Annotated in this window: 51 protein-coding genes (1 of these 51 running past the window's edge); 37 read left to right on the top strand and 14 right to left on the bottom strand. The window is 64.0% G+C overall.

Annotated features, from left to right (window positions below):
• A protein-coding gene (locus tag HNO82_RS17880) for a LysR substrate-binding domain-containing protein (protein WP_008331807.1) crosses the window boundary here: on the bottom strand, positions 1-315 show its 5' end (the start). The gene continues 633 nt to the left of window position 1, outside the view; only the first 315 of its 948 coding nucleotides appear in the window; it begins with the start codon at positions 313-315; its stop codon lies off the left edge, out of view.
• A 243-nt stretch (positions 316-558) separates the two neighbouring features.
• On the opposite strand from HNO82_RS17880, the gene ppk2 reads away from it, so the two are divergent.
• Positions 559-1,470 carry a polyphosphate kinase 2 gene (gene ppk2 / locus HNO82_RS17875; protein WP_034341306.1) on the top strand — a complete coding sequence of 304 codons (912 nt, stop codon included), beginning with the start codon at positions 559-561 and terminating at the stop codon, positions 1,468-1,470.
• A gap of 103 nt (positions 1,471-1,573) precedes the next feature.
• Here ppk2 and HNO82_RS17870 read toward each other — a convergent pair whose 3' ends face one another.
• Positions 1,574-2,116 (bottom strand): hypothetical protein, encoded by a 543-nt coding sequence (locus HNO82_RS17870; protein ID WP_241820955.1) that lies wholly within the window; start codon positions 2,114-2,116, stop codon positions 1,574-1,576.
• Between the two features lie 327 nt (positions 2,117-2,443).
• Here HNO82_RS17870 and HNO82_RS17865 point away from each other — a divergent pair, with 327 nt between their 5' ends.
• Entirely contained in the window at positions 2,444-3,601 is a 1,158-nt protein-coding gene (locus tag HNO82_RS17865) for a metallophosphoesterase (protein ID WP_175344629.1), read from the top strand.
• A gap of 11 nt (positions 3,602-3,612) precedes the next feature.
• Here the strand turns inward: HNO82_RS17865 and HNO82_RS17860 are convergent, their stop codons facing one another.
• Complete coding sequence (locus tag HNO82_RS17860; protein ID WP_008331796.1) at positions 3,613-4,572, bottom strand: GlxA family transcriptional regulator; 960 nt, start codon at positions 4,570-4,572, stop codon at positions 3,613-3,615.
• 101 nt (positions 4,573-4,673) lie between these two features.
• Here HNO82_RS17860 and HNO82_RS17855 point away from each other — a divergent pair, with 101 nt between their 5' ends.
• From HNO82_RS17855 to HNO82_RS17840, 4 genes are all read left to right on the top strand, one after another.
• Entirely contained in the window at positions 4,674-5,921 is a 1,248-nt protein-coding gene (locus HNO82_RS17855) for an MFS transporter (RefSeq protein WP_175344628.1), read from the top strand.
• A gap of 57 nt (positions 5,922-5,978) precedes the next feature.
• Positions 5,979-6,584 (top strand): TetR/AcrR family transcriptional regulator, encoded by a 606-nt coding sequence (locus tag HNO82_RS17850; protein ID WP_008331792.1) that lies wholly within the window; start codon positions 5,979-5,981, stop codon positions 6,582-6,584.
• Positions 6,585-6,653: 69 nt separating this feature from the next.
• Positions 6,654-7,682, top strand: a complete 1,029-nt coding sequence (gene curA, locus HNO82_RS17845; protein WP_175344627.1) for an NADPH-dependent curcumin/dihydrocurcumin reductase — start codon at positions 6,654-6,656, stop codon at positions 7,680-7,682.
• Positions 7,683-7,773: 91 nt separating this feature from the next.
• Positions 7,774-8,784: an LLM class flavin-dependent oxidoreductase gene (locus HNO82_RS17840; RefSeq protein WP_175344626.1), complete on the top strand. Its 1,011-nt coding sequence runs from the start codon at positions 7,774-7,776 to the stop codon at positions 8,782-8,784.
• 84 nt (positions 8,785-8,868) lie between these two features.
• Here the strand turns inward: HNO82_RS17840 and HNO82_RS17835 are convergent, their stop codons facing one another.
• The 4 genes from HNO82_RS17835 to HNO82_RS17820 are packed head-to-tail and all read right to left on the bottom strand — an operon-like array spanning position 8,869 to position 12,423.
• Entirely contained in the window at positions 8,869-9,705 is an 837-nt protein-coding gene (locus HNO82_RS17835; protein WP_175344625.1) for a GntR family transcriptional regulator, read from the bottom strand.
• A gap of 31 nt (positions 9,706-9,736) precedes the next feature.
• Positions 9,737-10,975: an amidase gene (locus HNO82_RS17830; RefSeq protein WP_175344624.1), complete on the bottom strand. Its 1,239-nt coding sequence runs from the start codon at positions 10,973-10,975 to the stop codon at positions 9,737-9,739.
• A gap of 26 nt (positions 10,976-11,001) precedes the next feature.
• Entirely contained in the window at positions 11,002-11,970 is a 969-nt protein-coding gene (locus tag HNO82_RS17825) for a polysaccharide deacetylase family protein (RefSeq protein ID WP_008331774.1), read from the bottom strand.
• Positions 11,971-11,979: 9 nt separating this feature from the next.
• Positions 11,980-12,423, bottom strand: a complete 444-nt coding sequence (locus HNO82_RS17820) for a hypothetical protein (RefSeq protein ID WP_050978124.1) — start codon at positions 12,421-12,423, stop codon at positions 11,980-11,982.
• Positions 12,424-12,634: 211 nt separating this feature from the next.
• Here HNO82_RS17820 and HNO82_RS17815 point away from each other — a divergent pair, with 211 nt between their 5' ends.
• From HNO82_RS17815 to HNO82_RS17760, 12 genes are all read left to right on the top strand, one after another.
• The gene (locus tag HNO82_RS17815; protein ID WP_008331769.1) at positions 12,635-13,819 is read left to right on the top strand and encodes an ABC transporter substrate-binding protein; all 1,185 of its coding nucleotides are present in this window, start codon (positions 12,635-12,637) and stop codon (positions 13,817-13,819) included.
• Between the two features lie 72 nt (positions 13,820-13,891).
• The gene (locus tag HNO82_RS17810) at positions 13,892-14,770 is read left to right on the top strand and encodes a branched-chain amino acid ABC transporter permease (protein WP_175344623.1); all 879 of its coding nucleotides are present in this window, start codon (positions 13,892-13,894) and stop codon (positions 14,768-14,770) included.
• Positions 14,767-17,346 carry a branched-chain amino acid ABC transporter ATP-binding protein/permease gene (locus HNO82_RS17805; protein ID WP_175344622.1) on the top strand — a complete coding sequence of 860 codons (2,580 nt, stop codon included), beginning with the start codon at positions 14,767-14,769 and terminating at the stop codon, positions 17,344-17,346. Before HNO82_RS17810 ends, HNO82_RS17805 begins: the two co-directional genes overlap by 4 nt.
• A 21-nt stretch (positions 17,347-17,367) precedes the next feature.
• Entirely contained in the window at positions 17,368-17,778 is a 411-nt protein-coding gene (gene hpxZ / locus HNO82_RS17800; protein WP_175344621.1) for an oxalurate catabolism protein HpxZ, read from the top strand.
• Between the two features lie 71 nt (positions 17,779-17,849).
• On the top strand, positions 17,850-19,433 hold the full coding sequence (locus HNO82_RS17795) for a gamma-glutamyltransferase family protein (protein ID WP_175344620.1): 1,584 nt from the start codon (positions 17,850-17,852) through the stop codon (positions 19,431-19,433).
• Positions 19,434-19,787: 354 nt separating this feature from the next.
• Positions 19,788-21,938 carry a diguanylate cyclase domain-containing protein gene (locus HNO82_RS17790; RefSeq protein WP_249777039.1) on the top strand — a complete coding sequence of 717 codons (2,151 nt, stop codon included), beginning with the start codon at positions 19,788-19,790 and terminating at the stop codon, positions 21,936-21,938.
• A gap of 331 nt (positions 21,939-22,269) precedes the next feature.
• Complete coding sequence (gene kdpF / locus HNO82_RS17785) at positions 22,270-22,359, top strand: K(+)-transporting ATPase subunit F (protein WP_034350945.1); 90 nt, start codon at positions 22,270-22,272, stop codon at positions 22,357-22,359.
• 1 nt (position 22,360) lies between these two features.
• Positions 22,361-24,142: a potassium-transporting ATPase subunit KdpA gene (gene kdpA, locus HNO82_RS17780; RefSeq protein ID WP_175344619.1), complete on the top strand. Its 1,782-nt coding sequence runs from the start codon at positions 22,361-22,363 to the stop codon at positions 24,140-24,142.
• A 152-nt stretch (positions 24,143-24,294) separates the two neighbouring features.
• Positions 24,295-26,403 carry a potassium-transporting ATPase subunit KdpB gene (kdpB, locus tag HNO82_RS17775; RefSeq protein ID WP_217509961.1) on the top strand — a complete coding sequence of 703 codons (2,109 nt, stop codon included), beginning with the start codon at positions 24,295-24,297 and terminating at the stop codon, positions 26,401-26,403.
• A gap of 29 nt (positions 26,404-26,432) precedes the next feature.
• The gene (gene kdpC, locus HNO82_RS17770; RefSeq protein WP_175344617.1) at positions 26,433-27,044 is read left to right on the top strand and encodes a potassium-transporting ATPase subunit KdpC; all 612 of its coding nucleotides are present in this window, start codon (positions 26,433-26,435) and stop codon (positions 27,042-27,044) included.
• 91 nt (positions 27,045-27,135) lie between these two features.
• Positions 27,136-29,892 (top strand): DUF4118 domain-containing protein, encoded by a 2,757-nt coding sequence (locus HNO82_RS17765; RefSeq protein WP_175344616.1) that lies wholly within the window; start codon positions 27,136-27,138, stop codon positions 29,890-29,892.
• 9 nt (positions 29,893-29,901) lie between these two features.
• Positions 29,902-30,612, top strand: coding sequence for a response regulator (locus HNO82_RS17760; RefSeq protein ID WP_008331741.1), 711 nt, complete (start codon positions 29,902-29,904; stop codon positions 30,610-30,612).
• An 18-nt stretch (positions 30,613-30,630) separates the two neighbouring features.
• On the opposite strand, the gene HNO82_RS17755 is transcribed toward HNO82_RS17760, so the two are convergent.
• Positions 30,631-31,203, bottom strand: a complete 573-nt coding sequence (locus tag HNO82_RS17755) for a hypothetical protein (protein ID WP_175344615.1) — start codon at positions 31,201-31,203, stop codon at positions 30,631-30,633.
• A 31-nt stretch (positions 31,204-31,234) separates the two neighbouring features.
• Between HNO82_RS17755 and HNO82_RS17750 the strand changes: the two genes are divergently transcribed.
• On the top strand, positions 31,235-31,480 hold the full coding sequence (locus HNO82_RS17750; RefSeq protein WP_175344614.1) for a hypothetical protein: 246 nt from the start codon (positions 31,235-31,237) through the stop codon (positions 31,478-31,480).
• Here the strand turns inward: HNO82_RS17750 and HNO82_RS17745 are convergent, their stop codons facing one another.
• Together HNO82_RS17745 and HNO82_RS17740 are read right to left on the bottom strand one after the other, a co-directional pair.
• On the bottom strand, positions 31,481-32,275 hold the full coding sequence (locus HNO82_RS17745; protein WP_008331737.1) for an enoyl-CoA hydratase: 795 nt from the start codon (positions 32,273-32,275) through the stop codon (positions 31,481-31,483).
• Positions 32,276-32,361: 86 nt separating this feature from the next.
• The gene (locus HNO82_RS17740) at positions 32,362-33,126 is read right to left on the bottom strand and encodes a GntR family transcriptional regulator (RefSeq protein ID WP_008331734.1); all 765 of its coding nucleotides are present in this window, start codon (positions 33,124-33,126) and stop codon (positions 32,362-32,364) included.
• 361 nt (positions 33,127-33,487) lie between these two features.
• Between HNO82_RS17740 and HNO82_RS17735 the strand changes: the two genes are divergently transcribed.
• The 7 genes from HNO82_RS17735 to HNO82_RS17705 all read left to right on the top strand — a co-directional run bounded on the left by HNO82_RS17735 (position 33,488) and on the right by HNO82_RS17705 (position 41,533).
• On the top strand, positions 33,488-34,528 hold the full coding sequence (locus HNO82_RS17735) for an ABC transporter substrate-binding protein (protein WP_008331733.1): 1,041 nt from the start codon (positions 33,488-33,490) through the stop codon (positions 34,526-34,528).
• A 28-nt stretch (positions 34,529-34,556) separates the two neighbouring features.
• Positions 34,557-35,372, top strand: coding sequence for an ABC transporter permease (locus tag HNO82_RS17730; RefSeq protein WP_008331731.1), 816 nt, complete (start codon positions 34,557-34,559; stop codon positions 35,370-35,372).
• Positions 35,373-35,417: 45 nt separating this feature from the next.
• Positions 35,418-36,209 (top strand): ABC transporter ATP-binding protein, encoded by a 792-nt coding sequence (locus HNO82_RS17725; protein WP_008331714.1) that lies wholly within the window; start codon positions 35,418-35,420, stop codon positions 36,207-36,209.
• Between the two features lie 11 nt (positions 36,210-36,220).
• Entirely contained in the window at positions 36,221-36,949 is a 729-nt protein-coding gene (locus HNO82_RS17720; protein WP_008331712.1) for a maleate cis-trans isomerase family protein, read from the top strand.
• Positions 36,950-37,050: 101 nt separating this feature from the next.
• Positions 37,051-38,475 (top strand): dihydropyrimidinase, encoded by a 1,425-nt coding sequence (gene hydA / locus HNO82_RS17715; protein WP_175344613.1) that lies wholly within the window; start codon positions 37,051-37,053, stop codon positions 38,473-38,475.
• Between the two features lie 192 nt (positions 38,476-38,667).
• Positions 38,668-40,248: a methyl-accepting chemotaxis protein gene (locus tag HNO82_RS17710; RefSeq protein ID WP_175344639.1), complete on the top strand. Its 1,581-nt coding sequence runs from the start codon at positions 38,668-38,670 to the stop codon at positions 40,246-40,248.
• Between the two features lie 328 nt (positions 40,249-40,576).
• Positions 40,577-41,533 (top strand): DMT family transporter, encoded by a 957-nt coding sequence (locus HNO82_RS17705; RefSeq protein WP_175344612.1) that lies wholly within the window; start codon positions 40,577-40,579, stop codon positions 41,531-41,533.
• A gap of 12 nt (positions 41,534-41,545) precedes the next feature.
• Here the strand turns inward: HNO82_RS17705 and HNO82_RS17700 are convergent, their stop codons facing one another.
• Positions 41,546-42,451 (bottom strand): LysR family transcriptional regulator, encoded by a 906-nt coding sequence (locus HNO82_RS17700; protein ID WP_175344611.1) that lies wholly within the window; start codon positions 42,449-42,451, stop codon positions 41,546-41,548.
• Between the two features lie 196 nt (positions 42,452-42,647).
• Between HNO82_RS17700 and nfsB the strand changes: the two genes are divergently transcribed.
• Positions 42,648-43,301 (top strand): oxygen-insensitive NAD(P)H nitroreductase, encoded by a 654-nt coding sequence (gene nfsB / locus HNO82_RS17695; protein ID WP_175344610.1) that lies wholly within the window; start codon positions 42,648-42,650, stop codon positions 43,299-43,301.
• Between the two features lie 21 nt (positions 43,302-43,322).
• On the opposite strand, the gene HNO82_RS17690 is transcribed toward nfsB, so the two are convergent.
• Positions 43,323-44,135, bottom strand: coding sequence for an IclR family transcriptional regulator domain-containing protein (locus tag HNO82_RS17690; protein WP_175344609.1), 813 nt, complete (start codon positions 44,133-44,135; stop codon positions 43,323-43,325).
• A 16-nt stretch (positions 44,136-44,151) separates the two neighbouring features.
• Positions 44,152-44,934: an IclR family transcriptional regulator domain-containing protein gene (locus HNO82_RS17685; RefSeq protein WP_175344608.1), complete on the bottom strand. Its 783-nt coding sequence runs from the start codon at positions 44,932-44,934 to the stop codon at positions 44,152-44,154.
• Positions 44,935-45,062: 128 nt separating this feature from the next.
• Here HNO82_RS17685 and HNO82_RS17680 point away from each other — a divergent pair, with 128 nt between their 5' ends.
• From HNO82_RS17680 to HNO82_RS17660, 5 genes are all read left to right on the top strand, one after another.
• Positions 45,063-45,944, top strand: a complete 882-nt coding sequence (locus tag HNO82_RS17680; RefSeq protein WP_034350938.1) for a 4-hydroxyphenylpyruvate dioxygenase — start codon at positions 45,063-45,065, stop codon at positions 45,942-45,944.
• A 4-nt stretch (positions 45,945-45,948) separates the two neighbouring features.
• Positions 45,949-46,794: a shikimate dehydrogenase family protein gene (locus tag HNO82_RS17675; protein ID WP_175344607.1), complete on the top strand. Its 846-nt coding sequence runs from the start codon at positions 45,949-45,951 to the stop codon at positions 46,792-46,794.
• Positions 46,791-47,663 carry a sugar phosphate isomerase/epimerase family protein gene (locus HNO82_RS17670; protein WP_175344606.1) on the top strand — a complete coding sequence of 291 codons (873 nt, stop codon included), beginning with the start codon at positions 46,791-46,793 and terminating at the stop codon, positions 47,661-47,663. The genes HNO82_RS17675 and HNO82_RS17670 overlap by 4 nt, the downstream gene beginning before the upstream one ends.
• A 347-nt stretch (positions 47,664-48,010) precedes the next feature.
• Positions 48,011-49,171, top strand: coding sequence for a porin (locus HNO82_RS17665; protein ID WP_050978123.1), 1,161 nt, complete (start codon positions 48,011-48,013; stop codon positions 49,169-49,171).
• A gap of 85 nt (positions 49,172-49,256) precedes the next feature.
• Entirely contained in the window at positions 49,257-50,654 is a 1,398-nt protein-coding gene (locus tag HNO82_RS17660) for an MFS transporter (protein ID WP_008331689.1), read from the top strand.
• Positions 50,655-50,764: 110 nt separating this feature from the next.
• On the opposite strand, the gene HNO82_RS17655 is transcribed toward HNO82_RS17660, so the two are convergent.
• Positions 50,765-51,187, bottom strand: coding sequence for a hypothetical protein (locus HNO82_RS17655; RefSeq protein WP_175344605.1), 423 nt, complete (start codon positions 51,185-51,187; stop codon positions 50,765-50,767).
• Between the two features lie 195 nt (positions 51,188-51,382).
• Between HNO82_RS17655 and HNO82_RS17650 the strand changes: the two genes are divergently transcribed.
• The 5 genes from HNO82_RS17650 (at position 51,383) to HNO82_RS17630 (ending at position 56,577) form a co-directional block, all read left to right on the top strand.
• Complete coding sequence (locus HNO82_RS17650; RefSeq protein WP_175344604.1) at positions 51,383-52,858, top strand: DUF7125 family protein; 1,476 nt, start codon at positions 51,383-51,385, stop codon at positions 52,856-52,858.
• A 2-nt stretch (positions 52,859-52,860) separates the two neighbouring features.
• Positions 52,861-53,256: a response regulator gene (locus HNO82_RS17645; RefSeq protein WP_175344603.1), complete on the top strand. Its 396-nt coding sequence runs from the start codon at positions 52,861-52,863 to the stop codon at positions 53,254-53,256.
• Positions 53,257-53,489: 233 nt separating this feature from the next.
• A complete protein-coding gene (locus tag HNO82_RS17640) occupies positions 53,490-53,900 on the top strand; it encodes a response regulator (RefSeq protein ID WP_175344602.1) in 411 nt (136 codons plus the stop codon).
• A 166-nt stretch (positions 53,901-54,066) separates the two neighbouring features.
• Entirely contained in the window at positions 54,067-54,777 is a 711-nt protein-coding gene (locus HNO82_RS17635) for a response regulator transcription factor (protein WP_175344601.1), read from the top strand.
• Between the two features lie 480 nt (positions 54,778-55,257).
• Positions 55,258-56,577: an MFS transporter gene (locus HNO82_RS17630; protein WP_034350929.1), complete on the top strand. Its 1,320-nt coding sequence runs from the start codon at positions 55,258-55,260 to the stop codon at positions 56,575-56,577.
• Positions 56,578-56,708 lie beyond the last annotated feature (131 nt).

Genomic DNA, 56,708 nt, shown 5'->3' with positions numbered 1-56,708 from the left:
CAGGTAGGGGCCGATCGTGTAGATGATGCCCAGGCGCAAGGGGCCCGATAGCGGATCCTTGTTCTGGTTGGCGATTTCCTTGATGGCGGCGGTCTGCTCCAGCACGCGCTCGGCCTGGGCCACGATCTGCGCGCCCAGCGGAGTGACCGAGACCTCGGTGCCGCCGCGTTCGAAGATGACAACGCCCAGCTCATCTTCCAGTTTCTTGATGGCCACCGACAGCGTGGGCTGGGCGACGAAACAAGCTTCTGCTGCATGGCCGAAATGCTTTTCCCGCGCGACGGCCACGATGTATTTGAGTTCTGTAAGTGTCATGCTCTTATGCCGGAATCGTTTTCGGGACTATAGCGTATTTTCGTGCGGCAGGTTCTGCAGGGCATCATGGCATTTGGCCGCCAGTTGATGCAGGATGCACCTTCAGGGGCAGGGCCGGCGGTATTGCTGTTGCGATGTTATCCGCCTGTCATGTCTTGGTCACAAAGGGCAGGTATGTTGTCACGCACTTTCAGGCGAAGGGAAGTGCCGCGTTCGCCACTTTATCTTGCACACGAGGACATGATGGATAAGGAAGAACTGGTCAAGCGCGTCCACCGCGAACTGGCCGACAGCTATGACGAAGAAATGGAGCTGGAACTGGAAGACCGCACCGTCGATCCGGTGACCGGTGAATTTTCCAGCGCCCATGGCAGCGAGGAAAAGGAATACCGTCGCCTGTATTTCCGCGAACTGTTCCGCCTGCAGGGCGAGCTGGTCAAGCTGCAGGACTGGGTGGTACAGACCGGGCACAAGGTGGTGATCGTCTTCGAGGGACGCGACGCCGCCGGCAAGGGGGGCGTGATCAAGCGCATCACCCAGCGCCTGAACCCGCGCGTGGCCCGCGTGGCTGCGCTGCCGGCACCCAATGACCGCGAACGCACGCAATGGTACTTCCAGCGTTATGTATCGCATCTGCCGGCGGCCGGCGAGATCGTGCTGTTCGACCGCAGCTGGTACAACCGCGCGGGTGTGGAAAGGGTGATGGGTTTCTGTACCGACGAACAGTACGAGGAATTCTTCCGCTCCGTGCCCGAGTTCGAACGCATGTTGACCCGTGCCGGCATCCAGGTCATCAAGTACTGGTTCTCCATCACCGATGAAGAACAGCATCTGCGTTTCCTCTCGCGCATTCATGATCCGCTCAAGCAGTGGAAGCTGAGCCCCATGGACCTGGAGTCGCGTCGTCGCTGGGAGGAATACACCAAGGCCAAGGAAGTGATGCTGGAGCGCACCCACATTCCGGAAGCGCCGTGGTGGATCGTGCAGGCGGTGGACAAGAAGAAGGCGCGCCTGAACTGCATCAGCCACCTGCTGCAGCAGATGCCCTATGCGGAAGTACCGCATCCGCCCGTGCAGTTGCCCGAGCGCGAACGCCATGAGGATTACGAGCGCCACCCGGTGCCCGATTCCATGATCGTGCCGGAAATCTACTGATCTGTTGACCGGCAGAGCAGGGCGCCGCAACGAAAATGGCCGGAGACGCAGCTCCGGCCATTTGCATTTGGGCAGTTCAGACGGACCATGCCGTCGTCCCGTCTCAGTCGAAGTACTTGGAAATCACTTCGCCGAAAGCCTGCTCGGCCGACATGCCATTGAGCATGAGCTTGCTGATCTCATCGGAATGCTGGTTGATCTCATCGGGCAGCATGTGGCGGTTGGCCTTGAAGTAGGCGTACTTCTCGCCATCGACCGCTTCGCGCGCGCGGGCCGCGGCAGTGGTCGGACGGGCTGTGCCGCCGGCGCTGCGGGCCGAGGCGGCACGCGCCGAGCGCGGGGTGCTGCGAGTGCCGCTGCCGCCGGTGGCGACGATGCGCTTGATCTGGTCAAGGGTGAAGATGGGCGTCACATTGCCGGGACCGAATTCGGTTTCTTCGGCACGGTGCAGGTGGTGATTGCCATCGAAGGCCATCTTCTTGTCGAAGCTGTTGATGACTTCATAGTGCGGCTTTTGCACCGAACCGAACATGCTGAAATGGACGCGGTCGCCGTAGGAGCTCATCTGGGTGATCACGCCGTTGAGGAATTCGGGTTTGATCGCCTCGACATTGCCATGCCAGCGTTTGGTTTTGCTTGAACTCAAAATAACTCTTCCAATGATGCAGGCGCGGCCTGGTGTCGATGCTCTTGCCATCGATGCGGCAGGTGCCGCCAAGGTCGCGCGAATTAAAAACGGGGGGATAGAAGCAATATTATCCTCCTCTGAGCGTCTTCCTGCATGCCCGTGGCCGACTTTTTCTTCATCTGGCGGTTTCTGCTGTCTGCCGATGCGGCATTTTGGGCAGGATTTACGAGGTTTTTCGCAGGAATTGCTTGAAAAGCATCCCTGCAGCCTTCATATCTCAGCTTTCCGGCAAGCAAGGCCGGCCTTCGCAATCCCGGGCGATGTCTCCTCTTTCAAAGGTTTTCCATGCGCCGTAGCCTCGTCTCGCTGTTCACCGTCCTCGGCCTGCTGGCCGCCCTGCACGCCTGGATCGGCTGGCAACTGCTGCCGGCACTGACTCCCCGGGCGGGCTGGATCACGCTGGGCGCTGTCGTGCTGTTGCTGTCCTTCCTGCTGATGCCGGTGGCGCTGGCCGTGCCTTACCTCAAGCGACGCGGTTTGTCGGAAACCGCAGCCGATCGTCTGGCCTGGGCCGGCATGCTGGCCATGGGCGCGTTTTCCTCGGCCTTGCTCCTGACCCTGTTGCGCGCGCTGGGGCTGGCGGCGCTGCCCTGGTTGCACCTGTCGCCCATCCAGCAACACGAAATGATCGAGCTGAGCGCCTGGCTGGTGCTGGCCCTTACCGCAGCGGCCACCGTCATCGGCTATCTCAATGCCCGCCGCACCGCCGCCGTGGTCGAGGTCAGCGTGCCGATTGCCAACCTGCCGTCGGCGCTGGAGGGCTTCACCATCGTCCAGATCAGCGATATTCACGTCGGCCCCACCATCAAGGCAGCATACCTGCAAGCCATCGTCGACCGGGTCAATACCCTGCAGCCGGACGTGGTGGCCATCACCGGCGACCTGGTCGATGGCAGCGTGCACCAGCTGGCGCCGCACACCGCACCGCTGGCACAACTGCGCGCGCGGCATGGTGCCTACTTCGTCACGGGTAATCACGAGTACTACTCCAACGCCCACGAATGGATAGACGAGGTGCGCCGTCTGGGCGTGACGGTGCTCATGAATGAACACGTGGTCCTGCGCCATGACGGCGCGGGCCTGGTGCTGGCCGGTGTGACCGATTACACCGCTCATCATTTCGATGAAGCCCATCGCAGCGATCCGCATGCCGCCATTGCCAACGCGCCCGCCGACCACCCGCGCGTGCTGTTGGCGCACCAGCCCCGCAGCGCCACCGTCGCCGTCGAGGCCGGCTTCGACCTGCAACTTTCGGGGCATACGCATGGCGGCCAGTTCTTCCCGTGGAATTTCTTCGTGCCGCTGCAGCAACCTTATGTGGCCGGTCTCAAGCGCCTGCAGGGACTGTGGATCTATGTCAGCCGGGGCACCGGCTACTGGGGGCCGCCCAAGCGACTGCTGGCACCTTCCGAGATCACGCGCGTACGCCTGACCGCAGGCTGAACCGACGCCGCCTATTGCGCATCGTCCAGACGCGCCAGGCGTCGCATGGCCTGCGGCGGTTGTCCGAACAGCCGCAGGCAGGCGCGCCGCATGCGCTCGGCATCGCCAAAGCCGGTGGCGCGGGCGATGCTCTCCAGGCTGTCCTGCGATTGCTCGATGCGTAGCCGCGCCGCTTCCGCACGCATCTGTTCGATGGCACGTGCCGGGGTCTGGCCGGTCTCGGCCGCGAAGCTGCGATCGAACTGACGGCGGCTGAGACAGGCCACTTCGGCCAGCGTGTCGATGCTCACTTCCTGATGCAGGTGCGCGCGCGCAAAACTGAGGGCGCGGCGTATGCGTTCCGAGCCACCATCCATCTCCTGCAGGGCCGAGAACTGCGACTGTCCGCCCGGACGCCGGTGATACACCACCAGCTCGCGCGCCACCGCCTTGGCCAGTTCGGCACCGTGATCTTCCTCGATCAGCGCCAGGGCCAGATCGATCCCGGCGGAAATCCCCGCTGAGGTCCACACCTTGCCATCACAGGAATAGATGCGCTCGCTGTCCACCTTCACCTGCGGATACATCTGCTGCAGCTTGGCCGCCATGCGCCAGTGCGTGGTGGCGCGCCTGCCATCGAGCAGGCCCGCTGCCGCCAGCACGAAAGCGCCCGTGCACACGCCGGCGATGCGGCGCGAGCGACCGGCTGCGCGCACGATGTAGCGACGCAGCCCTTCGGACACCAGTCCTTCGCGCGGTGCCCCGCCTCCTGCTACCACCACGGTATCGAAGCTGGCGCGACCGATGCGTTCGGTCTGGATCAGCGCCCCCGCCGAACTGCGGATCATGCCGCCCGGCTCGGAATGCAGCGTGATCCGATAGAGCGCGCGCCCGCTGACCCGGTTGGCGGCATCGAAGGCCGACAGCGGACCGGTGAAATCGAGCATGCTGCAATCGGCAAAAATGAGGAAGGCAATGTCGCGCGCGGGCATGGTGCAGAAAACGTCAAATGGCTGGTAATGCCGGAATTATGACATTTAAGCCATACCCCTGCACGGCACACTGCAAGGCCTGATCCCCACCGGAGCCCGCCTTGTCCATCCTCTCCACCCCTCCCGCAACAGTCACCGGCGTTCTTTCCGTACATCGCTGGAAAGTGCTGGCCGCGGGCGTTGCCGCCAACGCCAGTTTTTCGGCGGTGTTTTCCGGCATCCCGGTCACCTCGCTGGTGCTGCGCAATGACTATCAACTCGGCAATGCGCAACTGGGACTGGCGCTGGGCCTGTTGAGCCTGGGCGTGGCGCTGGGCGAACTGCCCTGGGGGGTACTGACCGACCGCCTGGGTGATCGCAAGGTCCTGCTGGCGGGCCTGCTGGGCACCAGTGCCGCGCTCCTGCTGCTCATGGCGATGGCCCGTCCGACGCAGGGCGCATCGGCGATCCTGTGGCTGTATGGCGGTCTCATGCTGGCGGGTCTGCTGGGTGGCAGTGTCAACGGCGCCAGCGGACGTGCCATCATGGCCTGGTTCGGCGAAGGCGAACGCGGCCTGGCCATGAGTATCCGCCAGACCGCCGTACCGCTGGGGGGCGGTATCGGTGCCTTGCTGTTGCCCTCGCTGGCCGACCGCGCGGGCTTTGGCGCGGTATTCGGATTGCTGATGGCACTGTGCCTGGCCAGTGGCGGGCTGGTGCTGTGCTGGCTGCGCGAACCGGACATGGTGGCCCGTTCGCAGGCAGCCCCGGAGCCTGCCGCATCGGCCTTGCGCAGTGCGCTGGTATGGCGGCTGGCGCTGGGCACCGGTTTGCTGTGCGCGCCGCAGGTGGCGCTGATCAGCTTCGGCGGCATCTTCCTGCATGAAGTGGGGCAGGCCAGCCTGCTGCTCATGAGCGTGTTGCTCACGCTGGTGCAACTGGGGGCGGCGGTGGCGCGCATCGCCAGTGGCCGCTGGACCGACCGGCGCGGCCAGCGCCGCCCTTATCTGCGGGCTTGTGCATTGGGCAGTGCGGTGCTGTTCCTGCTGCTCGGCCTGTCCTCGCTCAGCGGCATGTCCGCTGCGCTACCCTGGCTGGGCGGCGTGCTGGTAGCGGCCGGCGTGGTGGTCTCCGCCTGGCATGGAGTGGCCTACACCGAACTGGCCGTAGCTGCCGGTCCGGCCCAGGTCGGCACGGCGCTGGGGCTGGGCAACAGCTGTGTCTTCGGTGTGTTCTTCCTGACCGCGCAGGCGGTTCCGGTGCTGCTGCACTGGCACGGATGGGCCGCCGTGTGGATCGGCGCGGCCATCGTGGCGATGCTGGTCCTGCCGCTGTTTCCGTCCGCGCACAAGCAGCCTGCATCAAGCTGATCCGCGGAAAAGACCGGCCTTAGACGACCGGTCTAATTTTCCGTTAGAATGCAGCGCATGCGAGAACACTACGATCACAACAAGCGTCACATCCTGCAAGCCGGCCATGCGCTCATCGCGCAGAAGGGCTATACCGGCGTCGGTCTGGCGGAGATCCTGGCGGCGGCGCAGATTCCCAAGGGTTCCTTCTATCATTACTTCGGATCGAAGGAACAATATGGTCGCGAACTGATCCAGCATTATGTGTCCGCCTACCTGGAACGGCTGGACCATGCCCTGTCCGACCACGGCCAGGGTCAAGGCGAAGATGCCCGCCAGCGTCTGCTGACGTACTGGGGGTATTGGCTGGAAAGTCAATGCTGCCAGGAGGCCGAACAGCGCTGCCTGGTGGTCAAGCTCTCCGCAGAAGTCGCCGACCTGTCCGACGACATGCGACAGGCCCTGCACGAGGGCACGCAGCGCTTCATCGGGCGCATCGCCGCCTGCATCGAAGAAGGCATCGCCGAAGGATCGCTGCATACCGTGCTGGAACCGCAGGCCACGGCCACCATGCTTTACCAGCAATGGCTGGGCGCCAGTCTGCTGTCCAGGCTCGGGCGTGACCGCGCGCCGATGGAAGCGGCCATGCTGGTCACGCGACGCGTGCTGGTGGCTCCACGGTAACAGAGTCCCGCGGCCTGTCGCCCACACGCTCGATGAAGCGAACATGAACCGAATACGGAAAGGATTTCCATGACCCAACTACCCAAGACCAATCGCCGCATTGTCCTCGCCTCGCGCCCGACTACGACCCCCACGGCCGAGAATTTCCGTCTCGAAGAAGTGGCCATCCCGCCATTGCAGGACGGCCAGATGCTGCTGCGTGGACTATGGCTCTCGCTGGACCCCTACATGCGCGGCCGCATGAGCGATGCCCCTTCCTATGCTCCTCCGGTGGAAATCGATGGCGTCATGACCGCTGGCGTGGTCTCGCGCGTGGTCAGTTCACGTCATCCAGATTTCCAGGAAGGCGATCTCGTCATGGCCTACACCGGCTGGCAGGAGTACGCCATCTCCGACGGCAGCGGCGCCAACAAGCTGCCGGCCGACTTCGACCATCCTTCGCACGCGCTGGGTGTGCTGGGCATGCCCGGCTATACCGCCTACGCCGGCCTGATCGACATCGGCCAGCCGCGCCCTGGTGAAACCGTGGTGGTGGCCGCAGCCACCGGCGCGGTCGGTTCGCTGGTCGGACAAATCGCCAAGCAGCGTGGCTGCCATGTAGTCGGCATCGCCGGTGGCGCGCAGAAGTGTGAATCGGCGGTCAAGGAACTGGGCTTCGATGCCTGCATCGACCATCGTGCGCCCGACTTCGCCGAGCAACTCAAGGCGGCCTGCGGGCGTGGCATCGATGTATATTTCGAGAACGTCGGTGGCGCCGTGCTCGATGCCGTCATCCCCTTGCTCAACATCCACGCCCGCGTGCCTGTGTGCGGTCTGATCGCCCACTACAACGGTGGCAGCCTGGCCACCGAGAGCAGCGCCATCCTGCGCCGCCTGCTGACCCAGCGCATTCGTGTGCAGGGTTTCATCATCTTCGATTACTACGTCAACCGCCCCGACCTGTATGCCGCTTTCCAGCAGGAAGTCGGCACCTGGCTCAAAGAAGGCAAGCTGCGTTACCGCGAAGACGTGGTGCAGGGCCTGGAGCAGGCCCCCGAAGCCTTCATGGGCCTGCTGCAAGGCAAGAACTTCGGCAAGCTGGTGGTGAAGCTGGATTGAGTCCACGCACCACGGTACGCCATTTCCGGGGAAGCTACCCGGCCACCGGCACGGCCTGCAAGGGCTGTGCCGACTCGACAAGGATTGCCGCATGATTCCGTTTTCCGTCCTCGATCTGTCGCCGATCAACCAGGGCAGTACCGCCGCCCAGGCCTTCAACAACAGCAAGGAACTGGCGCAGCGCGCTGAAGCCCTGGGCTACCGGCGTTACTGGCTGGCCGAGCATCACAACATGCCCGGCATCGCCAGTGCCGCCACGGCGCTGGTGATCTCGCATGTGGCGGCCAACACCAGGACCATCCGCGTCGGTTCCGGCGGCATCATGCTGCCCAATCATTCGCCGCTGGTCATTGCCGAACAGTTCGGTACGCTCGAGTCGCTCTATCCCGGACGCATCGATCTGGGCCTGGGCCGTGCGCCCGGTTCCGACCAGCGCACCGCGCGTGCCCTGCGCCGTCACATGGGCGGTGATACCGCAGAGAACTTCCCGCAGGACGTGCTGGAACTGCAGGAATATTTCGATGAACCCTCGGACTACCAGGCGCTGCGCGCCGTTCCGGGCAGCGGTCTGAAAGTGCCAATCTGGCTGCTGGGTTCCAGCATGTTCAGCGCGCAGCTGGCGGCCGAACTGGGTTTGCCGTTCGCCTTCGCCTCGCACTTCGCGCCGGGCTTCATGAAGTCGGCGGTGCAGATCTACCGCGAGCGCTTCAAGCCGTCGGCGACCCTGAAGAAACCTTACGTGATGCTGGCGCTCAATGTCTTCGCCGCCGATACCCAGCGCCAGGCCGAGCGCCTCTTCACCTCGCTGCAGCAGCAGTTCCTCAATCTCATCCGTGGCACGCCCGGCCAGTTGCGCCCGCCGGTGGAGGATATCGACGCGTTGTGGCAGCCGGGCGAACAGGCTCACGTCGAACGCTCCCTTGCTTGCGCCGTGGTCGGAGACCGAGAGACCGTGCAGGAAGGCCTGCAAGCCTTCATCGATGAACATGCCCCCGACGAGCTCATCATCACCGCGCAGATCTACGACCATGCGGCGCGTCTGCATTCCTTCGAAATCGCCGCCCAGGCGCGCGAGTCGCTGAAGGAAACGGTCACGCTCTGAGCTTGAGCGCACTGCGTGAAAATGGCGGCAGGGAGCGGTCCTGGCCGCCATTCTTTTACCTGCGCCGCCTGGCTGATGAAGCGCCTATTCCATTCCCAGCATGCGCGCCAGACTGTTGCCGCTCTTCTCGCTCACCAGATGGATGTGCTCCTCCAGCGAGAGCAGATGCGCTTCCATCGCCGCCACCGCTCCTTCGGCATCACCGCGTTCGATCAGGTCGACGATATGGGTATGCTCGTCATGCTCGCAGGCAGCATATCCGGCCGGCTCGTGCAGGGCCACGATCAGTGAACAGCGTGATACCAGCTCGCCCAGATAACGCTGCAAGGTCGGATTGCGCGCCACCTCGGCCACCCGCATGTGGAAGGACGAGGCCAGACGTGCCCAGTGCGTCTGCGCATAGCTGTGCATGACCTGATGTTCTTCCTTGAGCTGGCGGCGCAACTTGGCCAGATCGGCGCGGGTTGCATTGCTGACGGCCAGCCGCATGATGGCGCCTTCCAGGGCGCGCCTGGCCTCGAAGATTTCGCGCGTCTCTTCCGGAGTGGGCATTGCCACCACGGCGCCGCGATTGGGTCGCAACTCGACGATGTGTTCATGCGCCAGTTTCTGCAAGGCCTTCTGTACCACCGTGCGGCCCACCCCGAACAGTTCGCACAGCGCCGCCTCCGGCAACTTGGTGCCGGGGGTGAGGCGCTGGCTCATCACGCTGTCGAACACGGTCTGGTAGATGCGCACGATGATGTCTTCGCCCGCTTCGCCCTCCAGCGCCAGCTGCGAGGTGTCGGCCAGATCGTCGTGCCGCACGCGCGGCCGGCCGGCACGGCTCTGTCGTGCCGGACCTGGCTTGGGGGCGTGTTCCTGGGGCTTGCCAGTGCGGGAAGACGGCCTGGAAGTCTTGCGGGGAGAAAGGTCGCTCATCGTCTCGTCGAATGGTGGATCTTGCCCGGTCTCAGTGCGCAGCCTGGAGATTGCGCCACAGGCGGGTCGCCAGCCCGATCAGGGCCAGGTCGCTGCCGGCCGGGCCGAGCAATGATACGCCGATCGGCAGCCCGGCGGGAGTGGTGAAGGGCATGCTCACCTGCGGCAGGCCCGCCAGTCCGGCCACGCAGGTCAGGCCGAAGGTGCGCGCACGCACCTCATCGATGGCGGCGGCCGAGGCATCGCGCAAGGGCGCTACGCTGGAGGCCGACGGCATCACGGCCACCCCGTCCGCCCCCAGCAGGGAGCGCACGCGATGCCGCACCAGGTCCTGTTTTTCGCGCGCTGCGCGGGCGGTGTCGGCGCTGATGTGCTGCGCCATGTCCCAGCGCGCCTGCACCGCCGACCCGAATACCGGACGCGCCGAGCTGATCCACGCGCCATGGCATTGCCAGGCATCGAAGGCGGAGGCCTTGATGTAGGCCATGCGCCATTTCTCCAGTTCGCCTTCCTCACCCGACATGCGCATGTGTTCTCCCGGCAGTTCCGAGCGCAGCGCGTCGTAGACCCGTTGCACCACCGGCTGGAACTCGGGCTCGGCCAGTTCCAGCAGATCGAAGGGCAGCAGGACCTTGCGCACTTGCAATGAACCGGTCTTGGGTAGCAGCACCTGCCCCACGCGCTCGAAGGTGTCGGGATCGTGGGCCAGCCAGGTCGCCGTATCGAAGCTGGGACACAGCGGTGCCATGCTGGCCGTGGAGAGCAGGCCGAAACTGGTACGCAGCCCCCACACGCCGCAATAGCTGGCCGGCACGCGGGTCGAGCCACCGGTGTCGGTGCCCAGCGCGAAGTCGCACAGGCGCGCGGCCACCGCCGCCGCCGATCCGCTGGAGGAGCCGCCCGGCACGCGATCGGGCGCGGCGCTGTTGACCGGGGTGCCGTAGTGGTGATTGTCGCCGTGGATGCTGTAGGCCAGCTCGTCGGTCAGGGTCTTGCCCACCAGCGTGGCACCGGCCTGCAGCAATTGCCCGACCAGCGCATTGCTGCGCGTGGGGATGGGGTGGCTGCGCAGCCAGTCGGGGTTGCCCGCCCCGGTCGGGTGGCCGGCCACGTCGAACAGGTCCTTGGCGGCAAAGCGCAATCCGGCCAGCGGTCCGCTGGCAGCACCGGCCAGGGTGAAGCGGCCATGCGGCACGAAGGCGGCCACGTGATCATCGATCTCGAAGGCGGTGGCGGTGGTAGTGCTGGTAAAGGCCTGGGCGGTACTCATTGATTCTCCTGATGCGTCATGCCAGCTCAGAACGGCTGGCGCAGTTGTTCGAGGCTGTCCACATGGTCGCAGATGGCGCCGGGCGTGGTGAACCAGATCTCGCCGCGATCGCGCGCCGCCGCCAGGTGTTGCAGGGCGCCGCGCAGATGGCGCAGGCGATAGGGCTGGCCCACCAGATAGGGATGCAGGGCAATGCCCATCACCAGCGGTTGGCGCAGGGCCTGCTCGCGCATCTCGTCGAAATTGTCCACGATCATCCGGGCAAAGTCGCGGCCATCCATCTGGCGCGCCACGATCATGGGAATGTCGTTCAATTCCTGCGGGTAGGGAATCGACCACAGGGTTTCGCCGGTGCGGGTGCGCATGTGCACCGGCTGGTCGTCATGTGCCCAGTTGAGGGTGTAGCGATAGCCGCTCTCCTGCAGCAGGTCGGGCGTGACCAGGCTTTCCGAAATCCAGGGCGAGAGCCAGCCCGTGGGCAGTACCCCGCTCCCGGCCTGGATGCGGTCGCGGCAGTGGCGCAGCAGAGCGGCTTCGGCCGACTCGTCCAGCTTGCCCTGTTGATGCGCGTTGGTGTGGCCATGGCCGATCAGTTCGTCACCCCGCGCGGCGAAGGCTTCGACCAGTTCCGGGCAATGATCGTAGAGCGCAGTGTTGATGAGCACGCCGGCGGGCAAGCCGAGTTGCTCGAACAATTCCAGGCAGCGCCAGGCACCGACGCGGTTGCCGTATTCACGCCAGGCATAGTTGAGCACATCGGGCTCGGGGCACACCGGCCCCAGCTTGGCCCCCAGTCCTTCCCCGAAGGCGAAGTGCTCGATGTTGAAGCCCAGGTAGACCGCCAGCCTTGCACCATTGGGCCAGCAATAGTCGGGCCGGCGATGGATGGGCGAGTAGCCGAAGCGGCCATGTGCGCGCAGGGCGCCGAAGGGGGCGCATCCCTCGTCATGGCCTGCGGCCTGGCGCGCGTCGGGGGGCAGGATCGTCGCTTGCATGGGGCCTCCTTACAGCTCGGCCAAACCGGCGCGCACCAGCAGGCGTTCGGCACTGTCGTTCCAGACATCCATCTGCACGATGAGCCCATGGCGGACCACATAGCGGTCCACGTAGCGATTGCCTTCGAAGGCCTCGCCATCGGGCCACACGCCGTACAGCGTGCCACGGTTGTAGACGATGGCCTGTGCCACGGTGGCGCCGGCCACCACTTCGGTCCCCTCGAAACGCTTCTTGACCCAACCGTAGCGCGTGGCATTGAAGGCGGCGCATTGCGCCGGATCGATCATTTCCCGCCCGCCGGTAAAACGGATCTTCAGCTCCGGGGAGACAAAGCGGCGCGCGGCCACCGGGTCGGGAATCATCAGCACGCGCAGGTATTCGTCCACCAGGGCGGCCGGATCGTAGGGCAGGGCAGTGGCCTGCGGGGTGATTGATGATGGTGCGGCGTGCATCATTTTCTCCAGGTTATGCACAAGCATTGTGCATTTATTGATTGCAAGTTTGATTGATTATCAGCGGCAATAAAGATTATTAAATGACGTCACTATTAGAGAGATATTGTCGGCAAAAATTAAGTCTTTCTGCTGCGCTTGGCATAGCCCTTGCATAAGTCATGCCGGGCAGAGTCACTCTCACTTACCGGAACCTTATGGAGGCAACACCATGATCCACCTTACCCGCCGCACCCTCATCGCCGTCGCTGCCGCCACCCTGGCCGCCGCGTTGTCCCCCCTGGCCATGGCGGCCGAGCCCATCAAGATCGGTCTGGTCACCGCGCTGTCCGGCCAGTCGGCCCAGGCCGGCGAGGCGCTCACGCGCGGCATGAGCATCGCCATCGACGAGATCAATGCCAAGGGCGGCCTGCTCGGTGGGCGCAAGCTGGAACTGGTGCGCCGCGATGACGAGGGCAATCCGGCAAAGGGGGTGGTGGCCGCACGTGAACTGATCTTCAAGGACAAGGTGGCGGTGCTCTTCGGTGGCCTCGATACGCCGGTCTCGATGGCCATCGTGCCCATCATCAACCAGCAGAAAGTGCCCTTCGTCGGTCCCTGGGCGGCCGGCACCGGAGTGACCAAGAATGGCGCCAATCCCAACTATGCCTTCCGCGTCTCGGCAGTCGATGAGCTGGTGGACAAGGCCATGCTCAACTACGCGCAGAAGACCTTCAACAGCAGCAAGGCCGGCCTGATTCTGGTCAACAACCCGTGGGGCGAATCGAATGAAAAGGGCATCGTCGCCGCGCTCGCCGAGAAGGGTCTGAAGCCCGCCGGCATCGAGAAGTTCGAGGCCAGCGACGTGGACGTGGTACCGCAACTGAGCCGCTTGAAGGCCGCCGGTGCCGATACCCTGTATCTGGTGGGTAACGTCGGCCCCTCGGCCCAGGTGGTCAAGTCGCTCGACCGCATGGGCTGGAAGGTGCCGGTGGTCTCGCACTGGGGCCCGGCCGGTGGCCGCTTCACCGAACTGGCGGGACCGAACGCGAAGAACGTCCACTTCATCCAGACCTTCAGCTTCTTCGGCAAGCTCTCGCCGGTAGGCGAGAAGGTGGTGGCCGAGCTCAAGGCCAAATATCCCGCCATCAAGGGCCCGGACGATATCACCCCCGCCGTGGGCGTGGCCAATGCCTATGACGGCATGCAGCTGGCGGCGCTGGCCATTGCCAAGGCCGGGTCCACCGATGGGGACGCGATCCGCGAAGGTTTCTACAAGATCGACCGCTACGAGGGGCTGATCAAGACCTACGTCAAGCCTTTCAGTCCGACCGTGCATGACGCCCTGCAAGCCGATGATTACGTCTGGGCGCAGTTCATCGACAACCGCATCCTGCCGGTCGGCATGTCCCGGTAAACCCCTTGGTCAAGACAATGCGCCGCCGCTGCCCGCAGCTTTGCGCGGGCAGGGCGGCGCCAGGAGAACGCGATGCTGCTGTTGTCGGCACTGATCAGCGGATTCGGACTGGGCAGCATGTACGGTCTGATGGCGCTCGGTTTTTACATGACGTATGCCGTCTCCGGCACCGTCAATTTTGCGCAGGGCAGCTCCATGATGCTGGGTGCCGTGCTGTGCTTCACCTTCGCCCAGACGCTGGGCTGGCCGATGTGGCTGGCCATCGTGCTGGCGTTGGCCGCCTGCGCGCTCTACGGCATGCTGGTCGAGGTGCTGGCGGTACGTCCGTTTGCGCGCCAGGGATCGAATGCCTGGCTGATGTCGACGGTGGCCTTGGGCATCGTGCTGGACAACCTGGTCATGCACACGTTCGGCAAGGAGCCGCGCAGCCTGCCCTCGCCCCTGGCACAGTCCTCCATCGAGCTGGGCGGCATGGGCCTGGGCGTCTATCCGCTGCAGTTGCTGATCCCGATCGTCGGCCTGGTCCTGGCCGCGCTGCTGCACACCATCTCGCGCCGTACGCGCTGGGGTACCGCCCTGCTGGCGGTGGTGCAGAACCGTGATGCAGCGCGCCTGATGGGCATCCCCATCACGCGCGCCATCGCGGTGGCCTTTGCGCTCTCGACCCTGCTGGCCGGGGTGGCGGGTGTGCTGATTGCCCCGCTCTTGAACGTCAATGCCGACATGGGCACGCTGTTCGGTCTCAAGGCGTTTGCCGTGGCCATCCTCGGTGGCATCACCAGCGCCTGGGGCGTGATGATCGCGGGCCTGCTGTTCGGTATGGCCGAAGCGCTCATCACGGCCACGCTCGGTTCCGGTTACACCCAGATCATCACCTTCGCCCTGGTGATTGCGGTGCTGGCCATTCGTCCCAATGGCCTGTTCGGCCGCGCACAGGTGAAAAAGGTATGAATCGTTTACCCCATTCCATCGCCCGCAGTCTGGAGGTGGCAGCACGGCCTGCGGCGGCGCCTGCGTCGGGTCGCATCAAGCTCGGGCTGGGCACACCGGCTGCCCTGGCGTTTTCTGCACTGTGCCTGATCGCCGCCATCACCCTGGCCCTGTCGATCAACAGCTATTACGTCTTCGTGCTGGCCGGCATCGCCCTGGTGGCCATCGTCGGCATCGGGCTCAATGTGCTCATCGGCCTGACCGGCCAGGTCTCCTTCGGTCACGTCGGTTTCTATGCGGTGGGCGCCTATACCGTCGCCATTCTCACCACCAAGGCCGGGCTCTCGTTCTGGCTGGCCTGGCCGCTGGCCGCGGTGGTCGCCGGTGCGCTGGGCGTGTTGCTGGCCTTGCCCGCGCTGCGGGTGAAGGGGCCGTATCTGGCGATGATCACGATCGCCTTCAGCTTCATCATCCAGCACGCCATCATCGAACTGCGCGACCTCACCGGCGGCCAGAACGGCATCATGGGCCTGAGCGCACCAGCCTTCCTGGGTTTGCAGGCCGAGCGTGCAATTGCGGTGCTGGGGCTGGTGACGGCTGCGGTGGTACTGGCCGCCTACTGCTGGCTCTCGCGCGGCAGCTGGGGCGCGGCCATGCGTGCGGTGCGCGACAGCGAGACCGCGGCCGAATCCATCGGTCTCAATCCGCTGGTCATCAAGACCGTCGCCTTTGCCTTGTCGGCGGCGCTGGCGGGGTTGGCGGGCGGTCTGTTCGCACCGCTGTCCACCTTCGTCACGCCCGATACGTTCAGCTTCATGCAGTCCATTCTCTTCGTGCTGGTGGTGGTACTGGGGGGCTCGGGGTCCATCCTTGGCCCCGTGATCGGTGCGGTCATCGTGGGTGCCTTGCCAGAACTGCTCTCCAGCCTGGAAGACTATCGTTTGCTGTTCTTCGGTGCCTTGCTGCTGCTGGTGCTGTGGGTCGCCCCGGATGGCGTGACCGGCCTGCTGGGCAAGCTGGCGGCGCGCTTGCGCAAGCCGGTGGTTTGCGCTCGCGATGCGGTGCTGGCGGACGACGGGGCGGAAGTGGCGTTGCCGGTCCGCGCGCGCCGCACCCTAGCAGCCGATGGCCTGACGATGGTCTTCGGGGGCGTGCGTGCGGTCAGCGATCTGGGCTTTGAGGTCCCCGGTGGCGCGGTCACCAGCCTGATCGGACCGAATGGCGCGGGCAAGACTACGGCCCTGAACATGCTCTCCGGCTTCTATCGTCCCAGTGCCGGTCAGTTCACGCTGGGCCAGATCGCCCTGGCGGGATTGCCGGCCTTCCGCATTGCGCGTCACGGCGTGGCCCGTACCTACCAGACGTCGCAATTGTTCGGCAGTCTTGCCGTGGCCGATAACGTGGCCCTGGCGTGTGGCCGTGGTCGCCTCGGCGGGCTGCTGTCGGCGCGGGGGTTCATTTCGGGTGAAGTGCGTGCACGCTGCCGTGAACTGCTGGATTTTTGCGGCTATCGCGGTGCGCTCGATATCCCCAGTGCCGACCTGGCACACGTCGATCGTCGCCTGGTGGAAATCGCCCGCGCGCTGGCGACCGATCCCGATGTGCTGCTGCTCGATGAACCGGCCGCCGGTCTCTCGCGCGAAGACAAGACCATGCTGGCGCAACTGCTGACGAAGATCGCAGAAGCCGGCATCAGCGTGGTAGTGGTCGAGCATGACATGGAACTGGTGATGCAGATCTCGCGCCGCATCGTCGTGCTCGATGCGGGCCAGCGCCTGGCCATCGGGACAGCGCAGGAAGTACAGAACGATCCGGCGGTGCGCAAGGCCTATCTGGGCGACGGCACGCAGCAGGCGGTGGCAGCCGTGCGCGCAGCGATGAGCGGTGCGGATGAATTGCTGGGCGTGGGTGAACTGGTCACCGGCTATGGCGCCGAACCGGTCCTGCATGGCATCAACCTGCAGGTGCGCCAGGGCGAGATGATTGCGCTGCTGGGCGCCAATGGCGCGGGCAAGTCCACGCTCATGCGTTCATTGGCCGGCCTGCACCGGCCGGTACAGGGGGGCATCCACGCAGGTGGCGTGAGCCTCATGGATCTGCGCGCCGAACAGATCGTGCGGCAGGGCGTGGTACTGGTGCCGGAAGGGCGGCAGGTGTTTCCGGAACTGTCGGTGCTGGACAATATCCGTCTGGGTGCCTTCCTCTATCCCCAGGATGTGGAGGCGCGCGTGCAAGAGATGCTGGGCCGCTTCCCGCGCTTGCGTGAGCGCCTGCATCACCGCGCCGGTCTGCTCTCCGGTGGCGAGCAGCAGATGCTGGCCATTGCGCGCGGTCTGATGTCGCGGCCGCGCGTGCTGCTGCTCGATGAGCCCTCCCTGGGTCTGGCGCCCAAGGTGATCGCCGAATTGTTTGCGGCGCTGGATCAGCTGCGTCGCGAGAACATGACCATCGTGCTGGTCGATCAGATGGCTGCGCTGGCCTTGTCCCTGGCCGATCGTGCCTACGTCATCGAAGGCGGCCGCGTGGTGGCGCAAGGGACCGCCGCCGAGATCGCCGCCAATGATGCGCTGGCCAGGGCCTATCTCGGCGCGCACTGACTTGCTGCAAGGAACGAACACATGGAATCAACCCAGCCCTACGAGATCAACCTGCCCGACGTAATGGCCGAAGTGCGTCACGCCTTCGAACGTTACGAAGTGGCCCTGACCACCAACCAGATCGAGGTACTCGATGAATTGTTTCTCGAGGGGCCGCACACGGTGCGTTACGGCGCCACCGAGAACCTGGTCGGCACCGAAGCCATCCGCGCCTTCCGTCAGGGCCGTTCACCGAAGAGTCTGATGCGCAGCCTGCGCGCCACCGTCATCACCACCTATGGCCGCGACTATGCGGTGGCCGATACCGAATTCACCCGCGAGGGCGAAGTGCGCATCGGACGCCAGAGTCATACCTGGCTGCGTTGCCCGCAAGGCTGGCGCATCGTGGCCGCGCATGTCTCATGGATGGATGCCGCCAAGACGGTCCCCTGAAAGCTTTGCCGTCCGCGGGTATGATCCTCGCAGCAGTTTTCCCTACTCGACAAGAACATCAGGAGTCAGCCATGTTGTACAGCAAGACCTGTCTGGGCGGAATGGTCACCGCTCCCCATCACCTGGCCGCACAAGCCGGTGCGCAGATCCTGCGCGAGGGTGGCAACGCCGTCGAAGCCATGGTCGCGGCAGCGGCCACCATCGCGGTGGTGTACCCGCACATGAACGGTATAGGTGGCGATGGCTTCTGGGTCATCAGCGAACCGGGGCAGGAGCCGATAGCCATTCGCGCCTGCGGCCCCTCGGCGGCGCTGGCGACCAAGGACTTCTACGCCGCACATGGTCACAGTGCCATGCCCACACGCGGCCCGCATGCGGCGCTGACCGTGGCCGGTGCCGTGGGCGGCTGGTCGGCGGCACTGGAGCATGCCCGCCGTTTCGGCCGCGCCCTGCCGTTGCCGGTGCTGCTGGCCGATGCCATCCGCCATGCGAAGAACGGCGTGCCCATCACCCGCTCCCAACACGAGCTGACCCGCGACAAGTGGGATGAGCTCAAGGACCAGCCCGGCTTCGCCGCCACCTATGCCGCTGACGGCATCGCCGCGCAGGGCAAGGTGCTGAAACAGTCAGCCCTGGCGGACAGCCTCTCGCGCCTGGCCGAGGCCGGTCTCGATGATTTCTATCGCGGCGACTTGGCGCAACGCCTTGCTGCGGGCCTGGAAGCGGCCGGCAGCCCATTGCGCCGCGGTGACCTGGAGGCCTTCCGCGCGCAGGTGGTACAGCCGCTGATGGTGCAATTGACGTCAGGCCGCGTCTACAACCTGCCACCGCCGACACAGGGTGTCTCGGCGCTGATGATCATCGGTCTGTTCGACCGTCTCGGTATCAAGGAGGCCGACGGCTTCGAGCACATCCACGCACTGGTGGAAGCCACCAAGCGCGCCTTCATCCTGCGCAACCAGCACGTGACCGACCCCGCCCACATGAGCGTGGACGCCGCGCACTGGCTGCTGGCCGAGGCGCTGGACCAGGAAGCCAGGCACATTGACATGCAGCATGCCGCCCCCTGGCCCCATCCGGCCAAGCCGGGCGACACCATCTGGATGGGTGCGGCCGATGCCCAGGGCCGCGTAGTGAGCTACATCCAGAGCATCTTCTGGGAATTCGGCAGTGGCGTGGTGGTGCCCGACACCGGCATCGTCTGGCAGAACCGAGGCGCCAGCTTCACGCTGGACGACGGCGCCAACCAGCTGCAACCGGGCAAGCTCCCCTTCCATACACTGAATCCTTCGCTGGCACGTCTGAATGACGGGCGCACTCTGGCCTACGGCACCATGGGCGGGGAAGGGCAGCCGCAGACGCAGGCGGCGGTATTCACCCGCCACGTGCTGTTCGGCCAGAACCTGCAGGCGGCGGTCAGCGCACCGCGCTGGCTGTTGGGGCGCACCTGGGGCGATGTCTCCACCAACCTGAAGGTGGAGGGCCGGGTACCGGCCGCCACCATCGAGGCCTTGCGTCGGGCCGGCCATGAGGTCCAGGTGGTGGAGGATTACACCGACATGATGGGCCACGCAGGAGCGGTCTGCGTCCATCCGGACGGGGTCATCGAGGGCGCTACCGATCCGCGTGCCGACGGAGTCTGTGCCGGCGTCTGAAAACGCCGCACCCGCGCCAACGAACCCACGCACTGGTATCCACACTCCCGCAGGCGGCCTTTGTCCGCCTGCGCGGCCACACTGGCGGAGGGTGAAGATTCTCACCAAGACTCGCCCGCCGTTGTCTTTTTGCATTTCCCGTAGTGCAGGAATTGACGCTTATTGCGCTCTTTTGCCGCCTTTGTCTCCGCTTTGACTCGCGAGAATTGGTGATTTTTTTGTCGTGGAAAAAAATTCTCGAAGTTTTTCGGGAAATGCGATGAAAAACCATAGTTGTTCTGGCAAGATGCCATAAACCTATGCGGTTCACAGGGGAGCCGTCATGTATCAAGCCGCGTCGCCATTTTGTCTGAATTGAACAAGAATAAAGCCCCATCTCCGCCGAATCTGTCGTCGCTGATTACGCTGGGGGTGGTCATCACCGTGCTCATCACGACCGTGTCGGTACTGATTCTGGTGGATCAGTTCACCCGCGGCTATGCGCGTTCGGAAAGCGAAACGCGCATGAAGCAGCTGGCCTGGCAGATGCGCGATGCGCTCGAACGTGGCATGCGCGAGCGCGAGGTCGATCTGCGCCTGCTGGTGCAGCGGCCTTCGGTGCGCGCCGGGCAGGACCTGCCGCGTATCCGCCGGGTCTTCAATGAACTGCAGGCCAATGTCCCGCACTATGCGTGGATCGGGCTGGCACGCCCCGACGGTACCGTGGCGGTCGCCAGCAATGGCCTGCTGGAAGGGGCCAGCGTGGCCGAGCGGCCTTGGTTCAAGGAGGGTATCAACGGGGAATATGCGGCCGACTTCCATCCCGCCGTGCTGCTGGCGCAAAAGCTGCCGCCGCAATCCGATCCCTGGCGCTTCGTCGATCTGTCGGCGCCGGTTCATGACGTCGACGGACATTTACTGGGCGTGGTGGGTATGCACCTGTCCTGGTCATGGGCACGTGACATCGCTGCCAAGCTGCTGGATCCGACCGTCAATCGTTACGACGTCGAGGTCATCCTGGTACGCGATGACGGCACCGTCATCCTCGGTCCCAAGGGCATGGAAGAGCGCAAGGTCGACACCCCCAGTTGGCGCGCCGCACAGGCCAGTCAGGAGGGCGGTTCGCTGCTGGAAACCTGGCCCGATGGCCGCCGCTACGTCAGCGGCTACGCCCGCACTGGCCGCAACGATGGCATGAAGCTGCAATGGAGCGTGATCGTACGCCAGCCCGAGACCGTGGCGCTGCATGCCTTCCGTGATCTGGAGCAGCGGGTGATCCTGGTCGGTGCCCTCTCTGGGGCGGTACTGGTGATCCTGGCCTTCATCCTCACGCGTCGCCTGGTCGCCCCCATCAATGCCCTCTCGGCGGCGCTGGAGCAGCGCGCCGCAGGTCGTCCGGACGTTGCCATCCCGCAGGTCAACAGCTATCGCGAGATCCAGTTGCTGTCTTCGACCCTGGTCAACATGGTCGAGCGAGAAGAAGCCTATCTGCGCGAAGTGCGTTCGCTCAACGAAAGCCTGGAGCAGCGCGTAGCCGAACGCACCAGCCGCCTGCATGAAACCGCCAGTGCCCTGCAGCAGGCGCTGGACCAGCAGCAGGCCAACCAGATCCAGCTCGAAGAAAGTGCTGCCGAGTTGCGCGCCATCCTCGAAAACGCCCAGGATGCCTTCATCGCCGCCGACGAACAGGGCCGCGTGGTCGAGTGGAACCGCCAGGCCGAACTGCTCCTGGGCTGGCCGCGTGACCAGGCCATGGGGCGCGACATGGCCGAACTCATCATCCCGCCGGACATGCGTGCGGCCCATAACCGCGGCATGGCGCAGTTCCTCGAGGATGGCACCAGCGTGGTCATCAACAACCGCATCGAGCTGCAGGCCCTGCATCATGATGGCCATGAACTGCCCATCGAGATCACGGTCGGGCATGTCAAGCGTCAGAGCGGTCATCTGTTCATCGCCTTCCTGCATGACATTACCGAGCGCCTGGCCTTCCGCGACCAGATGCGCGAACTGGCCCTCACCGATGTGCTGACCAGCCTGCCCAACCGCCGCGCCTTCAGCGACCGCCTGCCCGAAGGCATGATGCGCGCGCGTCGTGCCGACCAGTTGCTGGCGCTGTTCTTCATGGACATCGATGGCTTCAAGGGCGTCAACGACCGTTACGGCCACGAGGCCGGCGACGAGCTGCTGGTGGAGTTCGCCCGTCGTCTGCAACGCTCGGTGCGCGATGTCGACACCGTGGCGCGCCTGGCCGGCGACGAATTCGTGGTGATCCTGGAAAACCTGCAGACCCAGGAAGATGCGGTCATGGTGGCTGAGAAGATCCTCCACACCATCCGCGAACCCTTCCAGCTGACGCACTCCACCGTCAACATCTCCAGCAGCATCGGCGTGGCCGTCTATCAGCCCAACCTGGATGGCGAAGTCGGCCCTGAAGAGTTGCTGGCCATGGCCGACAAGGCCATGTATGCGGCCAAGCGCCTGGGCAAGAACCGCGTCGAACTGGGGCGCGTCGGCGACGTCTGATCCGCCGGGCGGTAGCTCGCCCGTCCCTTGTTTTCCTTCCCTTTCCTTCCATTTGCCTCCCGCGTTCGCCCCTGCTGGCGATACATTTCGTCTCATTTACGGTTTGTTTACGCTCCTGCGCAAAACATTTACCGGGATTTGATGCTGCTTTCCCTATCGTTCGACTGTCTCGCTTTCCGCCCCGGGAAGCGAGCGCGACAACGTCAACAATGGAGCGGGAAATGTGGCAAACGGATTTTCTCTACATAGGCATGCTGGCCGTCTGCGGCCTTTCGATGTGGGCGTTCATCGCCCTGTGCAGCCGTCTGGAACGGCAGGAAGGCGAGAAGAAATGAACCTCATGACACTGCTGGGTCTGGTGGTGGCCATCGCCCTCCTGCTGTACCTGGTCTATGCCCTCATCAAGCCGGAGGATTTCTGACATGGACAGCAACAATTTTCTCCAGCTCGCCCTTTATCTGGTCATCCTGCTGGTCCTTTCCCTGCCGCTGGGCTGGTACATGGCCCGCGTGATGGAAGGCAAGTCCCGTGTGAACCGCCTTTTCGGCGGCATCGAGCGTATCTTCTATCGACTGTGCGGTATCAGCCGTGACCACGAGATGGACTGGAAGCAGTACGCCATCGCCGTCGTGCTGTTCAATGTCATCGGTGCCGTGGTGGTCTACCTGCTGCAGCGTGTGCAGCAATGGCTGCCGCTGAACCCGGCGGTACAGATCAACGTCAGCCCGGACTCATCCTTCAACACGGCGCTGAGCTTTGTCACCAACACCAACTGGCAGGGCTATGCGGGCGAAGCCACCATGAGCTACCTGACCCAGATGGCAGCCCTGGCGGTGCAGAACTTCTTGTCGGCGGCCACCGGCATCGCCATTGCCTTTGCGCTCATTCGCGGCTTTGCCCGTCACGGCAGCAAGAGCATCGGCAACTTCTGGGTCGACATGACCCGCAGCACGCTCTACGTGCTGCTGCCGCTGTCGGTGGTGTTCGCGCTGGTATTGGTGCAACAGGGCAGCATCCAGAACTTCCGTGCCTATCAGGAAGTGAAGACCCTGGAAGTGACCCACTACACCATCCCCAAGCTGGATGCTGCCGGACAGCCGTTGAAGGATGCCAAGGGCGAACCCGTGACCGAAGCGCAAAGCACCGACAGGCAGACCCTGCCCATGGGCCCGGTGGCCTCGCAGGAAGCCATCAAGATGATCGGCACCAACGGCGGCGGTTTCTTCAACGCCAATTCGTCCCATCCGTACGAGAATCCGACGCCGCTCTCCAACTTCCTGCAGATGCTGGCCATCCTCATCATCCCGGCTGCGCTGTGCACCAGCTTTGGCGTGCTGGTCGGCGATCGTCGTCAGGGCTGGGCCATTCTCGCCGCCATGACGCTGTTGTTCGTGGTGATGACGCTGGTGCTGATGTACTCGGAATCGCAAGCCAACCCGATGCTGGCGTCGCTGCACGCTTCCGGGCCGGGCATGATGGAGGGCAAGGAAACCCGCTTCGGCATTCCGGCCTCGGCGCTGTTCGCCTCCATCACCACGGCGGCTTCCTGCGGTGCGGTCAATGCCATGCACGATTCGCTCTCGCCCTTGGGGGGACTGGTACCAATGCTGCAGATGCAGTTGGGTGAAGTAGTGTTTGGCGGGGTCGGCTCGGGCCTGTACGGCATGCTCATCTTTGCGGTGCTGGCAGTGTTCATCGCCGGCCTCATGATCGGGCGTACGCCGGAATATCTGGGCAAGAAGATCGGCGTGTTCGACATGAAGATGATGTCCATCGCCATCCTCATGACGCCGGCCCTGGTGCTGATCTTCACCGCCCTCTCGGTGATGGTGGAAGCGGGCCTGGCCGGTATTGCCAACCCCGGCGTGCACGGCTTCTCGGAAATCCTCTACGCCTTCAGCTCGGCGGCCAACAACAACGGCAGCGCCTTCGCCGGGCTCTCGGCCAATACACCGTACTACAACATCACCACCGGCCTGTGCGCCTGGTTGGGTCGCTTCGGCATCATCGTGCCGGTGCTGGCCATGGCCGGTTCGCTGGCCGGCAAGAAGCGCCTGGCAGCCACCTCCGGCACCCTGCCCACGCATGGTCCGCTGTTCGTGGCGCTGCTCATCGGTGCCGTGATCCTGGTGGGGGCCCTGACCTATGTACCGGCGCTGGCGCTGGGACCGGTGGTCGAGCACCTGCAGATGATGGCGATGTAAATGATTTGGATGGATGGCGCCGGGCATTGCGCCCGGCGGAGCAACCCGCAACGGATACCCTTATGACTACCCCTTCGAGCAATACTCCGGCCGGCAGCACCCAAGTCGCGCCGACCGATGCCACCGTCAGCGCTGCGCAGACCACGCGCTGGATGTTCGATCCCAAGATCGTCAAGCCGGCCCTGGCCGACTCCTTCCGCAAGCTCTCGCCGCGCGTGCAATGGCGCAATCCGGTGATGTTCGTGGTTTATCTCGGCAGCATTCTGACCACGCTGCTGTTCATCCAGGCCGTTACTGGCCGGGGTGATGCGCCGGCCGGTTTCATCCTCGCCATCGCCGCCTGGTTGTGGTTCACGGTGCTCTTCGCCAACTTCGCCGAGGCCCTGGCCGAAGGTCGCAGCAAGGCCCAGGCTGCGGCCCTGCGCGGCGTCAAGAAAAGCGTGCTGGCCAAGAAGTTGCGCAGTGCCGATTACACTCGTGGCATGGCGGTGGCCAACGCTGCACGCCAATGCGAAGTAGTGGAAGGTGGCAGTCTGCGCAAGGGTGATCTGGTGCTCATCGAAGCGGGCGATACGGTACCGGCCGATGGCGATGTCATCGAAGGCGTGGCCACCGTCGACGAGAGCGCCATCACCGGCGAATCCGCCCCCGTGATCCGTGAGTCCGGCGGCGACTTTTCGGCGGTGACCGGTGGCACGCGCGTGCTGTCGGACTGGATCGTGGTGCGTGTCTCGGTCAATCCCGGCGAAGCCTTCCTCGACCGCATGATCGCCATGGTCGAGGGCGCACGCCGCCAGAAGACCCCCAACGAGCTGGCGCTGACCCTGTTGCTGGTGGCGCTGACGCTGGTGTTCCTGCTGGTGACGGTGACCCTGCTGCCGTTCTCGATCTTCTCGGTCACTGCCGCCGGTGCCGGTGCACCGGTCTCGGTGACGGCCTTGATCGCCCTGCTGGTGTGCCTGATCCCGACCACCATCGGCGGCCTGCTCTCGGCCATCGGCGTGGCCGGCATGAGCCGCATGATGCAGGCCAACGTCATCGCCACCTCGGGCCGCGCCGTGGAAGCGGCCGGCGACGTCGACGTGCTGCTGCTGGACAAGACCGGCACCATCACCCTGGGCAACCGTCAGGCCGCCAACTTCATGCCGGCTCCGGGCGTCACCGAGCACGAGCTGGCCGACGTTGCACAACTGGCCTCGCTGGCCGATGAAACCCCGGAAGGCCGCAGCATCGTGGTACTGGCCAAGAACCGCTTCAACCTGCGTGAGCGCGAGATGGCCAAGCTGGGTGCGCAGTTCATCGCCTTCTCGGCCCAGACGCGCGTCTCCGGTATCGACATCGGCAATCGTCGCATTCGCAAGGGCGCAGCCGACGCCATCCGCAAGCTGGTGCGCGCGGCTGACCAGCGCCTGCCGGCCCAGGTGGAAAGCGACGTCGAAGCCATCGCCCGCCGTGGCGGTACGCCGCTGGTGGTCATCGAATGGAGCAACGAGGCCGCTGTCATTCAGCAGGGCGCACCGATCCGCATCTTGGGTACGGTGGAATTGAAGGACATCGTCAAGGGCGGCATCAAGGAACGCTTTGGCGAACTGCGTCGCATGGGTATCAAGACCGTGATGATCACCGGTGACAACCGCCTGACCGCAGCGGCGATTGCTGCTGAAGCGGGCGTCGACGACTTCCTCGCCGAAGCCACGCCGGAACAGAAACTGGCCCTGATCCGCCAGCACCAGGCCGAAGGCAAGCTGGTGGCCATGACCGGTGACGGCACCAACGATGCCCCGGCCCTGGCCCAGGCCGATGTGGCCGTGGCCATGAACAGCGGCACGCAGGCCGCCAAGGAAGCCGGCAACATGGTCGACCTCGATTCCAATCCGACCAAGCTGATCGAGATCGTCGAGATCGGCAAGCAGATGCTGATGACGCGCGGCAGTCTCACCACCTTCAGCATCGCCAATGACGTGGCCAAGTACTTTGCCATCATCCCGGCCATGTTCGTGGCCAGCTATCCGCAGCTGGGCGCGCTCAACGTGATGCGGCTGACCAGTCCCGACTCGGCCATCATGTCGGCGGTGATCTTCAATGCCCTGGTGATTGTCGCCCTGATCCCGCTGGCCCTGCGCGGGGTGGGCTATCGCGCCCTGGGCGCCGCCGTGCTCCTGCGCCGCAATCTCTTGATCTACGGCCTGGGCGGGCTGGTGGTGCCGTTCGTGGGCATCAAGCTGATCGACCTGCTGTTGACGGCCTTCGGCCTGGTCTGAACCTGATTTCGATTTTCAAGGAAAGTCACATGAAAACCTCGACTCCCCATCCTTTGCGTCCGGCCATCACCCTCTTCATCCTCCTGGGCGTGCTGCTGGGTGGCCTCTATCCCTTGCTGGTGACGGGCCTGGCGCAAGCCTTCTTTCCGCATCAGGCCAATGGCAGCCTGATCCAACGGCAAGACCAGCCAGTCGGCTCGGAACTGATCGGCCAGAACTTCACCAGCCCGGCTTATTTCTGGGGGCGCCCCTCGGCCACCGGCACCTTCCCCAACAATGGCATGGCCTCCGGCGGCAGCAATCTCGGCCCCACCAACCCGGCCCTGAAGCAAGCCGCAGAAGACCGCGCCAGGGCCTTGCAGGAGGCTGATCCGGGCAACAAGAGCGCCATCCCGATGGACCTGCTGACTGCTTCGGCCAGCGGCCTGGATCCCCACATCAGTCCGGCGGCTGCCCAGTACCAGGCCGGCCGCGTGGCGCGTGCACGTGGCATCACGGTGGAGCAGGTGCGGGCGCTGATCCGCGCCAACAGCCAGACGCCGCAATGGGGCCTGTTCGGCGAGCCGCGCGTCAATGTGCTCAAGCTCAATCTGGCGCTGGATACGGCCGCACCCCTGCCCAAGGTGGACGCGGCCAGGTAAGTCCGGCCGCGCTTGCCGGGTGGCCGGTGGCATGCGTTGTGCGTGCCACCGGCTTTTTGCCACTACAATGCTCCATCCCTGACCGCCCGACATGAACACCCGCCCCGATCCCGACGACCTGCTCGAACGCGTGATGCGCGACGAAGAACGCCAGGCGCGCGGCCGCCTGAAGATTTTCTTCGGTTTCTCGGCCGGCGTTGGCAAGACCTTCGCCATGCTGGAAGCCGCCCAGGCACTGGCCGCGCAAGGCACGGACGTGATCGCCGGCGTAGTCGAGACCCATGGTCGTGCGGAAACCGAGGCGCAACTGGCCGGGATCACCCGACTGCCGATGCGCAGGCTGCCTTACCGGGATCGCCAGCTGCCCGAGTTTGATCTGGATGCCGCCCTGGAACGCCATCCCGGCGTGATCCTGGTCGACGAGCTGGCGCACTCCAACGTGCCCGGTTCGCGCCATGCCAAGCGCTGGCAGGACATCGATGAACTGCTGCGCGCCGGCATCGACGTCTACACCACCCTCAACGTGCAGCACATCGAAAGCCTCAACGACGTGGTCGGCCAGATCACCGGCATCCGCGTCTTCGAGACCGTGCCCGATCACGTCTTCGATGAAGCCGACGATGTCATGCTGGTCGATATCCCGCCCGATGAATTGCTGGCCCGCCTGCAACAGGGCAAGGTCTACCTGCCGCAGCAGGCCGAGAAGGCCGGGCGCCATTTCTTCCGCAAGGGCAACCTGATCGCCTTGCGCGAGATCGCTCTGCGCCGCACCGCCGACCGGGTCGATGCCGACATGCGCCAGTATCGCGCCGACCGGTCCATCGCCCAGCTGTGGCAGGCGCGCGAGCGCATCGTGGTGGCCGTGGGCAGCGGTGTCGGCGAGGAACGTCTGATCCGCGAAGCGGCTCGTCTGGCGGCCAAACTGCAGGCCCAATGGCTGGCCGTGCATGTGGATCTGCCAGGTCAGCATCAGGCCATGGAGGCGCGCGAGCGCGTAGTGGCCTACCTGAAGCTGGCCCAATCGCTGGGGGCCGAAACGGCCAGCATCAGCGGTGAGGAATTGTCCGCTGCGCTGCTGCAATTCGCGCGCAGCCGCAATGCCGGCAAGCTGGTGATCGGACAGGAAGCGGGCGGCTTGCGTCAGTTGCTGCGCTGGCCGCGCGGTACCCTGGCCCAGCGCATCGCCCGCAGCGGTGGCGAGATCGACCTCTACACCATCGCCCGCAGCCGTACCCGCGTACAGCAGGAGCATCCCGCTGGCGACAGTGCCGCCAGTGCCGCCGAGGCCCTGCTCATGCGGCGTCGTCATGCACGCGGCACGCTCTGGGCGGTGGCCAGCTGCGTGGCCACCACCACGCTGGCCTTCGTACTCGATGGCAAGCTGCATCCGGCCAATGTCATCATGCTTTACCTGGTAGGCGTGATGCTGGTGGCGATGCGCCATGGCCGTGGTGCATCGATACTGGTGTCAGTGCTGTCGGTGCTGTCCTTCGATTTCTTCTTCGTCGATCCGCGCTTCTCCATCACGGTCTCCGATGCGCAGTACCTGCTGACGCTGGCGGTGATGCTGGCGGTGTCGCTGTTCATCAGCTCGCTCACCGCGCGCCTGCGCCGGCAGGCCAGCGTGGCCATGCAGCGCGAGGGGCGGGCCGCCAATCTCTACATGCTGGGCAAGGAATTGTCGGCCCTGCTCACGCTGGACCAGATCCTGGAAATCGGCCGCCGTCACCTGGCCGCCGTGTTCGGTGCGCGCATCGCCTTCTTCCTGCCCGACAGCGCCGACCAGTTGCGCCTGGCCGAACCCGAGCAGGACGGTGGCGGCGGGCATGTCTTGAAGAACGTCGATGCCGGCGTGGCCCAGTGGGTCTATGACAATGGCCAGGCCGCCGGCAAGGGCACGGCCACCTTGCCCTCGGCGGCGGCACTGTACCTGCCGCTGACGGCCACCATGCGTACGCGCGGGGTGCTGGCCTTTGCCATCGAGGCCGCCAGTCAGGAAGAGCAGCAACTCGCCACCGCCCAGCTGGCCCTGCCGGAGAATCGCCAGATGCTGGAGATCTTCTGCTCGCAGATCGCCATGGCCATCGAGCGTTTGCACTATGCCGAGGTGGCCCAGGATGCGGTAGTGACAATGGAGTCCGAACGCTTGCGCAATTCATTGCTCTCGGCGATTTCGCATGATCTGCGTACGCCGCTGACCTCGCTGGTCGGCAGCGCCGATGTCCTGGCCGCCAACGACCGGCTGGACGACGATGCCCGGGCTATGGCCCGCACCATCAGCGAACAGTCGCAGAAAATGGTCGGACTGATGAACAACCTGCTGGACATGGCGCGCCTGCAGGCGGGCGTGGTGACGCTCAATCGTCAGTGGAATGCGCTGGAGGAACTGACCGGCTCGGCGCTGCGCCTGCTGGCCAAGGCGCTGGAAGGCCGACCGGTGGACACGCGCATCGCCCCCGACCTGCCGCTGTTGCGGGTCGATGCGGTGCTGCTGGAGCGGGTGCTGGCCAATCTGGTGGAAAACGCCATCAAGTATTCGCCCGCCGGCAGCCCCGTCACCATCAGTGCACACGTGGAAGACAGTGATGGCCAGCCGCAGGTCAAGGTCTGCGTGAGCGATCAGGGGCGCGGCTTCCCGCCCGCCATGACACAGCACGCCTTTGAAAAATTCACGCGCGGCGACAATGAGTCCAGCACCCCCGGTGTCGGCCTGGGCCTGGCCATCTGCCGCGCCATCATCGAGGCGCATCAGGGGCGCATCTGGATTGCGCCGCAGGAAGCCGGGCAGGGCGCCACCGTCTGCTTCATGCTGCCGGTGGAGACCCAGCCAGCTTTGCCCGAGGAATAAGGACACCCCATGCAAGAACACGCAGGCAACATCGTCTTCATCGAAGATGATCCGCATATCCGCAAGCTGGTCAGGAGTGCGCTCGAACAGGAGGGCTTCATCGTCCACGAAGCCAAGAGCGCGCGCGAAGGCGTCACCGAAGCCGGCACCCGCAAGCCCGACCTGATCATCCTCGACCTCGGCCTGCCCGATGGCGATGGCAAGCAGGTCGTCAGCGAGATCCGCAACTGGAGCAGCGTGCCCATCGTGATCCTCTCGGCGCGCACCCAGGAATCGGAAAAAGTGGAAGCCCTCGACGCCGGTGCCGACGACTATCTCGTCAAGCCCTTCGGCATGCCCGAGCTGCTGGCCCGCATGCGCGCGCAGTTGCGTCGCCACGCGCGCGCTTCAGGCGCTGGCCAGTCCAGTGGCCGCTACCGGCTGGGTGAGGTGATGGTGGACTTGCCGGCCCGCAGCGTGACGCGCAATGGCGAGGCGCTGCATCTGACGCAGATCGAATACCGCCTGCTGTCTACGCTCCTGCGCGACGCCGGACGGGTCATCACGCACCGCCAATTGCTGGTGGCCGGTTGGGGACCTTCGCATGCGGAAGATGGTCATTACCTGCGCATCTACATGCAGCGCCTGCGCCAGAAGCTGGAGCAGGATGCAGCCCAGCCGGTGCACATCCTCACCGAGATCGGCGTGGGTTACCGGCTGGCCGACGTGGTAGCCGAATGAGCGGCCATCGCTGACGGATCAGGGCCAGTTCAGCAGCGGCAGCGCCAGACCGACCATCCCGATGCAGCCCAGGTTGAGCAGCAGGCGGTGGCGCTTGAGCACGAAGGAAAGCAGCCAGGCCCCGGCCACGAAGACGATGAAATTGGCCAGGTATTGCTTGCCGGCCGCAGTGACTTCCAGGTCCGGTGCATCGGCCAGTCCCGAGAACTTCCAGGCGCAGGCCAGCGCAGCCAGCACCGCGCAGTTGAAGTAGGTATTGACGGTGGGGAAGCTTTCTTCCAGATGATCGGAGATGTCCACGCTCTCGCATCGACCGTCACGGTACAGTGCATCCAGCCAGTGGCGCTCACCACGCCAGCGGTACAGCGTGGTGCCATCCTCGCGCGCCTGCTGAGCGTGGGGCGGGCCCAGGCGCGCGTTCATGAAGTCCGGCGCCGTGTTGCGCCATTCTGCGGTCCGGGCGGCGCGGAAGCCTTGCTCCAGTGTGCGCGCCTTGCGTCGCCGGCCCAGTTGCTTCAGAGCCAGCTGGGCCAGGGCCAGGGAATTGAACAGGTAGATCCATTGCAGGATGGTGGCGTAATCGGCTTGCATGGGCAGCTCGGCGTGAAGGGCAGGAGTGAGGATGCCGCATCTTGCCGTCAGCCTGACCGATTGTCCAGCCCGACCGGGGCTTGAGTCAGGGACTGCCCGAGGGTGGCTCCAGGACGATATGAACCTGGGGCCTGTTGATGAAATGGGTTCTAACTTTTCTTTATTGTTTGGCGTGGCCGATTTTTCCCTGCATATGGCCCCACAGTGTTTTCTTTGCGTCTGCAACCATCTGATCCCGGACGATACAGCCCGTCTCTGGTATCTGATGAAAATCTGATCAATCCCCCCGTCCGGGCCAGTTGGGCGCACGCTTCTCCAGAAACGCCTGTATCCCCTCCATCGCCTCGGCATCCATGATGTTGCAGGCCATCACCTCGGCAGCATGGGCATACGCATCCGGCAGCGCCATCATCTGCTGGCGATACACCATGGCCTTGCCGCGCGCAATCGAGACGGCAGGCTTGCTGCAGATCTCGCGAGCCAGCGCCTCGGTGGCGGCGTCGAGCTCATCGGCCCGCACCACTTGATTGATGAGCCCCCACTGCTCTGCTGTGGTCGCATCGATGAACCTGCCGGTAACAAGCATCTCGAAAGCCCGCTTGATCGGCAGGTTGCGCGTCAAGGCCACCGCCGGGGTGGAACAGAAGAGGCCCACATTGATGCCCGATACCGCAAAGCGCGCCTGGTCGGACGCCACCGCCAGGTCACAGCTGGCCACCAGCTGGCAGCCGGCGGCCGTGGCCAGCCCCTGCACCTTGGCGATGACCGGGACCGGCAACGCCCGCAGCGACTGCATCAGACGGCTGCAGCGGTCAAACAATTGCCGGTAGCAAGCCTGCTCGGGGGTGGCGCGCATTTCGCGCAGGTCGTGGCCGGCGCAGAAGGCGCGCCCCTGGGCAGCCAGAATCACGCAGCGTACCTGCGTATCTTGCGCCAGCGCATCGAGCTGCGCCTGCAAGGCCGCCAGCATGGCGTCGGAGAGAGCATTGAATTGTGCCGGCCGGTTCAGGGTGAGCGTGGTGATGCCGTGCTGGTCGTGGCGCAGCAGCAGGTCCTGGCTTGTCTCTTGCATGGTGTGGTCTCCGAATGGGGGCGCCCGTGTCATGTCATCGCCGGGCCTCCCGGAAGACTACCTCAAGCGCTGCTTCGATGCAGCCCCTACACCATGCCCAGCAGCGCCTCCAGGTCTTCGTCCTCACCCTGGGGGGCGGACATGTCGAGCACGCTCTCGATGTGGTGCAGGTGTGCCAGCATGGTGGCCACCGCCTTTTCCGTGCGACCGGCGGAGATGGCGTCGATGATGTCGCCGTGGTCATCATGGGTGCAGGCCGGCACGGTCGGGGAGTCGTACAGCACGATGATGAGGCAGGTCAGCGAGGCCAGCTCACGCATCATCTTGCTCATCACCGGGTTGTCCACCATGTCGGCAATACGGATGTGGAATTCCCCCGAGAGCCGGATGATGGCGCGCCGGTCGTTGCTGGCGCGCGCCTGCGCTTCCTCGGCCACATGCGCACGCAACAGCGCGATGTGCTCGGGCCGGGTGTGCTCGCACAGGTGGCGTAGCAGGGCAGGCTCCAGCATGCGGCGCGCGGCGAAGATGTTGCGGGCTTCCTCCGGCGTCGGGCTGGCGACGAAGGCGCCACGGTTGGGAATGGTCGTGATCAGGCCCTCATGCGCCAGCCGCGCCAGCACCTCGCGCACCCGCGTGCGGTTCACGCCGAAGATGCCGGCCAGCTTCTCCTCCACCAGCTTGGTGCCGGGCGTGAGACGGTGTTCCATGATGGCGCCGACGATGCGTTCATAGATGGCATCACCGGCCAGCGGTCGCACGCTCAAGGCCTGACCCGGGAGCGGGCTGGTGTCCGGATGCTCGTGCTTGCCGGGTTTCTTGCGGGGGCTGCTGGCGGGAGTCGGGCGCATGTTCTCTCATGGGATGACTGGGATTTGCCCGCCATGATAGCGGAAAATTGTGGGGATTGATTGTCACAAAATAATAAAATTAGGCGTACAAAAATGACTGTGAAATGTTGCACTTTGGTGGGGCGTTTTTCTTGTCGCGATGGTGCAATCGGCTTCCTTTGGTGCGCCCGTCGGGATTGTCGGTCGGCAATGCAGAGTGGAAAGACATTCCGATAAGGCCGCTACAAAGGCTCTTCAAGAAGAATTCTCGCCGTCTGCGAGCGCGCTTTTCGGGCTGGCACAGGCTTTGCATAAACGGTGGCAATAGAAAATCAAATTGTCACAAAATAGCCTGTTTCGATTGTCCACCTGGGAGAAAACCATGCAACAGCAAGTCCGCAAGTCCCCCTCCGGCCTGTTCTTCAAGGCTGCCGCCCTGGCCACCCTGCTGGCCTGCAGTGCTCTGGGTGCCGGTTCGGCCATGGCCCAGGCCAAGCCCAAGATCAAGCTGGCCTATGCCAAGTGTGCGCACTGCATGTCCATGGCCATGGTGCCGGCGCTGGCGCAGAACGTGGACATCGAGGGCATCAACTTCACCGCCGGCAGCGATGCCCTCACGGCCTTGGTCTCCAAGAGCGTGGACATCGCCCAGGTGACTTACCTGGCCTATGTCAGCGGTCTGGACAAGGGCTTCGACCTGGTGGCGGTGTCGGGCCAGGTCAATGGTGGCTCGGAGATGCTGGTGGGCAAGGACAGCACGCTGGCCTCGGATGACTGGGCCGGTCTCAAGAAGCTGATTGCGCAATACAAGGCCGAGGGCAAGCCCTTCCGCATCGCAGCCTCGCGTGGCAATGCCCAGGACCTGCACATGCGGGGCGAACTGGCCGGCCATGGCATCGATCCCTCCAAGGACGTCCAGTTCGTCAACATCCCCAACCCGTCCGACCACGCCGCCGCACTCGCGCGCGGCGAGGTCGAGCTGATCTGCTCGGTCGAGCCCTTCGCTTCGCAGATCCGCATGACCGGGGTTGGCAAGCATTTTGCCTATCCCTATGACCAGGCGGCCGGGCGACTGACCAACCTGATCGTCACGCGTTCGGATGTCATCAAGGAGCATCCGGCCGAGGTCAAGGAGACCGTGGCGGCGGTGGTCAGGCTGGTCGACGGGCTGCAGAAGGACAAGCAGGGCTGGATCAACAGCATCGTCAAGGGCACCGGGCTGGATGCCAAGATCGCCACCGAGGCGCTCAAGAACGCCTATCCCGACTATCGCATGTACCGCACCCAGACCAAGGCCATCGCCGTGATGATGAAGGACCTGCGATACGTCTCCAGCGATGTCTCTGCCCTGGCCGAGAAGAACATGGACTACAGCTTCCTGATGAGCGTGACCGGCAAGCCCAAGACCGAACTCGGTTATTGATCCACGATCTGGCCCCAAAGGAATCATCATGAGCGGATGGAAGCAATCCCTGTCGGAAGCCAAGTGGCGCTTTGCGGTGCCGCTGTTGCTGGTCTTGTTCTGGGAGGCCTTCTCCCGCTCGGGCGTGATTCCGCCCGCGCTGTTACCGGCACCCTCGCGGGTGTTCGTGACCTGGATGGACTGGATTTTCGGCTTCAATGAAGCGGCCCAGGACAGCAGCGGCAAATGGATCTACGACGCCATGGCCAGCTGCCTGCGCGTGACGGCAGGCTACCTCATCGCGGCGGTCTCGGGCATCGCGCTGGGTGTGGCCATCGGCTGGTGGCGCTGGGTCGAACGCACCATCGAACCGACGGTGCAGATGCTGCGGCCGATTCCCCCGGTGTCATGGATTCCGCTGGCCATCATCTGGTTCGGTATCGCCAACAAGCCGGCCATCTTCCTGGTGTTCCTGGGGGCTTTCTTCCCGATCCTGATGAATACCGTCCATGGCGTCAAAACCGCCGACCGCAACCTGCTGCGCGCAGCCGCCATGGCCGGCGCAAAACAGAGCCAGCTGCTGCGCTTCGTGATCCTGCCGGCGGCCATGCCCAGCATCTTTGCCGGCCTGCGTATCGGCATCGGCAGTGCCTGGATGTTGACGGTGACTGCCGAGATGGTGGCCGTCAAGAGCGGGCTGGGCTATGCGCTGTGGGATTCGTATTACTTCCTGCGCTATGACCTGGTGATCGCGGCCATGATCAGCATCGGCCTGCTGGGTTTCCTGGCGGACTGGATCCTCAAGCAGATCATGCACTCCATGCTGCGCTGGCAGCACGTGGCTACCGTGCAGGGCAAGGGCTGAAAAGACGGCCTCGGGCTGTTCATCAACGATCAAGGACATCGCATCATGGCATTCATCGAACTCAACGATATCGTCAAGGTCTTCAAGGACCGCAAGCGCGGCACCGACATGCTGGCCATCGACCACGTGAGCCTGCGCCTGGAAAAGAAGGAATTCCTCTGCCTGCTCGGTCCCTCCGGCTGTGGCAAGTCGACGCTGTTGAACATGATCGCCGGCTTTGAGTTTCCCACCAGTGGCGTGGTGACCGTGGCCGGCAAGCCCATCACCGGTCCCGGCGCGGATCGCGGCATGGTGTTCCAGCAGGCCAACCTGATGCCCTGGTTGCCGGTCTGGGACAACGTCGCCTTCTCGCTCAAGCTGCAAGGCAAGAGTGCCGCCCAACGACGTGCGGCGGCACAGCCTTTCATCGAGACGGTCAAGCTCAAGGGTTTCGAGAATCACTATCCGAGCGAACTCTCGGGAGGCATGGCGCAGCGCGTGGGGATTGCCCGCGCACTGCTGCAAAATCCCTCGGTGATCCTGATGGACGAACCCTTCGCCGCACTCGATGCGCAGACCAAGATGGAAATGCAGGAAGAACTGGTGGCCCTGTGGCAGCGCTACGAGGGCACCATCGTCTTCGTTACCCACAGCGTGGATGAAGCGCTGATCCTGGCCACCAAGGTAGCGGTGATGACGCACCGGCCCGGTCGCATGCGCGAGCTGATCGACATCGACCTGCCGCGTCCGCGTGATACCACCACGCCCGAATTCAACCAATACAAGCGCCACGTGCTGAGCCTGATCCGCGAGGAATCGGCGCTGGCCCATGCCGACGCTGCCCTGCTGGCAGCCTGAAAGGAAATCTCATGATCCCACGTACTCTGCTCGGTATGCTCACGCCGTCCTCCAACACCACGCTGGAGCCGGTCACCACCGCCATGCTGGCCGACATCCCCGAGGCCAGTGCGCATTTCGGACGTTTTCGGGTGACCGAGATCGCGCTGTCCAATCAGGCCCTGGCGCAGTTCGACGACAGCGAGATCCTGCGCGCCGCCGAACTGCTCTCGCATGCCAAGGTCGGCAGCATCGCCTGGAATGGCACCTCCTCGGGCTGGCTGGGTTTCGATGCCGATGAACGCCTGTGCCGTCGCATCACCGACGCCACCGGCATTGCGGCCTGCACGTCGGTGCTGGCCTTGAACGAAATCTTCGACATCACCGGCGTGAAGCGTTTCGGTCTGGTCACGCCTTATCTGGACGAGGTGCAGGCCGCCATCATCAAGAACTACGCAGCCTCGGGGCTGGAGTGCGTGTCAGAACGCCACCTGCGCAAGCAGGACAATTTCTCTTTCTCCGAAGTCAGTGCCGACGAACTGCGTGCCATGGTCCGCGAAGTCGCCAGGGACAAGCCGCAGGCCATCACCATCTTCTGCACCAACCTGCGCGGTGCTCCGTTGGTGGAAGAGCTGGAGCGCGAGGTCGGCATCCCGATCTACGACACCATCTCCACCGTGGTCTGGAAATCACTGCAACAGGCCGGTGCCGATCCTTCGCGCATTCGCGGCTGGGGCAGCCTGTTCCGCGACGTGCGCTAGCGCTGGCCGCCGCTGCGGCAATTTCTTCTACCTCCCTTGACTGACGCACCGGCTGTTGCCGGCGGCGCGGGGTGATACACGCTTGTTGGAAAGGAATACAGATGGACAGCTTTGACCTGGTGATCCGCAACGGTACCGTGGCGACCGCCTCCGACATCATGCAGTGCGACGTCGGCATCAAGGACGGCAAGGTCGCCATGCTGGGACGCGGACTGCCGCCCGGCCGTGACGAGATCGATGCCAGCGGCAAGCTGGTGCTGCCCGGCGGCGTGGATGCGCATTGCCATCTGGACCAGCCGATGGAAGAGGGGCTGCGCATGGCCGACGATTTTCGCAGCGGCACCATTTCCGCTGCCTGCGGTGGCACCACCACGGTCATCCCGTTCGCGGCGCAGGCCAAGGGCGGTTCCTTGCGCGCGGCGGTGGAGGATTACCATCGCCGCGCCGAGGGCAAGGCGGTGATCGATTATGCCTTCCACATGATTGTCAGCGACCCCAGCGAAGAGGTCCTCAGGAACGAGTTGCCGCAACTGGTGCGCGAGGGCTACACCTCCTTCAAGATCTACATGACCTATGACGATCTCAAGCTCAATGACCGCCAGATCCTCGACCTGCTGGCGCTGGCGCGCCGGGAAGGGGCCCTGGTCATGGTGCATGCGGAAAATGCCGACTGCATCGGCTGGCTCACCGAGCAGCTGGAAGAAGCCGGGCTGACCGCGCCCAAATACCACGCCCATTCGCGGCCGATGATGGTGGAACGCGAGGCCACGCATCGCGCCATCGCCCTGTCCGAACTGGTGGACGTGCCCATCCTGATCGTGCATGTCTCCGGCCGCGAAGCCATCGAGCAGATCCGCTGGGCGCACGGTCACGGCCTGCGCATCCATGCCGAGACCTGCCCGCAATACCTGGTGCTGACGGCCGAGCACCTCGATGACGGCTACCACGGTGCCAAGTGCGTCTGCAGCCCGCCGCCGCGCGACAAGGCCAACCAGCAATATGTCTGGGATGGCCTGGCCAGTGGCTTGTTCACGGTGTTTTCCTCGGACCATGCGCCGTTCCGCTACGAGGATGCGCAAGGCAAGAAACCGGGCGGGCAGGAAGTGCCGTTCCGCTACATCCCCAATGGCACGCCGGGGCTGGAGACACGCATGCCCATCCTGTTCTCCGAAGGCGTGGGCAAGGGCCGTATCGATCTCAATCGTTTCGTGGCGCTGACCGCCACCGACCCGGCCAAGATGTATGGCCTCTATCCGCGCAAGGGCACCATCGCCATTGGCAGCGATGCCGATATCGCCATCTGGGACCCGCACCGCCAGGTCACGGTGCGCAACAGCATGCTGCATCACGATGTGGACTACACGCCCTATGAAGGCATGCCGCTGACCGGCTGGCCGGTGCTGACGATCTCGCGCGGCGAGATTGTGTGGCGTGATGGCAAGGTGCTGGGGACGCCGGGGCGCGGGCAATTCCTGCCCTGCGGCTTGCCGGATCCGGCCCGGCCCAAGGTGCAAATTCCTGGCTAGCAAGAATTTATAAACAATTTATCGATTAATTGTCAGTTTGGCCTTTAGTGTGCGTGTCGCAAGCCGTAATCTGCATGGGGGGAGGATCGCCATGGATTGCCTGGCGGCAAGCTGGGGCTGCGTGGTCGTGTCATTCCCGCCAATGACGTCTGTTTCGCCCTTTCCGATAACGACCACGCCTCCACGCTCATGATGAATCGACTCTCGCTGAAGAAAAAACTCTGGCTACCCCTGGTGTTCTCCTGGATGGCCTTGCTGTTCCTCTCCATCTGGCATGCCTACCAGACCCGTGACCTGCAGATCGCCGAACGCCAGCGCGGGCTGGAGGACGTGACCGAAATGGCCTATACCACCGTGGCCGGCTTCGCCAAACTGGAGGCCGACGGCAAGCTCTCCCGCGCCGAGGCGCAACAGGGCGCCATCGCCCGCATCCGCGACCAGCGCTATACGGGCGACGGCTACGTCACCCTGGTGGGGGCCGATTCCACCATCGTCATGCACCCCATCAACACCAAGCTCGATGGCCGCAACATGCTCTCCTTCAAGGATGCCAAGGGCAACGAACTCTACAAGATGATCGCCGCCGCCGGCGCTTCGCCGAGCGGCAAGGGTTTTCTTCAATACTGGTGGCCGCGCCCGGGCAGCGACAAGCCCAGCCCCAAGATGGGCTTCGTCAAGCGTTTCAAGCCCTGGAATTGGGACCTGATCTGCAGCGTCTATTCCGATGACATCGAGGCCGACTTCCGTCGCGCTCTCGTGCAGGCCGTGGTGGTGCTCATTGCGCTGGGCGTGCTGCTGTCCATTATCGCCGGCCTGGTCTCGCGCAATATCTTCCGCTCCATCGGCGGCGAGCCCTCCGAAGCCGCCGCGATGGCGCGCAAGATCGCCGCCGGTGACCTCACCGGCAGCATCCGCACCAGCAGCGGCGACCAGCACAGCCTGGTGGCGGCCGTGGCCTATACGCGCGATCGCCTGGTTCAGACCGTGCAAGGCATCAAGGGGGCGACCGTGTCCATCAAGACCTCGGTCGATGAAATCGCCAACGGCAACATGGACCTCTCCAACCGTACCGAGCAACAGGCCGGTTCGCTCGAAGAGACCGCCTCGGCCATGGAAGAACTGACCTCCACCGTCAGGCAGAACGCCGCCAACGCCCAGCACGCCAACCAACTGGCTTCGGGTGCGGCCAAGGTGGCGATCCAGGGCGGTGAAGTGGTGGGGCAGGTGGTGCAGACCATGGCCTCCATCAATGCCTCCTCGCGCAAGATCGTGGACATCATCAGCGTCATCGACGGTATCGCCTTCCAGACCAATATCCTGGCGCTGAACGCTGCGGTGGAAGCGGCCCGCGCCGGTGAGCAGGGGCGCGGCTTTGCCGTGGTGGCTTCGGAAGTGCGCTCGCTGGCCCAGCGCTCGGCCGCCGCCGCCAAGGAGATCAAGCAGTTGATCGACGATTCGGTAGGCAAGGTCGATACCGGGACCCACCTGGTCCAGCAGGCCGGGCAGACCATGCAGGAAGTGGTGGCCAGCATCCAGGGTGTCTCCACCGTGGTCAGCGAGATCGCCACCGCCAGCCACGAACAGAGCGCCGGCATCGAACAGGTCGGAGAAGCCATCACCCAGATGGATGAAACCACCCAGCAGAACGCCGCCCTGGTGGAACAGGCCGCCGCTGCCGCACAGTCGCTCCAGGAGCAGGCGGAAAAGCTGGTCAATCTGGTCGGAGTCTTCACCCTGGATCGACAGGGGCAGGGGGGCTTGGCCGTGCGCTAGGGGTTGGCGGGCACCTGCCCGCATTAACCTTCATATCGGCCGGAAAGGGGGCGGTTGCTGCGGAACGGCAGGCCGCCCTTTTTCCATGGGCTTGCAGTGGCTCCGGAGTGGTGCATGCTGCACCAAATGGGTCTTTGCAGACAAATAATCTGCAGATCAGTGCTTTGGCAGCAGCAAGTGCTGTCAAGATCCTTGTCTCCCCTCAAATACGGCAGCACTATTTGCCGCCTCTTCTCTACCATGAGAGCCGTTTGGATGCGCTGCAGCATGCCCCGGACGGCTCGGTTTACCGGCCTGCGGCGCTCCGCCTTTTCCTCCTGGAGCCCAGATGTCCACCGCCATTGCCGCACCCGCCACCGCCCGCCCTGTCTCCTCCCGGCCGCAGCCGATGAGCCGGCTTTTCCTGGTCTGCGTGGTCGTGGCGATCTGCATCTGGGGCGGCAACTGGCCGGTGATGAAATTCGGCAGCCAGTTCATCCCGCCGCTGTGGTTCGCAGCCAGTCGTTTCCTGTCGGCTGCCATTCTCAGCTTCGCCATCGCTGTCGCGCTGGGCAAGCTGCGCCTGCCGACCCGCCAGGAGTGGCCGGTGGTGGCTGGTGTGGGCGTGTTGCAGATGGGTCTCTTCACGGCGCTGGTGACGGGCGCCTTGCACTTCGTCATGCCGGGCCGCGCCTCGCTGATTGCCTACGCCACCTCGATCTGGGTGGTGCCCGGCGCAGCGCTGGTGTTGAAGCACAAACTGAGCACCCGGCAATCGCTGGCCACCGTCTGCAGCTATGCAGGCATGGCGGTGATCGTGCTGCCGGCGCTGCTGCATGCGGACCTGCACAGCATGATCGGCTACCTGATGCTGGGTGCGGCCTCGCTGTCCTGGGCCATGAACATTCTGCAGATCAAGCTGACCCCCGGCGTGAAGCTGGACTTCGACCTCCTGCCCTGGCAGACACTGGTGGCCGCCGTGCCGCTGTGCGGGCTGGCCTTGCTGGTGGATGGCGCACCGACCTTCCTGGCCGATCCGCACTCCTGGGGCGTGATTGCCTATACCGGTCCGCTGGCCACTGCGCTGACTTTCCTGATCGTGTTGCAGATGACCCAGCGGCTCTCGCCGGTGACGGTCTCGGTCTGCATGCTGGGTGTGCCGGTGGTGGGCCTGACCTTGTCCTCGCTGGTCTTCGGCGAGAAGCTCTCGGCCGATCTGCTGCTGGGCATGGGGCTGCTGTGCCTGGGGCTGCTCTTGCCGGCGCTGCCCGCGCCGGGCTGGCGTCGTACCCTGAGCAAGGCTTGATGCAGGTGCTCTTCAGCGATCGGTGAGGTAACGCGCAATGCGCTCGCCGAGCAGTTCACGCAATGCGCGCACCGTGGGCGAGAGGCTCATGCGATGCGTGCAGACCAGGTTCAGCGGAGAAGCCTCGCCGGCGTAATCTTCCATCAGGGCTTCCAGCCTGCCGTTGCGCAGGTCGGCCAGCACGTCCAGCCGCGACTTGTAGGCAATGCCCCGGCCCTCCACGGCCCAGCGGTGCACCAGTTCGCCATCGTCGCAGACGCGGTCGCCGTTGACCTGCACCTGTACCGGGGTGCCGTCCTGGAAAAAAGTCCACTGCGAATGCAGCATGTCCGACAGCAGATAGCGCAGGCAGTTGTGCTGGCGCAGGTCGGCCGGGGTACGCGGACGACCATGGCGCGCCAGATAGTCGGGTGAGGCGCACAGCACGCGGCGGTTGTCGGGGGCCAGGGGCAGGGCGACCAGGCTGGAATCTTCCGGCGGGCTGTAGCGGATGGCCACCTCCACCGGCTGGCGGAACATGTCGGCCACGCGATCGCTGATGCGCACCTGCAGGCTCACCGCCGGATGCTGGGCCTGGAATTCATCGAGCCACTGGCACATCAGGTTGCGCCCGAAATCCGAGGGCACCGACAGCGACAGGTTGCCGCCGACCACGCGCCTGCCGTGGGCCACGGCGTCGCGTCCGGCATTGATTTCGGCCAGCACGTTGCGGGCGTATTGCAGGTAGCGTTCGCCATCGGGCGTCAGACGCAGACTGCGCGTGGAGCGCGCCAGCAGGCGTGCGCCGAGTTCGCCTTCGAGGCGCTTCATGGCGGCACTGGCCACCGCAGGGGTGACATCGTGCTGGCGGGCGGCGGCGGAGAGGCTGCCGTTGTCGGCGGCACAGACGAAGATGGCGAGGTCTTCCAGACGAATCATGAGCGGCAATGTTGAACAAGGAGGATCGAAGTCCTCATTCTACTTTCAATTATTTTTTGAAAATGTTTCTGTCCCGCTCGGCTTTGTTGAAACCGCATCCTGCCCGATGATGTCACGCAAGCCGCACTCGCCAATTCATGAGCATTAAGCGCGCTTTAATGCTCAACGCCACCACCATTAAACGCAAGGAAACCCCATGAGCCTGCTCCAAGCCGCCCGCAAACGTCACTCCACCAAAGCCTTCGATCCCAGCCGCAAGGTCCCCGAGAACATCATCGCCGAACTGCGCGAGCTGCTGCGCCTGGCACCATCGTCGGTAAATTCGCAGCCCTGGCATTTCGTGGTGGCTTGCACTGATGCCGCCAAGGCCCGCATCGGCAAGGCCGCCGAAGCCGGTCATCCCTACAACCTGCCCAAGATCCTAAACGCCTCGCACGTGCTGGTGCTGTGCGCCCGCACCGCCATCAGCGAGCCGCACCTCGACGCCGTGCTGGAGAAAGAAGACGCCGATGGCCGCTTCGCCAATGCCGAGGCCAAGGCCGGCCAGCACGGCTCGCGCCTGCTCTACAGCAACCTGCATCGCTATGAATTGAAGGATGCCCAGCACTGGATGGAAAAGCAGGTCTACCTGGCGCTGGGCACGCTGCTCTTGGGCGCGGCCGAACTGGAAGTGGATGCCGTGCCGATGGAAGGTTTCAATGCCAAGGTGCTGGATGAGGAACTGGGCCTGCGCGAGAAGGGTTTCACCAGCGTCGTGCTGGTCGGCCTGGGCTACAGCGGTGCCGATGACTTCAATGCCAAACTGCCGAAGTCGCGCCTGGCTGCGGAGACCGTCTTCACTGATCTGTAACCGGCATCACGCGCTGGTCCCTCACACCTGATGGATCAGCGCATTGGCTGCCTGCTGCAAGGCGGGCAGCACGCGCGCCAGCGTCTGTTCCTGCGATTCCACCGCCAGCGGGAAGCTCAGGCTGAGCGCACCCACCACCTTGGCATGGCGATTCTTGAGCGGCACCGCAATGCCGCGTACTCCCGTCTGCAATTGCTGCTCCACCAGGGCATAACCCTGCTGGCGTGCCTGCGCGATCAGCTCGTAGAGGCGATCCGGATCGGTGATGGTGTGGGGCGTGAAGGGCGTCATGGCACAGGTGGCCAGCCAGTCGCGCACCTGCTGTTCGGGCAGGGCACCGAGCATCACGATGCCCGGTGAGGCCAGTTGTGCCGGTACCCGTGCGCCCAGCACGAAGCCGGTGGTCATCACCCGCGTGGTGCCGTTGCGGGCGATGAAGACCAGGTCCCAGCCATCGAGCACGCTGGCATAGACGGCCTCGCCGGTCTGCCCGGTGATCTGCTGGAGATGCGGTTGCAGGATGCGCGGCAGCGGCGCCGAATCGAAATACGACCAGCCCACTTTCAGCACCCGGGGCGTGAGGGCGAAGGTCTTGCCTTCGCTGTGCAGGTAGCCCAGGTGTTCCAGCGTGAGCAGATAACGTCGCGCGGCGGTGCGTGAGAGGCCCGTGCGTGCGGCCACCTGCGCCGAGGTCATGCGCTGGTTGTCGTAGTCGAAGGCTTCCAGGATCAGCAATCCCTTCTCCAGTCCGGCAATCCAGTCGCGCCGGGCCAGGCCGCCCTCGCCAGCCTCGCTGCTGTCTTCCGGCAAGTCGATCTTCTCCCGTTCGCTCATCGCTGACCCCTCGTCCTCATACCCACATCATCAGCGTATTGGCCGTGGTCTGCAGCGCCGGTACGCCGCGTGCGATGGCTTCCTCGCGCGAGCAGGCGGCGATGTTGGAGGTCACGCTCAAGGCGCCGATGACGCGGCCATTGCGGTTCTTGACCGCAATGGCGATGCCGCGCATGCCCATCTCGAACTGGTTCTCGGTAATGCCATAGCCCTGCTTGCGCATGGTGACGATCTCGGTGAACAGGGCGGCCTTGTCGGTCATGGCCATGTGGGTGTGCGGGATCAGGGTCACGCGGTCCAGATAGGCGGCGATCTCGGCATCCTCGCGCATGCCCAGCAGCACGCGCCCGGCCGTGGTGGTGTAGGCCGGCAGGCGCGTGCCCGGCTCGAAACCGGCATTGACCAGCTGCGCAGCCGTCACGCGGGTGACGTAGACGATCTCGTCGCCATCGAGCAGGGAGAAATTGGTGGACTCCTGCAACTGCTGGGTCAGCCGTTGCAGGAATGGCACCACCGCGCGCGGCACGCGGGCCGATTCCAGATAGGACTGGCCCAGGTTCAACAGACGCGGCATGAGCCAGAACTTCTTGCCGTCCGAGGCCGCCATGCCGGTGTGCACCAGCGTGAGCAGATAACGGCGCGCGGCGCTGCGGGTCAGGCCCACGCGCTCGGCCACCTCGCTGGCCGTCAGCTGCGGTGAATCGCTGTTGAAGGCGATGATGACATCAAATCCCTTCATCAATCCTTCGATCAGGTCACGTTTCTGGATGTCCAGTTCCACGGAGGTTTGGTCGATCATCGTAAAAAAGTCCAGAAATGAGTGATTGGCGAACAAGTTGCGCGATTATCGCACGTTTGGGCGTATGTCGGCCTTTTTGCGGGGGTGGGGCTTGGCTATACTCGGCTCCGAGACAAATCATCGGGATCATGATGAACACCATAGAAAACAATCCTGTCCCCACCAATCCGCTGGGCATCGATGGCATCGAGTTCATCGAATACGCCACCAGCGAGCCGCTGGCGCTGGGCGCGGTGCTTGAGCGCATGGGTTTCGAGCAGGTCGGTCGCCATCGCTCGCGTGAGGTGGTGCTCTACACCCAGGGCGGGATGAACGTGATCGTCAACGCCGATGTGTCGGCCTGGTCCGGTTTCGATCACGAGGTGCAGGCCACCAACCTGAGCGCCATCGCGCTGCGCGTGCGCGATGCCAACGAGGCCTATCGCCGCGTCACCGAACTGGGTGCCTGGCCGATTCCCACGCGCGCCGGGGCGATGGAACTGAACATCCCGGGTGTTCATGGCTGTGGCGATTCCATCATCTACTTCGTCGACCGCTATCGCGATTTCTCCATCTACGACGTTGACTTCAAGCCTTCCAGCCAGGAGCGGCGCAAGACCACGGCGCTTTCGGGCATGCACTTCTTCGGGCTGGTGCAGGCGGTGGGGCCGGAGCGCACGCGCGAATGGATCGACTTCTATTCCTCCTTGATGGGATTTTCGGTGCTGCCGGAAGGGCAATTCTTCGGCATCCTGCCCAAGGGCATGCTGCTGGCCAGTCCGTGCCGCCAGTTCTACATCCAGCTGGTGGAACCGCCCGCGGGCACTGAAGACATCCACTGGGAAGAAGAGTGGCTGCGCCTGGGCCTGGGCACGTCCGACGTGCTGCAAGCCGTGCGGCAATTGCAGGAGCGCGGCGTGATCTTCGTCGACCGCGCACCCACCCAGATCAGCGAGCGTGGCGCGCTCACCCAGCTTTACAAGGGCGGCATCAGTTTCGAACTGGTCCGCAGCCAGAAAGACAAGAACTGAGACCATGAAGGAAATCACAGGCACCACCCGCATCTTCCCTGTCATCGGCTGGCCGGTGGAACAGGTGAAGGCACCGACCTTGTTCAACGCTTACTTCAGGCATCACGATCTGGATGCACGCGTGATCCCGTTCAAGATCGAACCCGAGCGCTATTGCGAAGCCGTGCGCATGTTCATGAAGACGGAAAACGTCGGCGGCATCTTCGTCTCCATTCCGCACAAGCCCATGACGCTCGATGCCGTCCAGCAGGCCACCCTGCGCGCCCGTGTGGCCGGCGCCTGCAATGCGGTCTACCGCGATGCCGATGGCGTGATCTGGGGCGACCTGATCGACGGCGAAGGTTTCATCCGAGCACTGGCGCGCACGGCCGCGGACCGTCCGCTGGTATGGAACAAGACGCGCGCCCTGGTGGTGGGCACTGGTGGTGTCGGTTGTGCCATCGTCGCCTCGCTGGCCGCGCAGGGCATCGCCGAGATCAGCGTCTTCGATACCAATCGCGCCGGGGCCGAAGCCCTGCTGGCGCGTGTGGAAGCGGCCTATCCGGCGACCCGCGTGCGCTTTGCGCCACCGGACGCCAGCGGTGTTGACCTGCTGGTGAACTGTACGCCGCTGGGCATGCACGCGGGCGACCCGATGCCCTTTGCGCTGGAAGGCGTGAGTGCCGGGGCCATCGTGGCCGACTGCGGCATGAAGATCGAGATGAGCCAGTTGCTGGTGCAGGCCCGGGCCAAGGGCTGCCGCATCCAGAAGGGCAAGGAAATGCTCATCGAGCAGGCGCCGTTGTACCTCGAACTGTTCGGCTGGCCGGGCGTGGCGGCCGACGATTTCCGTCACCTGGAGGCCTTGTGAACCTCGACAATTTCGGTATGGACACCATCACCCTGCCGGGTGGACTGGAATCCAAGCTGGCGGCTTCGAAGGCGGCCGGTTTCTCGCAGCTCATGCTGTGGTCCAAGGATCTGGTCGCGTATCCCGGCGGGCTGGAAGCGGCAGTGAAGCTGGTGCGCGAGAGCGGCGTGCGCGTCACCGGCATCCAGGTCATGCGCGATTACGAAGGTCTGCAGGGCAGCCTGCACGACTACAAGGTGGACGTGGCGCGCAACCTGCTGCAGATCTGCAAGGCCGTCGGTGCGCCGCTGCTGATGGTGTGTTCCTCGACCTCGCAGCATGCCAGCGGCGATACGCGCCATATCGCGCGCGACCTCGCCAAGCTGGCCAACCTGGCGGTACCGCTGGGCATCCGTGTGGGCTTCGAGGCCTTGTCCTGGGGGCGTCACATCAATCAATACATGCAGGCCTGGGAAGTGGTGGAGATGGCCGATCACGCCAACCTGGGTGTGGTGATCGATTCCTTCCACATCCTCGCCAATGGCGGCGCGCTGGAAGACCTGGAGGCCATTCCCGGTCGCCGCATCGTGATGGTCCAGTTGTCGGATTTCATGTGGCGCGAGATCCGCACGCCCGAAGAACGGCTGGAGACGGCGCGCCATCTGCGCGTCTTCCCCGGTGAGGGCGAGCATTCGCCGGAACTGTCGGACATGGTGCGACGCCTGCATCGCGGCGGCTATCGCGGCGACTACAGCTTTGAAGTGTTCAATGACGATTACCTGCAGATGTCGCCGGCCGTGGTGGCCGAGCGTGCGCGCCGGTCCGCCAAGTGGGTGACCGATCAGGTCTTGCGGCGCGGCTTGCGGGCACGTGAGCCGGTGGCGGCGTGAACGCACTGCGTGATCTTTAACCTGCAGTCAACAATCAGTCATCGGCATTACCGCCGGCTCGCCACAACAAGACCATAGCGAGCGGGTTTGACGATGCGGCACCGTCTCCCCTGGGGGCGGTGCGCATCACCACAACAGAGGAGACCTCATGACATCGCACCGTCCTTCATCCTGAACCACCGGCCCCCTCCCTGAACACGCCAGGGAGTGCGCGGGCCCCTGCCCATTCTCCCGAACCGGACATGCCGCGCTGTGCGTCGGCAGGGGACCTGTTGCGTGCGCCGGGAGTGCGGCCCGCTCTACCACCACAACCACCACAACAACCACAAACAACAGAGATCAGAGACATGAAACCACGATCCGAATGCGCATCGCGCAACTTGCGGACCCCCGTCGCCATGGGCCTGCTGCTGGCCGCATCCACTGCGGCACTGGCCCAGAGCAGCAGCAACGTCACCTTGTACGGCACCGTCGATCAGTACCTGGGCTACATGCACAGCAGCAGCGGCAAGAGCCTGTGGGCGCTCAACGATGGCGCCATCCTGCGCAGCCGTATCGGCGTCAAAGGCGTGGAAGACCTGGGTGGCGGCTATGCGGCCACCTTCACGCTGGAAAACGGTTTTGCCGGTGACACCGGTGGCCTGGCCGACAGCACGCGCCTGTTCGACCGCCAGTCCTGGGTCGGCATCAGGACGCCCGCCGCAGGCGAGTTCCGCATCGGCCGCCAGAACAGCGTGCCCTTCTTCATCGGTGGCGCCATCGACTATACCGAGCGCACCACCTACGGTTCCATCATCAATACCTTCGGCGTGCCCTCGCGTTTCGACAATGACTTGTCGTGGAAGTCGCCGCGCTGGGCCGGCTTCCAGTTCGACATCCACTACGCCATGCCGGAGACGGCCGGCGAGGGACCGGGCCGCCGAGGTGTCTACCAGTTCGGTCTGGATTACACTAACGGCCCGTATCGCGCCGGTTATGCCGGTGTGGTGGCCAAGCCCAATGCCGGCGGCCTCTACAGCAATACGGTGCAATACCATAACGTGTATGCCGACTACGACTACGGCCCGGGCAAGATCTACCTGGCCTACGTACGGAGCAATAACACCACCGCCAACGCCAACGGCAACAATGCCGCGACCATCCTCAACAATGTCAGCAATCCCAACAACTTCTTTGCCGGTAACGATCCGAATATCCAGCGCTTCTACAACGTCTATCAGGTCTCGGCGGACTATCGCCTGACCCCGCAGCTGCGCATCGGCGCGCTGTATGGCGTGATGGTCGACACCTCTCACAAGGACGGTGGTGCACAGGGCGGCAACGTGGGCGCCTACTATGACCTCTCCAAGCGGACCACGCTCTATGGTTTCGCCAACTACATGAAGAACCAGGCTAACGCCGGCTGGCGCTTCAGCGGCTCGGCCGGACCGGGCAGCAACCTGGCCGGGGCCGACATCAATGGCAAGAGCCTGATCGGCTTGCAGATGGGCATCCTGCATCGCTTCTGAACGACGCCATTTCCTTATACCGGCAAGCCGGTCCGCATCTTCCCGACAAAACGGACGGCTTGCCCAGCATCATCACGGAGACACCATGCAATCCTCTCATTCCCGCGATCAGTCGCAGCAGAGCAAGAAGGCCGCCGCCAGCGGCTGGATCGGCTCGGCGCTCGAATACTATGACTTCTTCATCTATGCCACCGCCGCTTCACTGATTTTCCCGCAGCTGTTCTTCCCCAAGGGCGATCCGACTACGGCCATCATCGCCTCCCTGGCCACCTATGGCGTGGGCTATGTGGCGCGTCCCATCGGCGCTTTCGTGCTGGGCCACCTGGGCGACACTCATGGCCGCAAGAAGGTGTTGCTGTGGTGCATGTTTCTGATGGGTTTTTCCACCATCGGGGTGGGGCTGTTGCCGACCTATGACCAGGTCGGCCTGTGGGCACCTGCATTGCTGGTCATCATGCGCCTGGCGCAAGGCTTCGCGGTGGCCGGTGAAATCTCCGGCGCCAGTTCCATGATCCTGGAGCACTCGCCCTTCGGACGGCGCGGCTATTTTTCCAGCTTCACCCTGCAAGGGGTGCAGGCCGGACAGATCCTGGCTGCCGCCGTCTTCCTGCCGCTGGCGCATTACATGCCAGCTGAACAGTTCAACGTGTGGGGCTGGCGCATTCCCTTCCTGCTGAGTTTCCTGGTCATCATCGCCGGCTGGATCATCCGCCGCACGGTCGAGGAAACCCCGCTCTTCAAGGCCGCTGACAAGAAGGAACTGCAGCGTCGCTCGCCGGTGGTGGAAGCCTTCCGCGACAGTTCGCCCGACATGCTGCGCGTGGTCTGCATGGCGCTCATGAACGTGATCCCGGTGGTGGCCACCATTTTCGGTGCCGCCTATGCGGTGCAGCCGGCCTATGGCATCGGCTTCGCCAAGGATGTCTACCTGTGGATTCCGGTGGTGGGCAACATCGTCGCCGTGCTGGTTATTCCCTACGTGGGCAAGCTGTCGGACCGCATCGGCCGTCGTCCACCCATCATCATCGGCTCGCTGCTGGCCGGGCTGTTCGCCTTCGCCTACCTGTATGCGATCAGCATCCGCAATGTCGAGCTGGCCTTCGTGATGTCGATTCTGATGTGGGGCGTGGTCTATCAGGGTTACAACGCGGTCTTCCCGAGTTTCTATCCAGAACTGTTCCCGGCCCGTTCGCGGGTCTCGGCCATGGCCATTGCGCAGAACGTCGGGACCGCCATCACCGCCATGCTGCCGGCGCTCTTTACCGCCGTGGCGCCCCCCGGCTCGCACAACATCTGGCTCACCGTGGGCAGCATTGCCTTCGGCATCACCGTGGTGTCGGCCCTGGCGGCGCTGTCGGCCCGCGAAACCTATCGCATCCCGCTGGAAAAACTGGGCGAGCCCGATGCCCAGCCCATGCCGCTAAACGAATATGAACGGCTGCGGGCCCAGGCCGATCTGGAAGGGCGTTACGCCAAGTCCTGAGGCGTTCCTGCCGCAGGGGAAGTGAAACAAAGCGTCGTTGCCTGCGAGGGCAACGGCGCTTTTTCCTTGGCCTTTTCGTATTGACGCTTTGCGCTCCTGCCCGCAGCGGCTCACTGGGGCGTCGATGGACCGCACGCCTGCTGGCGCTGCTGCCTGTCCTCGTTGGCCTGCCGCTGCGCCGGTGGCAAGGGGGTTTTCTGCTGCAGTTGCGCCTTCACCTTTTCACGCAGCTCGCTGAAGACATCGATCTCCAGCAGGGCCGTACGCTTGAGCAGTTTTTCCATCCTCTTGCGCAACCTGGCCTGGCTTTGCGCCTGCGATACCGCCCCCTCAAGCGGGCTGGCCAGTGCCTGCTGCATTTCCTCCGTCCATTGCCGCCGCCCCTGGTCCGACAGGCTGACCACGACCGAATCCTGGGTCTGCTGCGCTGCCGGCACCGGGGATGGACGGTCCGGATCGGGCGGGAAGGCGTGCCCGGCCAGCCTGGCCTGGCCCGGGACGATCTGGGAGATTGCTGCAGGCGTCACTTTCATGCGGCCCTCGAAAGGAAGGAAGATGCTCCCGTATCGGTACGCCGCTGGCCTGGCTTGAGGGATGTCAGGATCTTTTCTTTTCCTGACCAATGCAACTTTCGGCCTGCATGACAACCATAAGCAAGTAATAGGCAATCGTATAATGACGAAACTCATTAAATCTTTGCACAATAAAAACGCCGAGCCATCCTCCCCATGAGCCATCACCCATCGTCCCCTCACCCCGCTGCCGTCCCGACCTCACGGGCCAGCCGCATTGCGCTGCTCAGCACCGGTATTGCCGGGTTTGACGAGATCCTGGGCGGTGGCCTGCCGGCGGGCAGTCTCTACCTGATCCAGGGGCTGGCCGGTAGCGGCAAGACCACGCTGGCCTCGCAGGTCGGTTTTGCGCAGGCACGCGGTGGCAAGAAGGTGATGTTGTTGACGCTCATTGCCGAATCGCACGCCAAGATGCTCAATCATGTGAGCAATTTCGATTTTTTCGACGAAAGCCTGGTCGGCGACCAGATGCAGATGTTGAGCGGCTACGGCGCGCTGGCCAGTGAGGGTTTGCGCGGCCTGCTGCGCCTGATCAGCGCCGAACTGAACCGCCATCGTCCCTCCATGCTGATCATCGACGGCTTCCGTTCGGTGCGGGAGTCGGGACCGTCGGATCTGAACCTGTCGGAATTCATGCACTCCCTGAATGCCCTGGTGTTCACCATGAATTGCACTACGCTGCTGCTCTCGCCGGTGGAAGGCAACATGCCCGAGTCGGAAAACACTCTGGTTGATGGTGTGATCGAACTGAGTCAGTACGAGTCCGGCATGCAGCTGGTGCGCGAGATCAAGGTCTTCAAGCTGCGCGGCGCCAATCACCTGCTGGGCAAGCACGTCTTCGAGATCAACCAGAGCGGGGTCGAGATCTTCCCCCGCTTCGAAGCCACCGCCACCCGCGCAGGCAAGGTGCCGGGCACCTCGGACCGCTATGTCAGCGTGGGCATTGCGTCCTGGGACAAGTGCATCGGCGGGGGCGTGGTCAGCGGTTCGCTCACCTGTCTGCTGGGCAGCCCCGGCGTGGGCAAGACCCTCATGGGCCTGCATTTCATCGAGCAGGGTTTGAAGGATGAACAGCAATGCCTGATCCTGGGTTTCTACGAATCGCCCGAGCGCCTGCTGGCCAAAGCCCGCAAGGCCGGGATGCAGCTGGATGAACATATCGACAGCGGGGCTCTGCAGATGATGTGGCAGCTACCGCTGGAAATGCTGTGCGACGATCTGGCCAAGCGCATGCTGGACAACATCGCCCAGCGTGGCGTGACACGCCTGTTGATTGATGGCGTGGATGGCCTGCGCAGCATCGTGGTGCAGCAGCAGCGCATGCGCCCCTTCCTGGTGGCCTTGACCAATGAACTGCGTGCGCGCGGCGTGACCACTTTCATCACCGAGCAGTTGCCGTACTTCCGCGAATCGCGGCCCCAGGTCGATCCCAGTTCCTCGCAACTGTACGAAAACATGATGCTGCTGGAATACGTGGTCAAGGATAACGTCAACCGCCGCCAGATTTCCGTGATGAAACTGCGCGAAAACGGCTACGACGGCGCCAGCCGCCTGATGAACATCTCCGACGCCGGCATCGAGATCGATGGCCTGGTCACCCCTGTTGCCGCGCCGGTTGCGGATGGACGTTGACCATGTCCGGTGTGTCACCTCCCCAGCCGGCGGTCCAACCGCTGCTCCTGATCGTCGACGATGAGATCGACATCACCGACACCTATGCCATGCTGCTGGAGCTGCACGGCTATCGCGTGATGACCGCCGTGCACGGCGCCGATGCGCTGGTCAAGGTGCAGCAGGCCTGGCCCGATCTGGTCATCTCCGACTGCATGATGCCGGTGATGAACGGACTGGAGCTGTGTGGCGCCCTGCGTGCCTTGCCACAAGGTGCCGGCCTGCCCATCATCCTGTGCAGCGGTGCACCCGAACGTCACGATCTGTCGCAATCCAGTCACAATCTGTTCCTGCGCAAGCCGGTCTTCTTCGAGCAACTGCTGGCCGAAATCGAGCGCCTGCTCGGCACGCACGCCTGATCCCCCCACCCCTGATTGCCCCGGCGCCCATGGCAGAGCTTGGCCAGGGGCGGTCTTGCGCGTCTTTCCCTCACGCTCGTGCCGGGCACGCAGCGCCTGTCCCCGGATTGCGGTGACGCCATGTTGTCCGAGTTTCAGGAATTTCCTGATATCGCGTTTCATCGCCAACCATCACCATAAATCACGACAAGTAACCGTGACATGACGTGCGGGATAGAGGGCGGGAGGACAAGGTGGCAACGATCAGCAAGGCACCGACCGTATTGGTCGTGGAAGATCACGTGGAGTCGCGCGCGATGTTGTGCGGAATATTGCAGCAGGGTGGGCTGCAGGTGGTGGCGGCAGCCGATGGCGTGGAGGCCATCGCGCTCATGCCTGAGCATGTCCCGGATCTGATCCTGACCGACCTGGGCATGCCGCGGATGGATGGCATGGAGCTGGCGCGCTACACCAGCTCGCATGAACGTTTTTCCCGGATTCCGGTGGTGCTGATCAGTGCCCACCTGCCGGCAGCCAGTGCGCGACTGTCCACCATTGCCGCTTTTTTACTCAAACCATGCTCGGTAGACCACCTGCTCGGGACGGTCACGGACCTCCTGCGCCAACGGGCGCAAAGCCAGGCCAGGCGGAGTTTTCAGGTGTAAGGGATCTGCGAGTTTTTATGATTTTATTTGCAGATATTTTCTGTATAACGTTGTGATTATGGAAAGCATTTCCGCGCTCGCAGAAGGTCCCGGTTCCCGTCCGGGAGGGGCGCATGGGGATGCTCCGGCAGTCATAAAAACAGGTTTCGTCCGGAACAAAAGAGTGATGAAAGTACTTATCGTAGAAAGCGATCTCGACTGGCGTAACACGTTGAGCGCACATATGGGGGAATTGGGATACGAGGTCTCGGTCTGCTCGGCACTGGGGCAGGCCAGGGACACGCTCAGGAGCCGTCAGCCCGACATCCTCATTTCCGACATCGGCTTGCCGGATGGCAGTCTCCTGCCGGAACTGGCCTCGCTGCGGCAGAATTTCCCGTCCATGGGCATCATCATCCTCACCGCCGCCACGCGCAGCGAGGAGCGGGTGCGCTGCATGAGCGACGGCGCCGATTACTACCTGGTCAAGCCGGTCAAGCTGGAGGAAGTCTCGGCCACGCTCACGGCCCTGGCGCGGCGCATGAAGACCGCGCCGCACCAGAGTTCGCCGCAGTCCGAAAAGTGGGCCTTCAACCGTCGCTCCGGACGCCTCTCCAGCAATGGCGCGGTGGCGCTGCAATTCACCGACAAGGAAAGCATCGCCCTGGCTGCGCTGCTGCAAAGTCCCAACTATCCGGTCTCGCACGCGCAATTGTTCGACCTGCTGCGTTCCGGGGGCGAGGAATATGATGCCCATCGCATCGATGCGCTGATCTACCGCGTGCGTCAGAAATTACGCTCGTTGCAGGAGGCCCCCATGCAGATCCGCAATATCTACGGCGAAGGCTTCCTGATGCTGCGCCGTTGCTCGACCGTTGATATTGTCCTGGAGTCCTGAGCCGCAAGAGGCTCGCGCCATTTTGTCATTGGCTTCACCTGTTACCGAAGCCCGCCTGGCAGCAGAGGCTGTCGGGCGGGCTTTCTGACTTGTTCCCGTCACTAGGGCCTGTTCACATTAAATCTGCATCTCGCAGATTTAATGTGAACAGGCCCTAAACTTCACATCGGCCTGAAACCGGCAGGGATGCTGCCAGGTCCGCCAACGACGGCAAGAAATGCTGCATTGCGGAAGCTTCGCCGCTTTTGGGGTATCATTGGGCAAGTTTCGACGCCAAATCGTATTTCTTCGCTTTACGTTTTCCGCTGAATCTGTCCTTCGCAGACATGCCCAGCACTGTCCCGGCATGCCCTCTGCGCTTACCCGACCGAACAAGTTGAAGCAGGCCATCCGGCTGGCTGCGGCATTGCCATGGGTTCGCTGATCCTGTGGCGATGCTGGCGGCGCTCCGGATTGCCGCTTTGCTGCTAGTGAACCATCATGACCACTTCTGCCCGATCTGCTGAATTGACCGGGGCTCTGAACGAGTCCCGGCATCGTCCGCTCACTTCCTCCGACTACCGCACCCTGGGCCTGTCCGCCTTGGGGGGCACGCTGGAGTTCTACGACTTCGTCATCTACGTGTTCTTCGCGGCGGTGGTCGGCAAGCTGTTCTTCCCGGCCGACATGCCGGAATGGCTGCGCATGCTGCAGACCTTCGGCATCTTCGCCGCCGGTTATCTGGCGCGCCCGGTGGGCGGCATCATCATCGCCCACTATGGCGACGTGATCGGCCGCAAGCGCATGTTCACGCTCTCGATCTTCCTGATGGCGGTGCCCACGCTGGTGATCGGTCTCTTGCCGACCTATGCCAGCATCGGCGTGGCCGCGCCCATCCTGCTGCTGTTGATGCGCACCCTGCAGGGTGCCGCCATCGGCGGTGAAATGCCGGGTGCCTGGGTCTTCGTGGCCGAGCACGTGCCGGCCAACCGTTACAGCTTCGGTGTCGGATCGCTCACTGCCGGCATCACCGGTGGCATCTTGCTGGGGTCGCTCATGGGCATCTTCATCAACAGCGTCTATGGCCCGGCTGAAGTGGCGGCGTATGCCTGGCGCATTCCCTTCATCCTGGGGGGCGTGTTCGGCTTGGTGTCGGTGTATCTGCGTCGCTATCTGGAAGAGACCCCGGTATTCCGCGAGCTGGCTGCACGTCGCCAGCAGTCCAATGAACTGCCCTTGAAGACCGTGCTGCGCGAACACCGCGCCGCCAGCTTGCTGACGGCCGGCATGACCTGGTGCCTGTCGGGCGCGGTGGTGGTGGTGATCCTGATGACGCCGTCCTATCTGCAGACCGTGCATCACCTGCCGGCCAAGCTGGTGATGCAGGCCAACTGCGCCGGCACGCTGATGCTGACCTTGGGTTGCCTGGCCATCGGCTGGCTGTGTGACCGCATCGGCACGCGCGTCAGCATGATCATCGGCTGGGGTGGCCTGGGACTGTCGACCTGGTGGTTCTATGGTCAGTTGCCGGGTTCGCCCGCGTCGCTCATCGCGGGCTATGCGCTGGTGGGCCTGTTCGTGGGCAGCATTTCGCTCACCCCCATTGTCTCCACCCGTGCCTTCCCGCCGGCGGTGCGCTTTACCGGACTGTCCTTCGCCTACAACATGGCTTATGCCGTCTTCGGCGGGCTCACGCCGGTGCTGATCTCGCTGTGGATCAAGGCTGACCCGCGAGGTCCGGCGCTGTATGTGATCGGCCTGTCCATCCTCGGGGTGCTGCTGGCCTTCGTACCGATGAGCAGCAAGGGCTACCGGGCCTGATCGCAGGCGCCAACGCAAAAATGACCAGGCCCGGTAGCGCAAGCTGCCGGGCCTTTGTTTTCTTGATGATGCCGTGGACGTGCAACGCGGCCAGCGCGCCTTCTGGGGGCAACCCTCCGGGAGAGGCCGCC

This window comes from Herbaspirillum sp. C9C3, assembly GCF_013359625.1.
In the GTDB taxonomy this organism is placed as follows: Bacteria; Pseudomonadota; Gammaproteobacteria; order Burkholderiales; family Burkholderiaceae_D; genus Herbaspirillum.
This window is presented reverse-complemented; position numbering and strand designations above follow the sequence as displayed.

Excerpts from the sequence above, each read along its gene's own strand:
- ppk2 (WP_034341306.1), top strand. The coding sequence starts at position 559 with ATGGATAAGGAAGAACTGGTCAAGCGCGTCCACCGCGAACTGGCCGAC.
- HNO82_RS17865 (WP_175344629.1), top strand. The coding sequence starts at position 2,444 with ATGCGCCGTAGCCTCGTCTCGCTGTTCACCGTCCTCGGCCTGCTGGCC.
- HNO82_RS17860 (WP_008331796.1), bottom strand. The coding sequence starts at position 4,572 with ATGCCCGCGCGCGACATTGCCTTCCTCATTTTTGCCGATTGCAGCATG.
- HNO82_RS17850 (WP_008331792.1), top strand. The coding sequence starts at position 5,979 with ATGCGAGAACACTACGATCACAACAAGCGTCACATCCTGCAAGCCGGC.
- curA (WP_175344627.1), top strand. The coding sequence starts at position 6,654 with ATGACCCAACTACCCAAGACCAATCGCCGCATTGTCCTCGCCTCGCGC.
- HNO82_RS17840 (WP_175344626.1), top strand. The coding sequence starts at position 7,774 with ATGATTCCGTTTTCCGTCCTCGATCTGTCGCCGATCAACCAGGGCAGT.
- HNO82_RS17835 (WP_175344625.1), bottom strand. The coding sequence starts at position 9,705 with ATGAGCGACCTTTCTCCCCGCAAGACTTCCAGGCCGTCTTCCCGCACT.
- HNO82_RS17830 (WP_175344624.1), bottom strand. The coding sequence starts at position 10,975 with ATGAGTACCGCCCAGGCCTTTACCAGCACTACCACCGCCACCGCCTTC.
- HNO82_RS17825 (WP_008331774.1), bottom strand. The coding sequence starts at position 11,970 with ATGCAAGCGACGATCCTGCCCCCCGACGCGCGCCAGGCCGCAGGCCAT.
- HNO82_RS17820 (WP_050978124.1), bottom strand. The coding sequence starts at position 12,423 with ATGCACGCCGCACCATCATCAATCACCCCGCAGGCCACTGCCCTGCCC.
- HNO82_RS17815 (WP_008331769.1), top strand. The coding sequence starts at position 12,635 with ATGATCCACCTTACCCGCCGCACCCTCATCGCCGTCGCTGCCGCCACC.
- HNO82_RS17810 (WP_175344623.1), top strand. The coding sequence starts at position 13,892 with ATGCTGCTGTTGTCGGCACTGATCAGCGGATTCGGACTGGGCAGCATG.
- HNO82_RS17805 (WP_175344622.1), top strand. The coding sequence starts at position 14,767 with ATGAATCGTTTACCCCATTCCATCGCCCGCAGTCTGGAGGTGGCAGCA.
- hpxZ (WP_175344621.1), top strand. The coding sequence starts at position 17,368 with ATGGAATCAACCCAGCCCTACGAGATCAACCTGCCCGACGTAATGGCC.
- HNO82_RS17795 (WP_175344620.1), top strand. The coding sequence starts at position 17,850 with ATGTTGTACAGCAAGACCTGTCTGGGCGGAATGGTCACCGCTCCCCAT.
- kdpF (WP_034350945.1), top strand. The coding sequence starts at position 22,270 with ATGAACCTCATGACACTGCTGGGTCTGGTGGTGGCCATCGCCCTCCTG.
- kdpA (WP_175344619.1), top strand. The coding sequence starts at position 22,361 with ATGGACAGCAACAATTTTCTCCAGCTCGCCCTTTATCTGGTCATCCTG.
- kdpB (WP_217509961.1), top strand. The coding sequence starts at position 24,295 with ATGTTCGATCCCAAGATCGTCAAGCCGGCCCTGGCCGACTCCTTCCGC.
- kdpC (WP_175344617.1), top strand. The coding sequence starts at position 26,433 with ATGAAAACCTCGACTCCCCATCCTTTGCGTCCGGCCATCACCCTCTTC.
- HNO82_RS17765 (WP_175344616.1), top strand. The coding sequence starts at position 27,136 with ATGAACACCCGCCCCGATCCCGACGACCTGCTCGAACGCGTGATGCGC.
- HNO82_RS17760 (WP_008331741.1), top strand. The coding sequence starts at position 29,902 with ATGCAAGAACACGCAGGCAACATCGTCTTCATCGAAGATGATCCGCAT.
- HNO82_RS17755 (WP_175344615.1), bottom strand. The coding sequence starts at position 31,203 with ATGCAAGCCGATTACGCCACCATCCTGCAATGGATCTACCTGTTCAAT.
- HNO82_RS17750 (WP_175344614.1), top strand. The coding sequence starts at position 31,235 with ATGCCGCATCTTGCCGTCAGCCTGACCGATTGTCCAGCCCGACCGGGG.
- HNO82_RS17745 (WP_008331737.1), bottom strand. The coding sequence starts at position 32,275 with ATGCAAGAGACAAGCCAGGACCTGCTGCTGCGCCACGACCAGCACGGC.
- HNO82_RS17740 (WP_008331734.1), bottom strand. The coding sequence starts at position 33,126 with ATGCGCCCGACTCCCGCCAGCAGCCCCCGCAAGAAACCCGGCAAGCAC.
- HNO82_RS17735 (WP_008331733.1), top strand. The coding sequence starts at position 33,488 with ATGCAACAGCAAGTCCGCAAGTCCCCCTCCGGCCTGTTCTTCAAGGCT.
- HNO82_RS17730 (WP_008331731.1), top strand. The coding sequence starts at position 34,557 with ATGAGCGGATGGAAGCAATCCCTGTCGGAAGCCAAGTGGCGCTTTGCG.
- HNO82_RS17725 (WP_008331714.1), top strand. The coding sequence starts at position 35,418 with ATGGCATTCATCGAACTCAACGATATCGTCAAGGTCTTCAAGGACCGC.
- HNO82_RS17720 (WP_008331712.1), top strand. The coding sequence starts at position 36,221 with ATGATCCCACGTACTCTGCTCGGTATGCTCACGCCGTCCTCCAACACC.
- hydA (WP_175344613.1), top strand. The coding sequence starts at position 37,051 with ATGGACAGCTTTGACCTGGTGATCCGCAACGGTACCGTGGCGACCGCC.
- HNO82_RS17710 (WP_175344639.1), top strand. The coding sequence starts at position 38,668 with ATGAATCGACTCTCGCTGAAGAAAAAACTCTGGCTACCCCTGGTGTTC.
- HNO82_RS17705 (WP_175344612.1), top strand. The coding sequence starts at position 40,577 with ATGTCCACCGCCATTGCCGCACCCGCCACCGCCCGCCCTGTCTCCTCC.
- HNO82_RS17700 (WP_175344611.1), bottom strand. The coding sequence starts at position 42,451 with ATGATTCGTCTGGAAGACCTCGCCATCTTCGTCTGTGCCGCCGACAAC.
- nfsB (WP_175344610.1), top strand. The coding sequence starts at position 42,648 with ATGAGCCTGCTCCAAGCCGCCCGCAAACGTCACTCCACCAAAGCCTTC.
- HNO82_RS17690 (WP_175344609.1), bottom strand. The coding sequence starts at position 44,135 with ATGAGCGAACGGGAGAAGATCGACTTGCCGGAAGACAGCAGCGAGGCT.
- HNO82_RS17685 (WP_175344608.1), bottom strand. The coding sequence starts at position 44,934 with ATGATCGACCAAACCTCCGTGGAACTGGACATCCAGAAACGTGACCTG.
- HNO82_RS17680 (WP_034350938.1), top strand. The coding sequence starts at position 45,063 with ATGATGAACACCATAGAAAACAATCCTGTCCCCACCAATCCGCTGGGC.
- HNO82_RS17675 (WP_175344607.1), top strand. The coding sequence starts at position 45,949 with ATGAAGGAAATCACAGGCACCACCCGCATCTTCCCTGTCATCGGCTGG.
- HNO82_RS17665 (WP_050978123.1), top strand. The coding sequence starts at position 48,011 with ATGAAACCACGATCCGAATGCGCATCGCGCAACTTGCGGACCCCCGTC.
- HNO82_RS17660 (WP_008331689.1), top strand. The coding sequence starts at position 49,257 with ATGCAATCCTCTCATTCCCGCGATCAGTCGCAGCAGAGCAAGAAGGCC.
- HNO82_RS17655 (WP_175344605.1), bottom strand. The coding sequence starts at position 51,187 with ATGAAAGTGACGCCTGCAGCAATCTCCCAGATCGTCCCGGGCCAGGCC.
- HNO82_RS17650 (WP_175344604.1), top strand. The coding sequence starts at position 51,383 with ATGAGCCATCACCCATCGTCCCCTCACCCCGCTGCCGTCCCGACCTCA.
- HNO82_RS17645 (WP_175344603.1), top strand. The coding sequence starts at position 52,861 with ATGTCCGGTGTGTCACCTCCCCAGCCGGCGGTCCAACCGCTGCTCCTG.
- HNO82_RS17635 (WP_175344601.1), top strand. The coding sequence starts at position 54,067 with ATGAAAGTACTTATCGTAGAAAGCGATCTCGACTGGCGTAACACGTTG.
- HNO82_RS17630 (WP_034350929.1), top strand. The coding sequence starts at position 55,258 with ATGACCACTTCTGCCCGATCTGCTGAATTGACCGGGGCTCTGAACGAG.